Origin of the sequence: Micromonospora sp. NPDC048842 (assembly GCF_040649935.1) — a bacterium.
GTDB classification, from domain to species: domain Bacteria; phylum Actinomycetota; class Actinomycetes; order Mycobacteriales; family Micromonosporaceae; genus Micromonospora; species Micromonospora hortensis.
On the sequence record NZ_JBEZGK010000007.1, the window covers coordinates 170,142 to 226,997 of the forward strand.

Annotated in this window: 54 protein-coding genes, 1 tRNA gene and 2 pseudogenes (2 of these 57 running past the window's edge); 34 read left to right on the plus strand and 23 right to left on the minus strand. The window is 71.4% G+C overall.

Going from position 1 to position 56,856, the window contains the following annotated elements; all coding sequences use genetic code 11:
* Positions 1-96: the end of a GNAT family N-acetyltransferase gene (locus AB0C19_RS12590; protein ID WP_357183555.1), read on the plus strand. 504 nt of this gene lie to the left of the window's left edge; the window shows 96 of its 600 coding nt (coding positions 505-600); the start codon falls outside the window, past its left edge; its stop codon occupies positions 94-96.
* Here AB0C19_RS12590 and AB0C19_RS12595 read toward each other — a convergent pair.
* Positions 63-608 (minus strand): CGNR zinc finger domain-containing protein, encoded by a 546-nt coding sequence (locus tag AB0C19_RS12595; protein WP_357183558.1) that lies wholly within the window; start codon positions 606-608, stop codon positions 63-65. The two genes, AB0C19_RS12590 and AB0C19_RS12595, sit on opposite strands and share 34 nt — an antisense overlap.
* Before the next feature lie 86 nt (positions 609-694).
* Here AB0C19_RS12595 and AB0C19_RS12600 point away from each other — a divergent pair, with 86 nt between their 5' ends.
* The 3 genes and pseudogenes from AB0C19_RS12600 to AB0C19_RS12610 all read left to right on the plus strand — a co-directional run.
* Positions 695-1,654, plus strand: coding sequence for a DMT family transporter (locus AB0C19_RS12600; RefSeq protein ID WP_357183561.1), 960 nt, complete (start codon positions 695-697; stop codon positions 1,652-1,654).
* A 58-nt stretch (positions 1,655-1,712) separates the two neighbouring features.
* Positions 1,713-2,408, plus strand: coding sequence for an HAD family hydrolase (locus tag AB0C19_RS12605; protein ID WP_357183564.1), 696 nt, complete (start codon positions 1,713-1,715; stop codon positions 2,406-2,408).
* 8 nt (positions 2,409-2,416) lie between these two features.
* Positions 2,417-3,016 (plus strand): annotated as a pseudogene (locus AB0C19_RS12610) (S8 family serine peptidase); the annotation flags it as partial.
* A 202-nt stretch (positions 3,017-3,218) separates the two neighbouring features.
* Here the strand turns inward: AB0C19_RS12610 and AB0C19_RS12615 are convergent.
* Both AB0C19_RS12615 and AB0C19_RS12620 read right to left on the minus strand, forming a co-directional pair.
* Positions 3,219-3,629 (minus strand): hypothetical protein, encoded by a 411-nt coding sequence (locus AB0C19_RS12615; protein ID WP_357183566.1) that lies wholly within the window; start codon positions 3,627-3,629, stop codon positions 3,219-3,221.
* A 1,159-nt stretch (positions 3,630-4,788) separates the two neighbouring features.
* Positions 4,789-5,448 (minus strand): helix-turn-helix domain-containing protein, encoded by a 660-nt coding sequence (locus AB0C19_RS12620; RefSeq protein WP_357183916.1) that lies wholly within the window; start codon positions 5,446-5,448, stop codon positions 4,789-4,791.
* Between the two features lie 156 nt (positions 5,449-5,604).
* On the opposite strand from AB0C19_RS12620, the gene cysS reads away from it, so the two are divergent.
* Both cysS and rlmB read left to right on the plus strand, forming a co-directional pair.
* Positions 5,605-7,020 (plus strand): cysteine--tRNA ligase, encoded by a 1,416-nt coding sequence (gene cysS / locus AB0C19_RS12625; protein WP_357183570.1) that lies wholly within the window; start codon positions 5,605-5,607, stop codon positions 7,018-7,020.
* Entirely contained in the window at positions 7,020-8,153 is a 1,134-nt protein-coding gene (rlmB, locus tag AB0C19_RS12630) for a 23S rRNA (guanosine(2251)-2'-O)-methyltransferase RlmB (protein WP_357183573.1), read from the plus strand. Before cysS ends, rlmB begins: the two co-directional genes overlap by 1 nt.
* 145 nt (positions 8,154-8,298) lie before the next feature.
* On the opposite strand, the gene ugpC is transcribed toward rlmB, so the two are convergent.
* A complete protein-coding gene (gene ugpC, locus AB0C19_RS12635) occupies positions 8,299-9,390 on the minus strand; it encodes a sn-glycerol-3-phosphate ABC transporter ATP-binding protein UgpC (RefSeq protein WP_210780867.1) in 1,092 nt (363 codons plus the stop codon).
* A gap of 341 nt (positions 9,391-9,731) precedes the next feature.
* On the opposite strand from ugpC, the gene AB0C19_RS12640 reads away from it, so the two are divergent.
* Positions 9,732-9,808: transfer RNA gene (locus tag AB0C19_RS12640), tRNA-Thr, on the plus strand.
* 130 nt (positions 9,809-9,938) lie between these two features.
* Positions 9,939-10,712, plus strand: coding sequence for a hypothetical protein (locus tag AB0C19_RS12645; RefSeq protein WP_357183920.1), 774 nt, complete (start codon positions 9,939-9,941; stop codon positions 10,710-10,712).
* Here the strand turns inward: AB0C19_RS12645 and AB0C19_RS12650 are convergent.
* Positions 10,700-10,984 (minus strand): hypothetical protein, encoded by a 285-nt coding sequence (locus AB0C19_RS12650; protein WP_357183576.1) that lies wholly within the window; start codon positions 10,982-10,984, stop codon positions 10,700-10,702. The genes AB0C19_RS12645 and AB0C19_RS12650 overlap by 13 nt on opposite strands.
* A gap of 109 nt (positions 10,985-11,093) precedes the next feature.
* Here AB0C19_RS12650 and AB0C19_RS12655 point away from each other — a divergent pair, with 109 nt between their 5' ends.
* The 5 genes from AB0C19_RS12655 (at position 11,094) to AB0C19_RS12675 (ending at position 13,938) form a co-directional block, all read left to right on the plus strand.
* Positions 11,094-11,576 (plus strand): hypothetical protein, encoded by a 483-nt coding sequence (locus AB0C19_RS12655; RefSeq protein ID WP_357183579.1) that lies wholly within the window; start codon positions 11,094-11,096, stop codon positions 11,574-11,576.
* Positions 11,577-11,688: 112 nt separating this feature from the next.
* Entirely contained in the window at positions 11,689-12,090 is a 402-nt protein-coding gene (locus AB0C19_RS12660; protein ID WP_112582884.1) for an AraC family transcriptional regulator, read from the plus strand.
* A gap of 35 nt (positions 12,091-12,125) precedes the next feature.
* On the plus strand, positions 12,126-12,545 hold the full coding sequence (locus tag AB0C19_RS12665; protein ID WP_088952055.1) for a VOC family protein: 420 nt from the start codon (positions 12,126-12,128) through the stop codon (positions 12,543-12,545).
* Between the two features lie 9 nt (positions 12,546-12,554).
* On the plus strand, positions 12,555-13,226 hold the full coding sequence (locus AB0C19_RS12670) for a DUF998 domain-containing protein (protein WP_357183583.1): 672 nt from the start codon (positions 12,555-12,557) through the stop codon (positions 13,224-13,226).
* A gap of 67 nt (positions 13,227-13,293) precedes the next feature.
* Complete coding sequence (locus AB0C19_RS12675) at positions 13,294-13,938, plus strand: histidine phosphatase family protein (protein ID WP_357183586.1); 645 nt, start codon at positions 13,294-13,296, stop codon at positions 13,936-13,938.
* Here the strand turns inward: AB0C19_RS12675 and AB0C19_RS12680 are convergent.
* A complete protein-coding gene (locus tag AB0C19_RS12680) occupies positions 13,926-14,480 on the minus strand; it encodes a hypothetical protein (protein ID WP_357183588.1) in 555 nt (184 codons plus the stop codon). The genes AB0C19_RS12675 and AB0C19_RS12680 overlap by 13 nt on opposite strands.
* A gap of 151 nt (positions 14,481-14,631) precedes the next feature.
* On the opposite strand from AB0C19_RS12680, the gene AB0C19_RS12685 reads away from it, so the two are divergent.
* From AB0C19_RS12685 to AB0C19_RS12700, 4 genes are all read left to right on the plus strand, one after another.
* Positions 14,632-17,025, plus strand: a complete 2,394-nt coding sequence (locus tag AB0C19_RS12685) for a M4 family metallopeptidase (RefSeq protein ID WP_357183591.1) — start codon at positions 14,632-14,634, stop codon at positions 17,023-17,025.
* Positions 17,026-17,255: 230 nt separating this feature from the next.
* The gene (locus AB0C19_RS12690; RefSeq protein ID WP_238683049.1) at positions 17,256-18,023 is read left to right on the plus strand and encodes an enoyl-CoA hydratase/isomerase family protein; all 768 of its coding nucleotides are present in this window, start codon (positions 17,256-17,258) and stop codon (positions 18,021-18,023) included.
* A 60-nt stretch (positions 18,024-18,083) separates the two neighbouring features.
* Positions 18,084-18,674 (plus strand): hypothetical protein, encoded by a 591-nt coding sequence (locus AB0C19_RS12695; protein ID WP_357183595.1) that lies wholly within the window; start codon positions 18,084-18,086, stop codon positions 18,672-18,674.
* A 78-nt stretch (positions 18,675-18,752) separates the two neighbouring features.
* Positions 18,753-20,366, plus strand: a complete 1,614-nt coding sequence (locus AB0C19_RS12700) for a serine/threonine-protein kinase (protein ID WP_357183598.1) — start codon at positions 18,753-18,755, stop codon at positions 20,364-20,366.
* Between the two features lie 70 nt (positions 20,367-20,436).
* Here the strand turns inward: AB0C19_RS12700 and AB0C19_RS12705 are convergent, their stop codons facing one another.
* The 4 genes from AB0C19_RS12705 to AB0C19_RS12720 form a co-directional block, all read right to left on the minus strand.
* Positions 20,437-20,880, minus strand: a complete 444-nt coding sequence (locus tag AB0C19_RS12705) for an HNH endonuclease (protein ID WP_238683052.1) — start codon at positions 20,878-20,880, stop codon at positions 20,437-20,439.
* A 211-nt stretch (positions 20,881-21,091) separates the two neighbouring features.
* Positions 21,092-22,300, minus strand: a complete 1,209-nt coding sequence (locus tag AB0C19_RS12710) for a hypothetical protein (protein WP_266304295.1) — start codon at positions 22,298-22,300, stop codon at positions 21,092-21,094.
* 67 nt (positions 22,301-22,367) lie between these two features.
* Positions 22,368-23,915: an FAD-dependent oxidoreductase gene (locus tag AB0C19_RS12715; RefSeq protein WP_357183602.1), complete on the minus strand. Its 1,548-nt coding sequence runs from the start codon at positions 23,913-23,915 to the stop codon at positions 22,368-22,370.
* Positions 23,916-23,939: 24 nt separating this feature from the next.
* The gene (locus AB0C19_RS12720) at positions 23,940-24,428 is read right to left on the minus strand and encodes an MSMEG_6728 family protein (protein ID WP_357183605.1); all 489 of its coding nucleotides are present in this window, start codon (positions 24,426-24,428) and stop codon (positions 23,940-23,942) included.
* Positions 24,429-24,523: 95 nt separating this feature from the next.
* On the opposite strand from AB0C19_RS12720, the gene AB0C19_RS12725 reads away from it, so the two are divergent.
* From AB0C19_RS12725 to AB0C19_RS12765, 9 genes are all read left to right on the plus strand, one after another.
* Entirely contained in the window at positions 24,524-26,494 is a 1,971-nt protein-coding gene (locus AB0C19_RS12725) for an NAD-binding protein (protein ID WP_357183608.1), read from the plus strand.
* Between the two features lie 147 nt (positions 26,495-26,641).
* Positions 26,642-27,388 carry a tetratricopeptide repeat protein gene (locus AB0C19_RS12730; RefSeq protein ID WP_357183611.1) on the plus strand — a complete coding sequence of 249 codons (747 nt, stop codon included), beginning with the start codon at positions 26,642-26,644 and terminating at the stop codon, positions 27,386-27,388.
* Positions 27,372-28,016, plus strand: a complete 645-nt coding sequence (locus AB0C19_RS12735) for a DUF416 family protein (protein ID WP_357183613.1) — start codon at positions 27,372-27,374, stop codon at positions 28,014-28,016. Before AB0C19_RS12730 ends, AB0C19_RS12735 begins: the two co-directional genes overlap by 17 nt.
* Positions 28,017-28,076: 60 nt before the next feature.
* Positions 28,077-28,346, plus strand: coding sequence for a hypothetical protein (locus tag AB0C19_RS12740; RefSeq protein WP_357183616.1), 270 nt, complete (start codon positions 28,077-28,079; stop codon positions 28,344-28,346).
* 44 nt (positions 28,347-28,390) lie between these two features.
* A complete protein-coding gene (locus AB0C19_RS12745) occupies positions 28,391-28,702 on the plus strand; it encodes a hypothetical protein (protein WP_357183619.1) in 312 nt (103 codons plus the stop codon).
* 190 nt (positions 28,703-28,892) lie between these two features.
* Positions 28,893-31,745 (plus strand): BTAD domain-containing putative transcriptional regulator, encoded by a 2,853-nt coding sequence (locus tag AB0C19_RS12750; protein WP_357183622.1) that lies wholly within the window; start codon positions 28,893-28,895, stop codon positions 31,743-31,745.
* 30 nt (positions 31,746-31,775) lie between these two features.
* Positions 31,776-32,765 carry an ATP-binding cassette domain-containing protein gene (locus tag AB0C19_RS12755; RefSeq protein ID WP_357183626.1) on the plus strand — a complete coding sequence of 330 codons (990 nt, stop codon included), beginning with the start codon at positions 31,776-31,778 and terminating at the stop codon, positions 32,763-32,765.
* A complete protein-coding gene (locus AB0C19_RS12760; protein WP_357183629.1) occupies positions 32,762-33,547 on the plus strand; it encodes an ABC transporter permease in 786 nt (261 codons plus the stop codon). Before AB0C19_RS12755 ends, AB0C19_RS12760 begins: the two co-directional genes overlap by 4 nt.
* Before the next feature lie 65 nt (positions 33,548-33,612).
* Positions 33,613-34,317: an SMI1/KNR4 family protein gene (locus tag AB0C19_RS12765; RefSeq protein ID WP_357183632.1), complete on the plus strand. Its 705-nt coding sequence runs from the start codon at positions 33,613-33,615 to the stop codon at positions 34,315-34,317.
* Between the two features lie 28 nt (positions 34,318-34,345).
* Here the strand turns inward: AB0C19_RS12765 and AB0C19_RS12770 are convergent.
* Together AB0C19_RS12770 and AB0C19_RS12775 are read right to left on the minus strand one after the other, a co-directional pair.
* A pseudogene (locus tag AB0C19_RS12770) lies at positions 34,346-35,321 on the minus strand (APC family permease).
* Positions 35,322-35,331: 10 nt separating this feature from the next.
* Positions 35,332-36,069 carry a phosphatase PAP2 family protein gene (locus tag AB0C19_RS12775; RefSeq protein WP_357183923.1) on the minus strand — a complete coding sequence of 246 codons (738 nt, stop codon included), beginning with the start codon at positions 36,067-36,069 and terminating at the stop codon, positions 35,332-35,334.
* A 120-nt stretch (positions 36,070-36,189) separates the two neighbouring features.
* Here AB0C19_RS12775 and AB0C19_RS12780 point away from each other — a divergent pair, with 120 nt between their 5' ends.
* The gene (locus tag AB0C19_RS12780) at positions 36,190-37,413 is read left to right on the plus strand and encodes a DUF4032 domain-containing protein (protein ID WP_357183635.1); all 1,224 of its coding nucleotides are present in this window, start codon (positions 36,190-36,192) and stop codon (positions 37,411-37,413) included.
* A 157-nt stretch (positions 37,414-37,570) separates the two neighbouring features.
* On the opposite strand, the gene nagA is transcribed toward AB0C19_RS12780, so the two are convergent.
* Genes nagA through AB0C19_RS12795 form a run of 3 tightly spaced genes read right to left on the minus strand, consistent with a single transcriptional unit; the run spans position 37,571 to position 40,612 of the window.
* Positions 37,571-38,680, minus strand: coding sequence for an N-acetylglucosamine-6-phosphate deacetylase (nagA, locus tag AB0C19_RS12785; protein WP_357183638.1), 1,110 nt, complete (start codon positions 38,678-38,680; stop codon positions 37,571-37,573).
* The gene (locus tag AB0C19_RS12790; protein WP_357183641.1) at positions 38,677-39,627 is read right to left on the minus strand and encodes an ROK family protein; all 951 of its coding nucleotides are present in this window, start codon (positions 39,625-39,627) and stop codon (positions 38,677-38,679) included. Before AB0C19_RS12790 ends, nagA begins: the two co-directional genes overlap by 4 nt.
* Before the next feature lie 55 nt (positions 39,628-39,682).
* Complete coding sequence (locus AB0C19_RS12795) at positions 39,683-40,612, minus strand: SIS domain-containing protein (RefSeq protein WP_357183645.1); 930 nt, start codon at positions 40,610-40,612, stop codon at positions 39,683-39,685.
* A 200-nt stretch (positions 40,613-40,812) separates the two neighbouring features.
* On the opposite strand from AB0C19_RS12795, the gene AB0C19_RS12800 reads away from it, so the two are divergent.
* From AB0C19_RS12800 to AB0C19_RS12825, 6 genes are all read left to right on the plus strand, one after another.
* The gene (locus AB0C19_RS12800) at positions 40,813-41,598 is read left to right on the plus strand and encodes a DeoR/GlpR family DNA-binding transcription regulator (RefSeq protein ID WP_357183648.1); all 786 of its coding nucleotides are present in this window, start codon (positions 40,813-40,815) and stop codon (positions 41,596-41,598) included.
* Between the two features lie 121 nt (positions 41,599-41,719).
* On the plus strand, positions 41,720-42,730 hold the full coding sequence (locus AB0C19_RS12805) for an ATP-binding cassette domain-containing protein (protein ID WP_357183651.1): 1,011 nt from the start codon (positions 41,720-41,722) through the stop codon (positions 42,728-42,730).
* Positions 42,727-43,743, plus strand: coding sequence for an ABC transporter permease subunit (locus AB0C19_RS12810; protein WP_357183654.1), 1,017 nt, complete (start codon positions 42,727-42,729; stop codon positions 43,741-43,743). The genes AB0C19_RS12805 and AB0C19_RS12810 overlap by 4 nt, the downstream gene beginning before the upstream one ends.
* 110 nt (positions 43,744-43,853) lie before the next feature.
* Positions 43,854-44,276, plus strand: a complete 423-nt coding sequence (locus AB0C19_RS12815; RefSeq protein WP_357183657.1) for a DUF3263 domain-containing protein — start codon at positions 43,854-43,856, stop codon at positions 44,274-44,276.
* 135 nt (positions 44,277-44,411) lie between these two features.
* On the plus strand, positions 44,412-45,236 hold the full coding sequence (locus tag AB0C19_RS12820; protein WP_357183660.1) for a hypothetical protein: 825 nt from the start codon (positions 44,412-44,414) through the stop codon (positions 45,234-45,236).
* A 149-nt stretch (positions 45,237-45,385) separates the two neighbouring features.
* Entirely contained in the window at positions 45,386-45,895 is a 510-nt protein-coding gene (locus AB0C19_RS12825) for a GNAT family N-acetyltransferase (protein ID WP_238667033.1), read from the plus strand.
* Between the two features lie 52 nt (positions 45,896-45,947).
* Here AB0C19_RS12825 and AB0C19_RS12830 read toward each other — a convergent pair whose 3' ends face one another.
* The 8 genes from AB0C19_RS12830 to AB0C19_RS12865 all read right to left on the minus strand — a co-directional run bounded on the left by AB0C19_RS12830 (position 45,948) and on the right by AB0C19_RS12865 (position 55,237).
* A complete protein-coding gene (locus AB0C19_RS12830) occupies positions 45,948-46,880 on the minus strand; it encodes a superoxide dismutase (protein ID WP_357183663.1) in 933 nt (310 codons plus the stop codon).
* A 93-nt stretch (positions 46,881-46,973) separates the two neighbouring features.
* Positions 46,974-49,187, minus strand: coding sequence for an AAA family ATPase (locus AB0C19_RS12835; protein WP_357183665.1), 2,214 nt, complete (start codon positions 49,185-49,187; stop codon positions 46,974-46,976).
* A 36-nt stretch (positions 49,188-49,223) separates the two neighbouring features.
* Positions 49,224-49,724 (minus strand): hypothetical protein, encoded by a 501-nt coding sequence (locus tag AB0C19_RS12840; RefSeq protein WP_357183668.1) that lies wholly within the window; start codon positions 49,722-49,724, stop codon positions 49,224-49,226.
* A 38-nt stretch (positions 49,725-49,762) separates the two neighbouring features.
* Positions 49,763-50,521 (minus strand): ATP/GTP-binding protein, encoded by a 759-nt coding sequence (locus AB0C19_RS12845; RefSeq protein ID WP_357183671.1) that lies wholly within the window; start codon positions 50,519-50,521, stop codon positions 49,763-49,765.
* A complete protein-coding gene (locus AB0C19_RS12850) occupies positions 50,499-50,987 on the minus strand; it encodes a DUF742 domain-containing protein (protein WP_357183674.1) in 489 nt (162 codons plus the stop codon). Before AB0C19_RS12850 ends, AB0C19_RS12845 begins: the two co-directional genes overlap by 23 nt.
* On the minus strand, positions 50,984-51,457 hold the full coding sequence (locus AB0C19_RS12855) for a roadblock/LC7 domain-containing protein (RefSeq protein WP_091402960.1): 474 nt from the start codon (positions 51,455-51,457) through the stop codon (positions 50,984-50,986). The genes AB0C19_RS12850 and AB0C19_RS12855 overlap by 4 nt, the downstream gene beginning before the upstream one ends.
* Positions 51,454-54,072, minus strand: a complete 2,619-nt coding sequence (locus AB0C19_RS12860) for a nitrate- and nitrite sensing domain-containing protein (protein ID WP_357183677.1) — start codon at positions 54,070-54,072, stop codon at positions 51,454-51,456. Before AB0C19_RS12860 ends, AB0C19_RS12855 begins: the two co-directional genes overlap by 4 nt.
* Positions 54,059-55,237 (minus strand): hypothetical protein, encoded by a 1,179-nt coding sequence (locus AB0C19_RS12865; RefSeq protein ID WP_357183680.1) that lies wholly within the window; start codon positions 55,235-55,237, stop codon positions 54,059-54,061. The genes AB0C19_RS12860 and AB0C19_RS12865 overlap by 14 nt, the downstream gene beginning before the upstream one ends.
* Before the next feature lie 372 nt (positions 55,238-55,609).
* Here AB0C19_RS12865 and AB0C19_RS12870 point away from each other — a divergent pair, with 372 nt between their 5' ends.
* Positions 55,610-56,856, plus strand: the start of a protein-coding gene (locus AB0C19_RS12870; protein WP_357183683.1) for an alpha/beta fold hydrolase. 1,618 nt of this gene lie beyond the right edge of the window; only the first 1,247 of its 2,865 coding nucleotides appear in the window; the start codon lies at positions 55,610-55,612; its stop codon lies off the right edge, out of view.

Consider the following 56,856-nt stretch of genomic DNA (forward strand, 5'->3'; position numbering starts at 1 on the left):
CCGGGCACCGAGCAGGGCGAGGTGGAGTACGAGGTGCGGGCCGAGGAGTGGGCGACCGTCGGTCAGGAGCGGCCGGCGGCCCGGCGGGCGCGGTAGGCGGTCACCGCGGCACGGTTGCCGCAGCCGGCCTCGCAGAACCGCCGGGACCGGTTGCGGGACAGGTCGACGACGACGTTGTCGCAGTCCGGGTATTCGCAGATCCGCAACCGGCTCAGCTCGCCGGTACGGACGAGGTCGGCCATCGCCATGGCGGCTTCGACCGCGATCCGGGTGGCCAACGGCGCGTCGCGGGGAACGGCGTGCAGGTGGTACGGCTCGTCGTCGTGCTCGATGAGCTGAGGCAGCGCCTTGTGTTCCAGCAGCAGGCCGTTGACCACCGCGACGATCTCGGGTGGTTCGGCGTACCAGATTCGGCGCAGTTGGGGACGCAGCTCCCGTACGGCGCGCAGCTCGGCCTCGGTGTGCTCGTGCCGGCCGCTGTAGGAGTGGCGATCGAAGAACGCGTCCAGCGCAGCGACGTCGGGCAGCAACTCACCGTCCCGACCCGCGGTGTTGACCAGCCCCGCGGCGGCGATCAGCGAACACTCGGTGTCATGAGCGAATAGCATCTTGACTCCTGTCAGGGCTTCCGCCTAGCGTCATCAGTACAAGGATAGTTTGCTCATGACACGGTGCCCATTGCGAGGAGCGCGACATGCACTCACGACCTGCTGCCGGTGTCGGACTTGCGCTGCTCTCCGCAGTCACCTTCGCCACCTCCGGCACCTTCGCGCGATCGCTCATCGAGGCCGGCTGGTCAGCCGAGTCCGCGGTGATCGCCCGGGTCGGGGTGGCCGCCCTGGTGTTGGCGATCCCCGCCCTGCTGTCACTGCGGGGCAAGTGGGGCGTGCTGCGAAGCAACGCCACGGCCATCGGGCTGTTCGGGCTCCTCGGTGTGGCGCTGGCCCAGGTGTGCTTCTTCAACGCCGTGCGCTACCTGCCTGTCGGTGTCGCACTGCTGCTGGAATACCTGGGCATCATCCTCGTCGTGGTCTGGATGTGGCTGCGGCACGGGCAGCCGCCCCGCCGGCTCACCATCGCCGGCTCGGTGGCCGCGCTGGCCGGGCTTGCGTTCGTGCTCGACCTCGCCGGCACCGCCGACTTCCACCCGGTGGGCGTGCTCTGGGGGCTGGGCGCGGCGTTCGGCCTGGCCGGATACTTCGTGCTCGCCGGCCGGGTCGACCCCCGGCTGCCCTCGGTCGCCATGGCCAGCGGTGGAATGGCCGTCGGTGCCGCTGTGCTGCTCCTCGTCGGGCTGACCGGCCTGCTGCCGCTGCACGCCACCTTCGGTGAGGTCACCTTCGCCGGGCAGCCCACCAGCTGGTTGGTGCCCATCGCCGGGCTGTCGCTGGTGGCCGCCGTCATCGCGTACCTCACCGGTATCGCCGGCACCCGCATTCTCGGGCCCCGCCTGTCGTCGTTCGTCGGGCTGACCGAGGTGCTCTTCGCGGTGCTGATCGCCTGGCTCTTCCTGAACGAGCTACCCACCGGCTGGCAGTTGTTCGGCGGTGCGCTGATCGTCGCGGGCGTCGCCCTGGTGCGCCTCGACGAGCTGCGCGGGTCGCCCTCGACGCCCGCGCCGGCCACGCCCGAGCTGGCGCTTGACGGTCGGTGAGGGTTGGCGGTTGGTGTGCCCCTGATCGCCTGAGCATGTCGACGGGAGGGTGGGTGTCGTGCTGACCACTGTGGTGTTCGACGCCGACGAGACACTGTTGGACCTGCGTCCAGCAGTCACGGGCGGGCTGGTGGCGGTCCTCGACGAGATGCGGCGACGGACGTCTGCGGCGGCCGGGGTGACGCTCGCCGAACTGGAGTCGGACTGGGGCGTGGTCTTCGGCGAACTGAGCGCCGCCCCGGTGGCGGAGATCCGGCGCGCCGCACTGGCCCGGTCGCTGGCCCGCGCCGCGCTGGTCGACCACCTGGACGAGATCGCGGACCTTTTCTTCGCCCAGCGCTTCGCTCTCACCCGACCGTTTCCGGACGTACCACCGGCGCTGGCCACGCTGCGCAGCCGGTACACGCTGGGCTTCGCCACCAACGGCAACAGCCGCGCCGAGCGGTGCGGACTCGCCGGCGAGTTCGCCTTCGAGCTGTACGCGCACGAGAACGGCCTGCCCAAGAAGCCGGCCCCGGAGTTCTACGCCGCGGTGGTCGCGGCGGCTGGGGTGCCAGCCGGGCGGATCGTGTACGTCGGCGACTCGTGGGAGCACGACGTGGCGGCGCCTCGGCGGGCAGGCCTGCGATCGGTGTGGCTGAACCGGCTCGGCCTGCCCCGACCCCTCGGCTCCCCACCCGACGCCGAAGTCTCCAGCATGGCCGAGCTGCCGGCCGCGCTGGCGAATCTTGGTGTCGACGCGGTGGGTGTGTAGGTCGAGGCGGCCCGCACGTGATCGGCGTGTCGTCGGTTGGCCCGTCCGGCAAGAAGTCGGACTTCTCCAACTACGGCACCGAGCAGATCTCGGTCGCCGCGCCGGGAGGCTGGTTCCGGGACGGCTTCGGCACCGACACCTTCCGTACCGACGCCAACATGATTCTCTCCACGTACCCCAAGCACGTGCTTCAGGAGGAAGAATCGGTCGACGCCGACGGCAACATCGTCCCCGGCTTCGAGAATTCGGTCTTCAAGCAGTGCAAGGCCAACGGTGAGTGCGGCTACTACACGTACCTCCAGGGCACCTCGATGGCGTCCCCGCACGCCGCCGGTGTCGCCGCGCTGATCGTCAGCCGGCACGGCAAGGCGCAGGGTCGGACTGGCTTCGGGATGTCGCCGGACCAGGTCGAGCAGCACCTCTACCGCACGGCCGCCGAGCACGCGTGCCCGGAGCCGCGCCTCCAGCAGTACCGCAACGAGGGCCGGGACGAGACCTACGACGCCTACTGCGCCGGTGGGGTCAACTTCAACGGCTTCTACGGCTACGGGATCGTCGACGCCTACGCGGCGGTGAAGACCCCGCTCAAGCCGAACGCCCGCCCGTAGCGCACATCGCACTACGGAGGTGGCCCAACCGCCACCGTCCTCCGGGGCCCGGTCGACCTTTCGTCGACCGGGCCCCAGGTCGTCCAGGCATGTTGTCACCGGCCGGCGCCCGGCACCCCTCATGATCGACTCGGTTTCCATGAAGGCGCGGTGTTGGTGCCTGAAGGATGGCGCGGTTTCCAGGAACTCGAGTTGATCCCGGTCATCTGGACGATCCCTGTCGCCAGCCGCGGCTGACCAGCGCGTCGCGTACCTCTCGAAGCACCGCCGGGAACTCGCCGTGCAGCCGTCGACTGGTCACGTGCAGGACCAGCCAACCCGCGCCGAGCAGTTGATTCAGCCGGCGGCGGTCGCGGTGCAGCTGCTCTACGTCGGAGTGCCACCTTCCGTCATACTCCACCGCCACCCGATATTGGGGCCAGGCCAGATCGGGGTGCAGAACAATGCCGGTGGGCAGTCGTACCGGGTGTTGCACCGCTGGGCGCGGCAGCCCACCCAGCACCAACCGCACGCGTAGCTGTGACTCCGGCGGCGACTCGGCTCCACCGTCGGCCAGGTCGAACACCCAGCTTGCTCGTCGCGCACCCGGCCGCTCAGCATTGTGTCTAGCCATGGCAGCCAGAGTCTCGCGATCGGCCAGCCCCTGCCCGAGCAGTGAATCGACGATGGGGACCGCCCGGACGGGGTCGAGCCAGACAGCCGTCTCCCAGGCGGCCCGCCCGGGGTCGGATCGGGGGATTGGGAGGTCTTGCCCCCTGGACCTGGGCGGGCTGGCCGCCGCCCACCCATCGCCCCGACCAGGCGCCACCATGCCCCCTGCTCCGACGGACACAGCGGCCGGGCGGGACAAGTGCCGTGCTGGGCGTGGTGACGATCCGCCGGCAGGTGGGCGGACCGCCCCCGCAGGTCGCGTTGCATCACGTGGACTTCCAGCGCTCGGCGTTCGTCCCGCATCCGGCGCTCGTCCCGCGTCTGGGGGTCGTCCCGCGTCCGGCGGTCGTCCCGTGTCAGACGGTCGGATTGCGGCTGACTGATGTCCTGGGGTCGGCGGACGGCTCGCGTTCGGTGGCCGGCCCGATAGCCGTCGCGTGGTTGGCGGGGCTGGCTCAGGGGTCTCGCCCGCCGTGAGCGGGGTGATGGCGTTGACGTGCACGCGGAGGCCGCGCTGTGGGCCGATCCGCAGCGGTCGGGGCACGAGGACGTGCACATCGTCGGTGAAGCTCGCGGCGTGTTGGACGCCATGCAGGTAGGCGGCCGACGGGCCGCCGACCACCACTCCGGGCGGCAGCCGGAGGAGGGCGGCGCGACACGCGAGGGCGTGATCACGGTCCAGCCGCGAGTCGGCGTAGATGTCGTGGCGCAACCGCACCCAGGCGGAGTTGCGCAGCTGATGTTCGGTGAGCAGGCCGTCCCGGACAGCGTCGGAGCCGCGGAAGACCTGCCAGGCCAGGGCATCGGGGCGATGCGGACGTGGGGGCATGCCGAGCAGCCTGCCGACCACCGACTGGCCACCGAAACCCCTGTGGACAACCCGGCCCGCGCATGCCGCCGGGCCTGTGGACAACCACGAATCCGACTGCCGATCGTGCTATGGCAACAGCCCAGAACGGCCGACCAACCAGGCATCGGAGCCGTCAACGGGCGGTGATCCACTCGCGTTTCTGAAAGTCGGGCGGTCACCGGCCCTGGGACACCGCGACTTCCGTGAGCCCGAGTCGATCAAGCCACGGGGGCAGGGCTAGCGGTGGTTAGGTGGCGCGCGGCGGTCGGGGTCAGCTGAGGGCGGTGGTGATGGCGCGGGCGGCGGCCAGCACCTCGGGGCCGATCGTGTCGACGTCCAGCGGGGCGAGCGCGACCACGCCGACGCTGGCCTCCAGGCCGGGTACGCCGAGCACCGGTGCGGCAACGCCGTACGCCCCGGCCTGCAATTCTCCGCTGCTACTCACCGGCTCGGCCACCCCGGCGCGACCGGCCAGGATCGCCCGGCCGGCCGCTCCCCGGTCCAGTGGGTGCCGTGCCCCGGTCCGGTACGCGACGTGGAACGACGTCCAGCTCGGCTCTACCACGGCCAAAGCGACGCCCTCGCCACCTTCGACGACGGTCAGGTGCGCGGTCGCGCCTGCCTGCTCGGCGAGGCGGCGTAGCGCGGGCAGCGCACCCTCGGCGAGCAGCGGCTGGGCTCGTCGGGCCAGGTGCAGCAACCCGGCACCGAGGCGCAGGCGACCGTCTCCGTCGCGGCGCAGCATGCCGTGCCCGGTCAGCGCACTGACCAGTCGGTAGACGGCGGCCCGGCCGATGCCGAGCTGATTCGCGGCCTCGGTGACGGTCAGGCCGCCGGAGGCGTCGGCGACCAGGTGCAGCAGCCGCAAGCCCCGGTCCAGCGTCTGCGACGTCTCCCCGCCCCGCCCCGCAACCGCGTCGGCCCGCCCCACGCCAGCGTCCGACGAGTCGGAGGCCGGGTCGGCGGGGGCGGTGGGGTTGGCTGGCGGGTCACCGGAGCCACCGGAGCGTGCGGTCGCATCCACGCCTGGCAGCGTACGACCCGGCACCGGCGGACCCGGACAGGCACGGACAGCTACCCTTGTACGGTGACGCTACGCCTGTATGACACCGCCACCCGATCGGTGCGGGACTTCGTCCCGCGGGAAGCCGGCAAGGTGGGGGTCTACCTGTGTGGTCTCACCCTTCAGGCCCCGCCGCACATCGGTCACCTTCGCTCCGGCGTCAACTATGACATCCTGCGTCGTTGGCTGGTGGCCGCCGGCTACGAGGTCACCTTCATTCGCAATCTGACGGACATCGACGACAAGATCCTGGTCAAGGCGGGCGAGCAGGGTCGTCCGTTCTGGTCGATCGCTTACGCCAACGAGTTGCTGCTCGCCGAGTCGTACCGGTCGTTGAACGTGCTGGCGCCCACCTACGAGCCGCGCGCCACCGGGCACATCCCCGAGATGCATGAGCTGATCACGAAGTTGATCGCCGACGGGCACGCGTACCCGGCGAGTGACGGCTCCGGCGACGTCTACTTCGACGTGGCGTCCTGGCCGGCGTACGGGTCGCTGTCGGGTCAGTCTCCGGACGCCATGCAGTCCGCCGGGGACGCCCCGGATCGGGGCAAGCGGGATCCGCGCGACTTCGCGCTGTGGAAGGGTGCCAAACCGGACGAGCCGGCGGACGCCTACTGGCCCTCGCCGTGGGGGCTGGGCCGTCCGGGCTGGCACATCGAGTGCTCGGCGATGTGCTGGCGCTATCTCGGCCCGGAGTTCGACATCCACGGCGGTGGCCTGGATCTGACGTTCCCGCACCACGAGAACGAGATCGCCCAGTCCCAGGCGGCCGGGTTGCCGTTCGCCCGCTACTGGGTGCACCACGGTCTGTTGAGCATCGGCGGGGCCAAGATGGGCAAGTCCGCCGGCAACGCGCTGGGCCTGGCGTACGTGGACTCGCTCGGGGTGCGGCCGGTGGAGCTGCGCTACTACTACGCCGCCGCGCACTACCGCTCGGTGATCGACTACTCGGAGGATTCGCTGCGCGAAGCGGCCACCGCGTACCGGCGGATCGAGGGTTTCGTGCAGCGGGCCGCCGAGCGGGTCGGTGCCGGGCAGTTCGGTGAGCTGCCCGCCGGGTTCGTCGCGGCGATGGACGACGACCTCAACACGTCCGCCGCGCTGGCCGTGCTGCAACAGCACATTCGGGACGGCAACACCGCGCTGAGCGTCGGTGACGATGTGACCGTCCGCACCACGCTGGCCGTGGTGCGGGCAATGCTGGATATTCTCGGGATCGACCCCCTCGACCCGGCCTGGACCGGTGGCGTCCGATCGGACGACCTTCGTGCCGTGGTGGACTCCCTGATCGCGCTGGCCCTGGAGCAGCGTGCGCAGGCGCGGGGCCGCAAGGACTGGACCGCCGCGGACGCCGTGCGTGACCAGCTCAAGCTGGCCGGCGTGGTGGTCGAGGACACCCCCCAGGGCCCCCGTTGGACTATTGGAGAGCAGGACTGATGGCCGGCAACTCGCAGCGCCGTGGCCGGCGACTGACGTCGAAGGCAGGCGCCCCCAAGGGCACCGGCGGCAAGAACAAGGACTCGTTGGCCGGGCGGGGTCGCACCCTGCCCGCTGACGAGCGGCCGTGGCACAAGGGCTACTCGGGCACCGAGAAGCTGCCCCAGCGCACCGCCTGGAAGCAGGACAAGGAGCGCCGCGCGGCGGCCGAGGAGGGGCGCGCCCCCAAGATCGGCCAGCCGGGCAGCAAGGACACCACCTGGGGTCGGGGTGGCGGTCGGGGCGTACCGGGCGGCCGGGGTGCCGCCACCGGCGGGCGGGGCGGCAAGCCCACCGGCCGGTCCGGCCCTCGGGTCACGCCGGGGCGCAAGTCCAACCCGTCCAAGGACACCCCGGAGCTGCTGGTCGGGCGTAACCCGGTGCTGGAGGCGCTGCGCGCCAACGTGCCGGCGACGGCGCTCTACACGGCCCAGGGCATCGACATGGACGACCGGATCAACGAGATCATCCGGACCGCCGCCGACCGTGGCATCGCCAACCTGGAGATCAGCCGCGCCGAGTTGGACCGGATGACCGGCGGGGTGCTGCACCAGGGCGTCGGCTTGCAGGTGCCGCCGTTCGCGTACCAGTCGTTCGAGGACATGGTCGCCGCTGCCCTGGAGCAGCAGGCTCCGCTGCTGGTCGCGCTGGACGGTGTCACCGACCCGCGCAACCTGGGCGCCGTGATCCGGTCGGCTGCCGCGTTCGGCGCGCAGGGTGTCTTCGTACCCGAGCGTCGTGCCGCCGGGATCACCGCTACCGCCTGGCGGACCAGTGCCGGCGCGGCCGCGCGGGTGCCGGTTGCGCAGGTGACCAACCTGACCCGGTCGCTGAAGGCGTGCCGGGACGCCGGCTTCATGGTCGTCGGTCTGGACGCCGACGGCGACACCGACCTCTACAACCTGGAGGCCGCTGTAGGTCCGCTGGTGGTGGTGGTCGGCTCCGAGGGGCGCGGTCTCTCCCGCCTGGTCGGGGAGACCTGCGACTTGACCGTCAGCATCCCGATGATCTCCGAGGTCGAGTCGCTCAACGCCAGTGTGGCCGCGGCGGTCGCCCTGGCCGAGGTCGCCCGCCGGCGCTCCGTCGAGCTGTAGCGCACGTCGAACGAAGGCCCCCTCCCGCCGAGCGCGGGTGGGGGCCTTCGTCGTCCGGTGCCCAGGCAGGGTGAAGAGCCAATTTTGGTACGACGAAAGGGGCGGCCCGCCGAAGCGGACCGCCCCCTGTCGGTACGGCGTTACGTCAGATCCGGCCACCGGTGGAGGCGTGGAAGACGTGGCTGCGACCGGCAACCGGCCTGACGAACACGGTGTCACCCATGTTCGGCATGTTGCGCCGGTCGGTGCGGACGACGAAGCGCTCCGAGTTGCCACCCAGCGCGGCGTGGCCGTAGACGTTGGCGTCCGAGCCGAGGTCCTCGACCAGCTCGACAACGACCGGCATGCCGCCCTCGGTCGGGCTGACCAGCTCGCAGTCCTCCGGGCGGAAGCCCACTGTGACCTTGCCGTCGCCACCCTCTGCGCGGGCCGCCTCGACCTGCTCGCGGGTCAGCGGGATCTGCAGCTCGGCGAACTCGGCGCCCCGCTCGTTCAGCGGAACGGTCTTGATGTTCATGGCGGGCGAGCCCATGAAGCCGGCGACGAACACGTTGGCCGGGGTGTCGTAGAGCGCACGCGGGGTGTCCACCTGCTGAAGGACGCCGTCGAGCAGCACCGCGACCCGGTGACCCATGGTCATGGCCTCGACCTGGTCGTGCGTGACGTAGACCGTGGTGACGCCCAGCTTGGCCTGCAGGGACGCGATCTGGGTACGGGTCTGCACGCGGAGCTTGGCGTCGAGGTTCGACAGCGGCTCGTCCATGAGGAAGACCTGCGGCTCGCGGACGATCGCCCGGCCCATCGCGACACGCTGACGCTGACCACCGGAGAGCGCCTTCGGCTTACGGCTGAGGTATTCCTCCAGCTGGAGCAGCCCCGCCGCCTCCTTGACCCGCCGGTCGATCTCCGACTTGGAGGTCTTGCGCAGCTTGAGGGCGAACGCCATGTTCTCGTACACCGTCATGTGCGGGTAGAGGGCGTAGTTCTGGAAGACCATCGCGATGTCGCGGGCCTTCGGGGGAAGGTGAGTGACGTCACGCTGGTCGATGTAGATCGAACCGGCGTCCACGTCCTCCAGGCCGGCGAGCATCCGCAGGCTGGTGGACTTACCGCAACCGGAGGGGCCGACCAGGACGAGGAACTCCCCGTCGCCGATCTCGAGGTCCAGCTCGTTGACGGCGGGACGCTCTTGGCCCGGGTAGACCCGGGACGCCTTGGAATAGGTGACCGTAGCCATGGTGAAGCGCTTCCTTTCACCGGCAGGAACGTGCCGGACGATCCGAGTGAAGGAGCAACCGGCACGTGTCCGTGCCGGTTCGGCGGACGGCGGCGCGGTCGCGGGGGCGCCCGGTCGTCGTCCGTGTCAGTGAACCGTAAACGCGTTTACCCGTGCTGCCAAGGCAGGGGGCCGCCCAGCCCACCAGGCGGGCTGCACATTCCGGTCACTCGGGCACGGTCAGACATCAATCGACGCCGTGCGAAACGAGTCTGCGTCGGGTTGTTGACGATTCCCGTTCTCGGGAGGCCACGCGATCGGGATATCCGGACGTCAGTCGCTATGCTGACCTCGACGCACGCGCCCCTGTAGCTCAGCTGGCCAGAGCACTCGCCTTGTAAGCGAGATGTCGCCGGTTCGATCCCGGCCGGGGGCTCCAATTACATCAGACGTTTCCGAGCGGCGCTGCCGTGCTTCTGCCGGTCCGCCCCGAGGGGCAGCCGGGGGTCGACCAAGTTCGCTATCGTGCCCCGTCCCGCCATCAGGCGGCGGTCCACGGGGGAATCACAATGAAACAGAGCACCACTCTGCTCGTGCTGGGTCTGACCAGCGGTCTGTTCTTTGCTGCCGGCTGCACTCCGACGACTGAGCCCACGCGCACCGACGAACCGGTTGTCGCCACCGCCACTGCCGTGCCGTCCCCGACGCCCGACGTCCGCGGTGAGCTGGTCGCGGCATTACAGCGGTCGCAGGGGGCTGCCCACCGGTACGCAGTTCGCGGCAACCTGCCCGAGGGGCAGAACGTCAACGGCACGGGTGCCTTCGATCCGAAGAAGCGTCGTTTCCAGACCACGATCTCGGTCACCGGCGGCAAGTACCCGTCGGCGGGAAGCCGGATCGTGATCGGCAACGACAGTTACGTGCGGCCCTCCGACGAGAAGGACTGGGTGCACGTCGATCTGAAGCGCGTGAAGCGCGACGACCCATTCCTCCGCTTCGACTGGGTCGACCCGACCGGCCTGAAGGCGTTCACCTCGTCGATCGCCTCGGTGGATCGCGTAAACCCACACACCTACACCGGCCGCTTCGACCCCACCGGCAAGGACGCCACGTCGTTCCTCCCCGTGGGCGCACCGAGCATCGTCTCGATCGGCCTACGCCCGTCGCCGTTCACGATCACCACCGACGACAAGGGTTGGGTCACCTCGATCAAGGTGGAGCTGAGCCCCAGCGATGGTCCGAAGCTGACGCTGACCACCACCATGAAAGACCACGGAAAGCCCTTGAAGATCAACGCGCCGGCACGCGCTGGTGAGGCCGCCGACTTCTACTACCGCAAGTAACTGCTCAGCCGCACCGGGCCGGTGTCACTCCCGGCGCACGGTACCCAGTATTCGTCGAGCAGATCGAGGAGGCCGAGCCCCGTGCGTAGCCGCTGCACTGAGGCTAGCCGGTCATCTCCCAGAGCGGCGGCCGACCACTCGTGGGCGAGGTCGTTGTCGGATCGTTCGATGTCACTCGACGAGGTGGATTCCAACCAGCGTCCCTCACCGAGCGGCGTCACGCCCTGTTCGGCCAGCCAGCGCAGCGCGTCGTTCGCCTCAGGTGTGGGCACCCGGGAATTGTCGGGGTCGGAGACAATTGCCGCCAGTGCTGCGGACCCTGATCGTCCACGTGGGGCCCGCTGAGGGCGCTGCCACGAGTCGAGCTTGGTGGAGGGGGCAATGAGATACGTCAGCCTTGAACGAACCAGAGACGGCATCCTCCATGATCCCTCGGCCTACCTCGAGCAGTTGCCGTCGCTTGCCGACTCGTTGCCTGATGGAGCTCGCAGGTTCGCCACGGAACCCGGCCACTACGACTTCTTTGGCCAGCGCTGTGTCAAGAGCCTGAAGCCCACCCGGCTGACGTCCGGTGAGACGGGCGGCAGCCGATGGCTTGAGCTGTACCTCCAGCACAACTGTTGGAAGCACGAGGAAGACCTCACCATTCGCTACCGTGGCGTGCGAAGTCTGACGTTCGAGCCGGCCGACCGAGAGTTGGACGTGGCCCAACTCCTGGACGTGATGCTCGACGAGGTGTTGCCGCACGAGCAGGGGTGCCGGCACGAGATCGCCTGTCTCGCCGGCAGGATGATCGTGACGAGTGAGGACCTCACCGCAACCTGGGAGTACGCCGACTGTCCGGAGCGCGAGGCCAACCGGTAGGCAGACGCCGCCGGCGGTCCGGCAAGGAACACACGGAGACGCCACCCGAGCGGACGGCAGAGCGCCCGGCGGTAGCCTGGGGCCGGAGCAGCGCGGAGCGGGGCGGGGGCCGATGAGTCGGGCGGTGGAGGAGTCGAACCGGGCGATGCTGCGCGCCCGGGACGCGATGGACCGGGCGTACGCCGAGCCTCTGGACATCCCCGCGCTGGCCCGGATCGCGCACGTCTCGCAGGCGCACTTCATCCGCACCTTCCGGGCCACCTTCGGTGAGACCCCGCACCGCTACCTGCAACGCCGCCGGGTGGAGCGGGCGATGTCGTTGCTGGTGGAGACCGACCGGGACGTGACGGACATCTGCTACGCCGTCGGCTTCGGCAGCCTGGGCACGTTCAGTCGGACGTTCCGGCAGATCGTCGGCGAGTCGCCCTCGGATTTCCGGCGTCAGCGCGTCGCGCCGGCCAACGTGCCGTCGTGCTTCACCAAAGCCTGGACCCGACCCAGCAGTTTTGGATAAGCCGCAGGTCAGGGTCTACCTCTAGCGTCATGGGCATGACGATGAACGCGATCAGCCGCTCCCAGATCTACGTCCTGGACCAGGACGCCGCGCTTGACTTCTACGTCAACAAGCTCGGCATGGAGGTCAACACCGACCAGGACCTCGGCTTCATGCGGTGGCTCACTGTCAACCTGCCCGGCGACCCGGAGCGCGAGATCCTGTTGGAAAAGCCCGGCCCGCCCGCGCTGGACCCGGCCACCGCCGAGCAGGTCCGGGAGCTGCTCACCAAGGGTGCCCTCGGCGGGTACCTCTTCATGACCACTGACGACGCCCGCAAGACGCACGAGGATCTTGTGGCGAAGGGCGTCGAGATCACCGACGAGCCGACCGAGCGCCCGTACGGGATCGACTTCGGCATCCGGGACCCGTTCGGCAATCGGATCCGCATTGGCCAGATGTTCCCCCGGGCGTAGGGGCGGGCGATGAGCCAGGCTGCGGCGTTTCCCGTGGTACGACCGACCGCCGTCGGTCGGGACCGCCTGCTGTTGATCGGCGGGGTGCTCGCCGGCCCGATCTTCGTCGGCTCGGCGATCGTGCAGGCGGCGACCCGGGACGGCTTCGACTTTCGTCGCCACCCGGTCAGCGTGCTGAGCACCGGCGAGCTGGGCTGGATCCAGATCGTCACGTTCCTGGCCACCGGGGTGCTCTGCGCGCTGGCCGCCCAAACGCTGCGCCGCCGTACCAGCGAAGGCGGCGGATCGGTCTGGCTGCCCCGGCTGCTCGCGCTGTACGGCCTGGGCCTGGTCGGGGCGGCGATCTTCAGCGCCGACCCGGCCGATGGGTTCCCGGCCGGTACGCCCCGGGGCGCCGGTGAGATCAGTTGGCAGGGTGGTCTGCACTTCCTGGTGGCGGCGGTCGCCTTCGTGTCGCTGATCGTGGCGACGGTGGTGGCAGCCCGTCGGGCCGCACGGCAGGGGGCGCGCGGTCGAGCCGCGTACAGCCTGGTGACCGGGATGTTCTTCGCGGCGGCCTGGGTGACGCTGATGGTCCGGCCGGCACCGGCCGTGATGGTGGCGTTCGGCCTGGCGGTGACGGCCGGCTGGCTGTGGGTGTCGGTCGCGTTCGCGAGGGCGGCGTCCGGGCGGGCCGACTGAGCCGACGGCCGCAGGACCGGGAGGTGCGGGTCGAACTCGTACCTCCCGGTGTGTTGAGGTGAGCGTCATGGGGACCCGGTTGCTGTACCTGACCCGACACGCCGAGCAGGATCTCTACGAGCCGAGTGGGCCGGAGGCCGGCGAACCGGATACCGGCCTGTCGGAGCGCGGCCGGCGGCAGGCGACCCTGCTGGGCGAACGCCTACGGGCCCGGCGGTTCGCCGCCGTCCACCACGGGCCGCTGCGCCGGGCCGCGCAGACCGCCGAGCTGGTCGCCAAGTCGCTGCCCGACGTTCCGGTGTACGAGACGGAGCTGGCCGGCGACCACCTCCCACACGACACGGATCCGGCTGGCCTGCCGCCGGCGTACGCCGAATTCCTGACGCAGTTCTCGACGGCCGAGCGGGTCGACGGGCCGCGAGTGACGGCGGACGCGGTACGACGGTTCGCCGGCCCGGTCGCCGAGGGGCCCGCCGACGGTGAACCGGTCCGCGAGCTGGTCGTGACGCACAGCTTCCTCATCGCCTGGCTGGTGCGGCACGCCCTCGACGCGCCGGAGCGGCGGTGGCTGGGCGTGAACACGCACAACGCGGGGCTGACAGTCATCCGGTACAGCGCGGCTGGCCCGCCGAATCTGGTCGCCGTCAACGACGTGGCCCACCTGCCGCCGGAGCTGCGGGGCACCGGCCTACCCCCGGACTATCTGGTGTGAGTGCCGGTGGCCCGTAGCAGCAGCTTGACCACGTCCTGCGTGGCCGGCGGCGGGGGCCCCTCGGCCGGGCAGTCGGCGTACCCGGTCTCGATAGCGCCGACGGTGACCCGGTAGGTGAACACGTCCGCACAGTTGGTCGGGCTTGTCGTCCGGCGCGCCTCGGCGGCCAGTCGGGGGTCGGCGGCCAGAGCTGTCAGGCGGCCGAGGTCGGCGGGGCTGAGCCGACCAAACCGCCGGCTGCCGGCCCGGTCCACGGCGGTCCACTGACCGTCCGGCTCGACGGTCACCACGTCACCGCGCCCGGCGAAGCCGCCGGAGCTTCGCAGCATCACCCGGGTGGCCGCGCCGCTGGCCTGGGGGACGGTGCTGGGGGCGGTGGTCGGAAGCAGGGTGCCGGTCGGGCCGGGAGCGGTGGTGACCGGGGGCTGGCTCGGGGTGGTGGTGGGGGCGCGTTCGGCGCTGGTGCAGCCGGTCAGGAGGACGACCAGTAGCGCGATGGCGACGCCGGTTGTCGAGGTGGGTCTCATGGTCGTCGGACGCATCGACGGCGGCGTCGGTTCCCTTGTCAAGAGCCTCACCCGAACGGCCATTGTCGATGTCTGGAAGCGGTCCGAGGCGTCCTTCCTCCCTCCTGGTAGCTGAATGTACATGCGTGACTACCCCCGTCACACTCTTCTCCTTCCAGGAGGGCACGTGAAACGAGCTCCTGCCGCCGTCAGCGCACTGCTGCTCACCAGCGGCCTGCTGGCCTGCGTCGTCACCCCGGCGCACGCGGCTCCCCCCACCGCTCCCTCGCCGGACGCCTCCGCCGTGGCCCGAGCGGCAACCGTCCTACGGACGAACCCCGGCGCGGTCCAGGGTTCGAGCGCCGAGTCCTACCGGGTGCACAGCACCAAGCTGGATGCCAGCGGTGCCGCCCACACCCGCTACACCCGCACCTACCGGGGCCTGCGGGTGTACGGCGGTGACTTCGTCATCCACACCGCGCCGAACGGCACGTACGCCGGCAGTTCGGTCGGACTGGCCGCGCCGCTGACCCTCGCGACCTCGGCCAGGACCAGCGCGGCGGCCGCGAAGAAGGGCGCCAGCGCCCGGTTCGCCGGTACGGCCGAGGCGGTGGGCACGCCGGAGCTGTTCGTCGACGCCAGTTCCGGGCAGGGTCGGCTGGCGTGGGAAACGGTGGTCAGCGGGTGGCAGCCCGACGGGCAGACCCCGTCCCGGCTGCATGTCATAACCGATGCCACCACCGGTGCGGCGGTCGGCGCCTACGACGAGATCGAGTCGGTGACCGGCACTGGCAACAGCCTCTACTCGGCCACTGTCAGCATCGACACGACGCTCTCCGGCAGCACCTACCAGATGGTCGACCCCTCCCACGGCAACGGGTCGACGTGCGACATGAACAACGGCACGTCGAGCTGCACCACGTTCACCGACGCCGACAACACCTGGGGCACCGGGGCCACCTCGAACCGGCAGTCCGCCGGCGTGGACGCCCACTTCGGCGCCGCCAAGACGTTCGACTACTTCAAGAACACCCACGCCCGTAACGGCATCTTCGGCAATGGCACCGGCGTGCCGAGCCGGGTGCACTACGGCAACAACTACGTCAACGCCTTCTGGGACGGTTCGCGGATGACGTACGGCGACGGCTCGGGCAACGCCCGCCCGCTGGTCGCGCTCGACGTGGCAGCCCACGAGATGAGCCACGGCGTGACCGAGAACGTGGTCCCCGGCGGTCTTACCTACTCCGGTGAGGCCGGCGGCCTGAACGAGGCGACCAGCGACATCTTCGGCAACATGGTCGAGTTCTACGCCAACACCTCGGCCGACCCGGGCGACTACCAGGTCGGCGAGAAGATCAACATCAATGGCAACGGTACGCCCCTGCGCTACATGTACAACCCGTCGCTGGACGGCGGGTCCGACAGTTGCTGGTCGAGCAGCACGAAGAACAAGGACGTGCACTACTCGTCCGGCGTCGCCAACCACTTCTACTTCAACCTCGCCGAGGGCACCGGCGCCACCGCGTACGGCACCTCACCGGTCTGCGGTTCCGCCCCCGCTGTCACTGGCATCGGCCGGGCCAAGGCCGAGAAGATCTGGTTCCGGGCGTTGGACGTCTACTTCACCTCCAACACGTCGTACGTCAACACCGGCAACCCGGCGAACACCGCCCGTGCCTACAGCCTGCGGGCGGCCACCGACCTGCACGGCAGCTGCTCCACCGAGTACAGGGCAGTGCAGGCCGCCTGGACCGCGGTGAACGTCGCCGGCAACGACGCGCCCTGCTCGACCGGCAACGACTTCTCCGTGGCGCTGTCGCCGACCGCCGGCTCGGTGAACCCGGGCAGCTCGGTCTCCACCACCGTGTCGACCGCCACCACCAGCGGCTCGGCGCAGACGGTGACCTTCTCCGCGTCCGGCCTGCCCAGCGGGGCGAGCGCCGCGTTCAGCCCCGCTTCGGTGAGCTCGGGCGGCTCGTCCACAGTCACCATCAGCACCTCGGCGAGCACACCGCCGGGCACCTACTCGGTCACTGTCAACGGCGCGGGATCGGTCACCCGCAGCGCCACCTACCGGCTCACCGTGAACGGCACCGGCGGCGGCTGCACCGCGCCGGGGCAGAAGCTTGCCAACCCGGGCTTCGAGTCCGGTACGACCGGCTGGTCCGCCAGCTCCGGCGTGATCACCAGCGCCAGCAGCCAGCCGGCCCGTACCGGGACGTACAAGGCATGGCTGAGTGGCTACGGCAGCAGCCACACCGACACGCTCGCCCAGTCGGTGAGCCTGCCGAGCGGCTGCTCGTCGTACACGGTCAGCTTCTGGTTGCACATCGACTCGGCCGAGACCACCACCAGCGTCGCGTACGACACGCTGCGCGTGCAGGTGCTGAACTCGGGCGGAACGGTGCTGGCCACCCTGGCGACCTACTCGAACCTGAACAAGGCCACCGGTTACAGCCAGAAGTCGTTCTCGCTGGCGGCCTACGCCGGCCAGACCGTCAACCTGAAGTTCACCGGCACCGAGGACTCCTCACTGCAGACGTCCTTCGTGGTCGACGACACCGCGGTCACCGTCTCCTGACCTGACCTGACCTCACCTGACGGCCCGGCGGCCACCCCTCACTGTGGTCGCCGGTCCGGTTTCCTGGCAATCTTGGACAGTTTCCGTTAGCGCATGACGGAAACTGTCCAAGATTGCTTGGCAGTCCGCGTGACCTGACCCCTCGCCGCGCCGTTATGGTCGCCGCACGCGTGCATGGCGTCGGCTCGCCAGATCGGCGCCGTCGGGCGGTGGCGCGGGAAGGGGCGGACGTGTCGGACGCGGAGTTGACAGTCGAGGTGACCGGGCCGGTCGCGACTGTGGTGATCCACAACCCGGCTCGGCGCAACGCGATGACCGCCGCCATGTGGCGTCAGCTTCCCGAACTGCTCGACCGGCTGGAGCCCGACCCCGACGTACGGGCGTTGGTGCTCACCGGCGCCGGCGACGCCTTCTGCGCGGGCGCCGACCTCGGCGATCTGGCCGAGTTGCTGGACGCCGGTGACGCCAGCATCGCGGTGGCTGCCGAGGACCGGCTGGCCCGGTTCGCCAAGCCGACGATCGCGGCCGTCCGGGGTGCCTGCGTCGGCGGTGGGGCTCAACTCGCTGTCGCCTGCGATCTGCGGATCGCCGCCGCCGACGCCCGTTTCGGCGTACCGCCGGCCCGGCTCGGGCTGGTCTACCCGGCACCGACGACGCGCCGGCTGGCCCGGTTGGTCGGCCCGTCCGCCGCCAAGCTCCTGCTGTTCACCGCCGAACTGATCGACGCCGAGCGCGCCCTGCGGATCGGCCTGGTCGACGAGGTGCTGCCGGCCGACCGGCTCGCCGAACGGGTGGAGGAACTGACCGCGACGATCGCCCAGCGGTCTCCGCTGAGCATCGCCGCCGCGAAGGAGATCATCGACGAGCGGGCCGAGGCCGCGCGGATCGCCTGGTGGCACCGAAAGGTGACGAGCACCGGCGAGGCCCGGGAGGGGGTCGCGGCGATCGCCGAACGCCGGCAGCCCCGCTTCGCCTGGCGGCCACCGACCGACCACTGACCGCGTTTCAGTCCGACGCGTCGATGGGTAATGCCGGTCCACCACTGGTGATCGGGGGCCATGATGCACACGGGGACCACCAGCCCGACAGGCATCGAGCAGGGGCGACGCCGGCATCGGTGGCTGCTTCCCGTTGCCCTGTCATCCGTCATGGCCGGCGCGCTCGCGGTCGGTGTCGTGATCGGTGGTCAGGACACCGGCATCTTCGACGGTGAAGCGCCGCGCTGGGCCAGCGACCTCGGACGTGTTCTGGTGTTTCTCGGAGTCATCGTCGAGGTGGCCGCTCTCGTCTGGGTCGTACGCACCGGGCGCTACCGAGCGGCACGGCAGTCTCCGTTGCTGACCTTGAGTTGGTCGCACCGTCGGCGGCTGACGAGGCAGGTTCGACGCGGCACACCCGAGACCGACGAAGACCCGGCCCTCCTCGTGGCGACCGCCCGACAGTTCGCCGGCCAGCGCTGGTTTGTGGTGCTGGCCGCCGGGTTGGCGATGACGAGCGTTGGTCAGGCATTCGTGGGGTTCGCGCCGTTCTTCGCGGTGATCGGCGGGTTGCTGCTGGTGATCTGGGCGGTGCTGATCGTGTCGGTCTTCCGGAACGCCCACCGGGGTGAGGCCTTTCTGCGGGACCACCCGGATCTGAGCGGACGCTAGCTGCAAGCCGGTCCCACTCATCGTGAGAGTTCGATCCCGGGTGCCCGGATCTCAGGCCGGTACGGCAGGCTGTCCGTCGTGCAGCGTGATCAGTTGCTTGCGGGCCGCTACCGGCTCCTGGAGCGCCTCGGCAGTGGCGGCATGTCGGTGGTGCATCGGGCGTACGACGAGGTGCTCGAACGGGACGTGGCGGTGAAGGTGCTCGTCGCCTCGGACACCAACGCCCGACAGCGGATCCGAGGCGAGGCCAAGGCCGCGGCCCGGCTCTCGCATCCTCACGTCACGAGCGTCTACGACTACGGCGAGTCGGCGCTGGACGGAGTCCAGGTTCCGTTCGTGGTGATGGAGTTGCTCGGCGGTCACACCCTCGAACACCGGTTGGTGGTCGGGCCGTTGCCGCCGCGCGCCGGTCTGCGGGTGTGCGCCGAGGTGGCCTCGGCCCTCACCGCCGCGCACGAGCAGGGGTTGGTGCACCGCGACATCAAGCCGGGCAACGTGATGCTCACGCCGACCGGCGCGAAGGTGCTCGACTTCGGCATCGCGGCAGCCGCCGGCGCGTCGGAGATCGACTTCGAGGGCCGGCTGCTGGGCACACCGGCGTACCTGGCGCCGGAGCGGTTGCAGGCCGGCGAGGTGCTGCCGGCCAGCGACGTGTACGCCCTCGGCCTGCTGCTGTACCGGGTGCTCACCGGCCGGTTGCCGTGGCCCGCCGAGGCGCAGACCGGGATGCTCCGCGCGCACACGCACGTCGAGCCGGACCCGCTGCCCCCGATCGACCGTGTGCCGCCGGAGGTGCACCGGCTCTACCGCTGGTGCCTGGCCGGCGACCCGGCCGACCGGCCGTCGGCCGCCGATGCGGCCCGCATATTGCTCGCCGCCGCCAGCGGGACGGCCCCCGAGGCGGCTGCCGTTGTCGCTGCCTCGGCGGCAGATGTCGCCGAGCCGACCGGCCCCGAGTCGACCGGTGCCACCACCAGGGCCACGCCAGCCGGCACCGCATCGACCGGCACCGCATCGACCGGCACCGGGTCAACCGGCACCGGGTCAACCGGGGCCGGGAAGACCGGCACCGCGCAGAGCGGCGATTCGGCGGCGCGGACGAGGCGCCGGCCGTGGCGTCGGGGGCGAGCCATTCTGACTGTCGGCGGAGCCGTGATCGCCGCGGTGGCGCTCGCCGGGTCGCTCGGTGACGTCAGCAATCGTCGACAGGGACAGGGCGCCGCGCCAACCGGCAGCGGCCCGGGCACCACCACTGTGGGGATGCCCAGCACCGAGGAGCCGACCGGCGCGGCCGATGCCAGACCGTCCGCCGTACCGCCGACCAGGAACACCGCGCCCGCCACCCGGATCAGCCCCCCGTCCGGTCCGGGCGGGCCAGTGGTCCCGGGCCCGACGTCCGCCACTTCTGGCCCGACCTCGACCTCGACCCCGACCACTGCCGCGCCGACGCCCACCGCTGCCGTCGGTGTACCCGTCGACGCCCGTGGCGGGACGGTCACCGCTCGCTGCGTGGGGAAGTCGGTCGAGGTGCTCACTGTGGTGCTCGCGCCCGATTTCCGGGTCGAGGGGTACGACAGGGGGCCGGCCAAGCAGATCGTTGTCGAGCTGACCTCTGCGGAGCACCGCAGCGAGATCCGGGTGCACTGCCCCAGTGGTCAGCTGAAGTCGAGGGTCAAGGAACGCGCCGCCTGATCGGGGGCCGGCGGGTGCCGCGCCCGGGACGTACCCGGGACGCGGCCCCCCGTTCCCGCCGGCCGGTCCGTCACCGCCCGGCCAGCGCCGCCCAGCCCGGGTTACCCGGCTCCCGGCGCAGCGGCATGCCCGCCTCCGCCGGCGTCCGATCCCCCTTGCGCTGGTTGCAGGCGTAGCAGGCGGCGGTGGTGTTCCGCCAGGTGTTCCGGCCACCGCGCGAGCGGGGCAGGATGTGGTCGATGGTGGAGGCCGGGCCGCCGCAGTACGCGCAGCACCTGTCGTCGCGGCGCAGCACACCGGCGCGCGACCAGGCCGGCCCGGAGTTGAACCTCCACCGGGTGACCACGAAGCGGACCAGCCGCACCACCCGGGGCATCGGGAAGACCCCGATCACCCGGTCCGGCTCGGCCTCGTGGATCTCGGCCACCCGACGGCAGAGCATGCGGACGGCGTGTTGGACGGTGACCCGGTGCAGCGGGCCGAGGTCGGCGTTGATGACGAGGACGGCGTCCACCGGGACTCCTTTCCAGAGGTGACGGACAGCAAGAAGCCGCCCGGTCCGGCTGTCGGACGGGGCGGCTCAGCGCGTACGGGTACGCGTCAGTCGGGCCGGCCCGCCCGGGGACCTTCCGCTCGGTAACCGTCGCCGGGCAGCGTCGACGGCACTGTGGTGACGTGCGACATCGTCATGAGCTGCTCCCGCGGTGGTGGTTGACCTTGCGCGCTCACGGTAGGTCGACGGGGGACACAGGAGCAACGTATTTCGATCGGCCGGGCTCGTCGGGACGCCGCTGGCGGCGGGTGCGGGGAGCCGCCTTGGCCGAGACCTGGGCTGTGGTCAGCGGTCGATTCAGCCGCAGCGCCATCCGAGCGGTGAGTTCGCTGTCCAGCAGCGGCCGGTTCACCTCACCGGCGACTGCTAGCGCGGGCCCGGATACCGACCGCCAGATCGCCGCCAGCCCGGCGCCGAGGCCTACCAGGGCCACTGTTGCCCTGGTGGTCGGTGAGCCGGCGGCCGCGGCGGCACTCACTCCGACGACCGCGAAGAGCACCAACAGCAGGGGTACGAGCACCGGCCAGAAGATGCCGCGCGCCGCCTGGGCCACCAGTCGGCGGTCCCGGATGATCAAGTTTCTGGCGACCACCGCGTAGTCCTCCTCGTCGAGCAGGTCGCGCGGGTGCAGGCCGCCGGTGAGCACGTCGCGCCAGAGGTCGCCCTGGCCGCGTAGCGCCCGGCTCAGGGTGGCGGGCGTCGGCTCGGTCGGGTCCCCGTGGCCGGCACGGTCGACAGCGCTCGCCCAGGCGGCCAGCGAGCGGCGCACCACCGCTGCCGAGTACGGCGGCAGCACGCTGGCCAACTCGTCCAGCCACCTGCTGATCTGGACCTGCCGGCCGCCGAACTGCCGCAGCAACTGCGTGACGTCGCCGGCTCGGACGGTGTCGGCCACCGAACGGCCCAGTCGGTAGGCCAGCCCGACCCGGTGGTTGGCGGCCATCGCCCAGCGCAGCACCTCCACGTTGAGGTCGTCGAGGGCGAGCAGCAGCGGCACCGGGTCGGCGGAGTCGGGCTGGCCCAGGTCGGGGAGCAGGGCTCTGGCGGCCGACGTGTCGGGTACCGGCCCGGTGTGCCGGGTGAGGTCGGCGATCTGAGCGAGGGCGACGTCCACCCCGTCGAGGTACATCCGCATCCGACGGTGGACGGACATCTCGGTGAGGTTGGAGAGTTTGGCCGGCGGTACGGCAGGGCGAGCCTCGACGAAGGCGCGGGGCTCCGCGTGCTGCCCGTGGTGGTAGGCGTCCGCCATCCACCATCCCAGCCGGAGCGCGGTGACGATGCACGCGCGCTCGTCGCGGATCAGCGGGTACGCGTCGTCGTGGCCGATCTCGTCGATCGGCGACTCGTTCTCCGCGCCGGCGCGGTGCAGTGGTGACATCTCCCGCTGCCCTCCCGCCCGGCCGATCGACGGTTGATCATTCGAGCGTACGGCAGCGTACGGTGGCTTATGTTGTGTTTTGTCGATTTGGCCTGCCGGCCAGCAGCCCACGCGGCCGGATCGAGCGCACCGGCTCGGCCGCGCCACCCTCGGCGCGCAGGATGTGGTTCGCGGCGATGATCCCGGTCGCGGCCGAGCGTTCCATCAACGCGCTCGGGAAGTCCGTGGCGATGCCGTCGCCGGCCAGGTAGAGGCCGTTCGCGTCGGTGCGTACCCCCGGACGCCACGCGTGGCTGCCCGGCGTGAACGCCGGCGCCTGCGCCTCCACCCGGGCCCGCAGCTCGCGGACCCGCAGGTCGCCCGCCTCCGGCCAGAGCGCGACCAGTTCGCGGCGCATCCGCTCGGCCAACTCCTCGGCCGGCACGCCGGGCTCGCAGGCGTACGCGTGCAGCTCGACGACCGACCCACCGGTCTGCTGCGCCCAGCGCCGCGGCTCGTTCTCCAGCCGGTGGTAGAGCGTCACCGAGTCCAGAGTGGGCTGGCGGGACACGCCGCTGAACACCGCCCGCTCGGCGGCCACGTCCCCGTCACACCAGTAGCGCGCCACCGCGTACGGCGGGCCGGGGACACCGAAGGCCGGCATCCGTGCCGCCAGCTCGGGTGCCTGCTCGGCCACGTCCGGGGAGGCCGCCACCAGCGCGGCGAGCGCCGGCGGGTCGACGGCGAGCACGACATGACCCGCCGGATGGCTGCCGCCGTCGGTGGTCGTCACCCGCCAGCCCTCGGCGTCGCGGTGCACCCCGGTGGCGGCGCAGTTGGTGAGGACCCGGCCGCCGTGCTTCTCCACGTGCCGGGTCAGCGGCTCCCAGATCGCCGTGGCGTAGTCCTCGTCGGGGCAGTCGAAGGCCAGACCCTCCGGGTTGCCGAGCAGATAGAAGTGGAACTGGGCGACCATCTCGGCGGCCGACATCTCCGCCTCGTGGTTGAAGAACGAGTGCGAGAAGACCTCGAACAGCATCGCCCGCGCCCGGTCCGGCAGTCGCAGCGACGCCAGCAGCTCGTCGGCGGTGCTGTCGTCCAGGTCGGCGTAGGTGCGCACCGGGTCGTAGCTGAGCAGCGGCAGCGCCGCGTCCCGGTCCATCAGCCGCAGGTCGGCCAGGCGCAGGCTGGGGCTGCGCAGCAGCAGCGCCAGCAGGTTCGCCGGCGGCGCGGGCGGCAACTTGCCGAACTCCTCGGTCGGCCACTGCTCGCTGAGAATCGGGTAGCCCGGAATCGGCTTGAGAAAGCCGAGGTCACTATCGATCCGGCGGAGGATGGACCGCCAGTTGTAGTACTGCCGGAAGAACGCGTGGAAGCCGTGCTCGTTCTGCTGGTGGCCGTCGGCGAGCGCCTCCGGCCAGGCGCCCAGTCGACCGCCGAGGGTCGGTGCCGCCTCCAGCACCGTGACCGCCACACCCCGCTCGGCCAACACGACCGCCGCCGACATCCCGGCGATGCCGCCGCCCACCACCAGCGCCGTCGTCGGTCGCGGCACCCGGTCGGCGCCACCGCCGCCCGGGTCCACCTGGTGCTGCCGTACGCCGATCAGCCGACCTACCACTTGCGACAGCGCCATGGGCCCAGTCTGCCCCACCTTGGATCAGTCGGCTGGCAAGCAACGGCGGGGACGGTCGGAGGCTGGCCAGACGTACTCCAGATCCTCCGGCACGTCGTCGCCGAACAGCGGGCGGTAGTGCGTCGGGTCCTTGCGCAGCAGCGACGAGCGGTGACTCAGGTGCAGGTCGTCGCGGCCCAGCCACGGTGGCAGCTCACCGGCTCGGGCCAGCTCGTCCTGGGTCCGTACGACGCCGGCCCCGCAGGCTGCGGCGAGGTCGACGGTCATCGTGGTGGCGCAGGTGTCGGCCCGCCCCGGTTCGGTCCAGACCGCGCACATGTCCAGCCCGTAGCGGACGAGCGCCTCCTCGTACCCGGCCCACATCTTCACCGCCGGGTGGTTGCGCCAGCCGTACCCGGGCCGGGTGAGCCCGCGCAGCACCTGAATGGCCTCCACCCGCTGCTTGCCGAGCCGCTTCTGGTCCAGCGTGCGGGCGCTGGCCAGAAAGCCCGGGTACGGGAGGAACGTCTGCATGTCGCTGCTCTACCCGTCGCCGGGGCGGACATACCTGGTCGCGGGATGATCCGGACGGGGTCGCCCACCGTGGCCGTGCTGATTACGATCCGGGCATGGCGGAGCCGTGGCGGGACCGGGCGCGACGGGCGGTCGAGTGGAACTGGCGGCTGCGGTCCGTCGGTGATCCGCGCCCGCACTACGTGATCTGTGGCAAGGACGCGCTCGCCTACTACGTGGCCCGGGCGATGCTCGAATCCGAGCTGCCGACGGGTGGGGCCCGGGTGACAGTCGTGGTGCCGGAGCGTTACCGCAGCAACGGGCCGGACGTGGCCGGGCTGCGCGGCGTCCGAGTGGTCCGCTCGGACCGGCTGGACGTGACCACCTTCGAGGCCGCCGGTCTGGCCGGCGCGACCGGGCTGGCCCTGTTGCACCAGGACGACGTGGGCAACCTGCACGCCGCGCTCTGCGCCCAGGCTGTCGACCAGCGGGTCCGCCAGGTGCTGAGGATGTTCAACGGCACCCTCGCCGACGGCGTGCGCAAGCTGCTCAAGGCCCCGGTCGAGGTGCTCTCCGACGCCGAGATGGCCGCGCCGGCGTTCGTGGCCGCCGCGCTGAACGAGGTCGACCCGAGTTCCTTCCAACACCGGGACAAGACGCTGCGGGTGGCGCGTCGGGCCGACGTCCGACCGCAGGACGTGGTCTGCGCGTTGGCGCACCTCAGCGAGGCGCAGGGGGTGGAGCTGCTGCCGGCCGAGCAGGCTGGCGCCGACCTGGTGCTCGCCGAGGCGACCGGTCAACCACCGGGCACCGAGGTCGCCGCCCGCCGGTTGGTCCGGGCACGTCGGCGCCGTCGTCCGGTCGCTGTGGTGATGGGGGCGGTACGTGGCTTCGCCACCCGCAAGATCGGCATTGCGGTGATGGCGGTGCTCGCGCTGATCGCGGTGCTGGGGGCGCTGATCTCCCGGGCCGAGGACGTCTCTCCGCTGGAGGCGCTGTACCTGACGCTGGTCACCACGCTCAGCGGCGCCGACCCGGACACCACGAAGGCAGCGGACGCCCAGATCATGCAGGTGGTGCTCAACCTGGCCGGGTTGGCGCTCATCCCACTGATCACCGCCGTCGTGGTGGACGGCATCGTCAACGCCCGGCTGGCCCTGCACACCGGCCGCCTGCAACCCCCGCGAGTCGGGCACGTGGTGGTGATCGGCCTGGGCAACGTCGGCACCCGGGTGATGGCGCAGCTACGCGAGTACGACGTCGAGGTGGTGGCGATCGACAAGGATCCGGAGCCGCGCGGCGCCGCCCTGGCCCGCCAACTGGAGGTGCCGCTGATCGTCGGGGACGCCGCGTTGCCGGAGACGCTGGTCGCCGCCTCGGTTGCCGACTGCCAGGCGATGGTGGTGGCGTCGACCGACGACGTGGCCAACCTGGAGGCGGCGCTCGCCGCCCGCGATCTCCGCGCCGACCTGCGCGTCGTGCTTCGGCTCTTCGACGGTGACTTCGCCGAACGGGTGGAGGAGACCTTCGCGCTCGGCGTGTCCCGCTCGGTCTCCTACCTGGCCGCCCCGGCCTTCATCGGGGCGCTCACCGAACGTGCCGTGATCAGCACCATTCCTGTCGACCGGCACGCGCTGCCGGTCGCCGAGGTTCCGGTCGCCGCCGGCTCCGAGCTGGACGGCCGACCCCTCGACGTGGTCAACAGGGACGGGCAGGTCCGGCTGATCGCCCGCACCCCGGCGGGCGGCGCCAAGACCATTTGGTGGAAGGACCTCGACCCCCGGCAGGTGATCTTCGCCGGCGACCGGCTGACAGTCGTCGCCCGGCGGCGCGGGTTGGACTGGCTGACGCGGCAGTGCGCACCGCCGGCCCATCCGGGTCCGGTCCCCCGGCCGGCCGGGGCGGTGCACGGCGGGGTTCGCACCCCAGCGGCGGCGTCTCCCACGGTGCCGGGCCAGACGGACTCGGGGGGCGGCGCGGCACACCCCGTTGCCCCCGCCGGGGGCGCTTCCCCGACAATCGCAGGCGGCCCACCGAACGACTCCGAGCTGACCCGCCGACGTGACGAGACGGGTGAGGTGAGCTGACACCACCCGGCGCAGCCGCTGCGCCATCCACCGGGTGAGGGAAGAAGGGCAGCGTCCTCTTGGTCGAAGCGCTAGTGGGTGGCCGCAGTGACAGGTGACCCTGCACGCGTCCCAAACCTCTCGCACCACCACCAGGATCCGGTCGAGGTGGCGGACTCGTTCCTCAAATCTGCTGCCGCAGGCGATGGTTCGGCTATCGCCGAGCTGCTTGGCCTATGCCCTGTGCTCAAGGCGCAGGCTGACGTTGGAAACACTCGTGCACGTACGATGTTGGGCGTCATTTTCATGTTGTATGTCGACGCTCCGGAGGAGACTGTCGACTTCCTCGGTCAGTCCGCCGCCGAGGGCGACGTGGTTGCTCAGCGGACTCTGGCGTACCTGCTGGAGCGAGGGCAGGGAGTCGCCGTTGACAAGAAAAGGGCGATGCGGCTCTATCGTGCGGCAGCCGAGGGTGGAGACGCGATAGCTGCCTTCAACCTTGGCCTGCACTACGCCAGCGGCGAAGTCCTCGCGGCCGACATCCCTAACGCCGTGCGGTGGTTGAGGGTCGCAGCGAAGGCGGAAGTCAGTGAGTCGTACCCGTTGCTGGGAAACCATCTGGCTGCTCTTGACCTTGATGAAGAAGCGCTTGAGTGGTACCTGGTTGGCGCCGACGCGGGTCAATCCAACTGCATGTTCGTCGTGGGTAGTTGGTACCGGGACGGCATTGGGACGAGCGTAGATCTGGTACAGAGTCTGCGTTGGTTCATTGCGATGCTCAACGAGGGCAGCGGCGACGGAGTGCACGAGGCGCATCAGTTCGTCTCACGGATGACCCCCGGAGAGGTTCGAGAGGCTGCTCGCCTGGCAGGCCGACCATTCGACGCGGAGGTGTTCCTTGGGCAAGGAAACTGAGCCCACCTGCCGTCCTGTAGCTGAAGCAGCGTCTAGCGAGAACTTCGACGGTCAGCGGCTACGCACGGTTCTTGCCACGCTCGAACCGTGGCAGCGTGTTGCGTTCGCGGTCAGTTGCGTCGAGGTTCTGGTGCCCTCATATGTCAGGTTCAGCGAGCCGGACCAGGTCGGTGACGCACACCTCGTGCGGGCCAGCGTCGATGCCGTCTGGTCGGCCTTGGCAGGTCACCAGCCGGCCGTTCACTATCCCGAGTTGCCCTCGCCGGACGCGGTGAAGGAGCTGCTGCCCGCGGAGGATGACTGGAATGACTGGGCACCTCAGGCGGAGGATGCCGTCGCGTCGCTCGTCTACCTGCTCGAGCTGGTAGACAGCGATGACGTCACCGACGCCGTCTACACAGCCGAGCGGGCATACGCGGCGGTCGACGAGTTCTCGGCTCGGGAGCAGGACCTTGAGGTGCTCGACGCCGATGACCGTGAGGCTCTGCTTGGGTCGCCGTCAGTCCAGGATGAGCTGCGGCGGCAGACGGAGGCTCTCACAATTCTCGGAGACTCGGCCGCCGACCGGTCGGCCGTCGCTGAGCTTCGCGCCGCTGCTCGACGAAATCCGGTCGGTGGTGTGCTGTAGACATCCCTGCCGCTCATCAAACCCTGATGGCCGCGTGCGGAGGGCCGGGAATGATTGGCCGTGGAACAGGTGGAGCGGCGTTGGCGACGCCTGGTGCACGAGCGTGGGTTGACGAGCGACGATGGCACCCTGCTAATCAGTCTCACAGGGCAAAGGGATGACAGGGGTTGGGTGGCGGTGCGGATGCCAGACGAGCCGTTGGCGCTCGACGCGCTCGGTCCGAATCCTGGCGAGCCGGAGTTTGTGGCGATGTCGCTGGCCGGCGATGTCGTATGCGGGGTAACGGCAGAGGAGTACGAGTTGTGGGTGGTATGCGCACGCCTTGATTGAGCGGGGGCCGTTCAGGTAACAGTGCGACGCGGACGGGAGTAGGAATGCCAGCGCTGAGCGAACACGTGAATGTCTACACGACGGCAATCGCAGTCCTCGAACAAAAGGGGTTCTCGGTTTGGTACGACAGAGAGACCGATTCCGTTTGTGCTCAGCGGGATGGCTGGGACTTCTGGGCAGACAATCCGGTCTCCCTGCTCGGCCTGGCGGCGATATTCGAATACAAGAATCCAAGCGAGTACACAAGCCGTTGGTGGGAGACTGAGGGCAGCATTCGCTACCCGAACGTTCCCGAGACTGCACCCGAGTACACCCCGGCCTACGGTGGACTGCGACACGAAAGCGAGCGCCAATAGAGCCTGCGCGGGGCACCGAAAGTGCTATACCGCCCATGATTCCGTGAGTTCGCCGACGCGGGGTGCAGGACTTCGGTCGGGATTTGGACGATCGGCTCGCGGACCGCCGCGTGCGGCGGTGACCCCTCCGACCGCAAGCTCGGAGGATCGGTCAGCCGGAACCGGCCGGAGCTGAGCGACAATCGACGGCATGCGTTTCCGCATCCTGGGGCCGACCCAGGTGGTACTGGCCGACGGGCGAGAGGTCCCCGTGGGCGGTCCGCGGCTGCGCGCCCTGCTGGCGCTCCTCCTGCTCGACGCGGGCCGGGTGGTCTCCGCGGAGCGCCTGATCGACGGCCTGTACGGGGAGCATCCGCCCCGAGGTGCGGCCAACGCGCTCCAGTCCCAGGTGTCGCGGCTGCGCCAGGCCCTGCCCGCCGGGCACGACCCGGTCGAGTTTCACCCGGCCGGTTATCGCCTGGTTGTGGACCCTGACGACGTCGACGCGTACCGGTTTGAACGGCTCGCCGGGGCGGGGCGCCGCGCGCTCGTCGACGGCGACTGGCCCCGGGCGGCGACGGTGTTGCGCGAGGCGCTGGAGTTGTGGCGTGGTCCCGCCCTGGCCGATGCCATCGGCGCAGCCGGCGCGCCCGCGCAGGCGGCCCGGCTGGACGAACTGCGGTTGGCCGCCATCGAGGATCGGGTCGAGGCGGACCTGGCGTTGGGCGCACAGAGCGCGCTGATCGCGGAGTTGCGGGAGTTGGTCGTCGCGCATCCCCTGCGGGAGCGCTCGCGGGGCCAGCTCATGCGTGCCCTGGCGGCACTGGGTCGGCCGGCGGAGGCGCTGGCCGAGTTCGAGGAGGCCCGGCACACGCTGGCCGAGCAACTCGGCGTCGACCCGTCGGCGGAGTTGGCCGCGGTCCACCTGGCGGTGCTGCGCGGTGAGGAACGCCTGTCGGCCGAACCGGTGCTGCCGAGTCAACTCACCACCTTCGTCGGACGCGAGGAGGAACTCAAACGCGTCGGCGACCTGCTCGTCGAGCGCCGGCTCGTCACCCTCACCGGCCCCGGGGGCGCGGGCAAGACACGCCTGGCGATCGAGGCCGCGGGCCGGGTCGACGGGGAGGTCCGTTTCGTCGAGCTGGCCGGCCTGGCCGACGGTTCGGACGTTCCGCAGGCGGTGCTGAGCGCGCTCGGCCTGCGCGACGCGGGCCTGCGTGCCCCGGCCGAGCCGGGCTGGCAGACCACCGACCGGTTGGTCGAGGCGCTCGCCGAGCGGCGACTGCTGCTGGTGCTCGACAACTGCGAGCACGTCCTCGTCGAGGCGGCCCGGCTGGCGGCCCGGCTGCTGAGCGCGTGCCCGGCGTTGCGCGTCCTGGCCACCAGTCGGGAGCCGCTCGGGCTGGCCGGTGAGGCGCTGTGCCCGCTGTCCGGGCTCACAGTGCCACCGCTCGGAGCGTCCGCGCTGGACGCCGACGACTACGCGGCGGTCGGCCTCTTCGCCCAACGGGCCGCCGACGTCGCGCCCGACTTCACCGTCACGCCGGCCAACGTCGAGATGGTGCTACGGATCTGCCGCAGCCTGGACGGCCTCCCGCTGGCGATCGAGTTGGCCGCCGCGCGGCTGCGGGCGTTGTCCGTCGCCGAGGTGGCAGCCCGTCTCGACGACCGGTTCCGGCTGTTGTCGACGGGCAACCGGGCCGTGTCGCCGCGACACCGCACCCTCCGGGCGGTGGTCGAGTGGAGTTGGGATCTGCTCGACGACGCCGAACGGGAAGTGGCCCGACGGCTGACCGTCTTCGCCGGTGGGGCCACGCTGGAGGCGGCCGAGCGGGTCTGCGGCCTGCCCACCGCCGAGTTCGTCGACGCGCTCACCGGTCTGGTCGACAAGTCCTTCGTGGAGATGGCCGGCGGCAGGTACCGGATGCTCGAAACGGTGCGGGCCTTCTGCGCCGAGCGTCTCGCCGAGGCCGGCGAAGCGGACCACCTGCGTCGCGCGCACACCGCGTACTTCCTGGAATTCGCCTGGACCGCCAGCGACCACCTCCGCTGCGCGGAGCAGCTGCACTGGCTGCGACGGCTCGACGCGGAGCGGGACAACCTCCATGCGGCGTTACGGCGGGCCACCGCCGCCGGTGACACATCCGACGCGGCCGGGCTGGTCGCGGCCCTGTCGTTCTACTGGTGGCTGCGCGGCATGCGCGGAGAAGGGGCGCGGCTCGCCACCGACGTCCTCGATTTGCTCGGCGCCGAAGCGCCACCGGGGCTGAGCGAGGAGTTCGCCCTCTGCGTCTACAACGCCTCGCTCGCCGGCTCCGGCCCTTTGCCGTCCCTCGGGACGCAGCGGGCCGTGATCCGCAGCCTCGGCCGGGCGCCCCGACAACCGTTCCTGCTGTACCTGTCAGGGATCTCGACCGGGCCGCCGTCCGGCGGCGCCGAGGATGTCGACGAGCTGATGGGGGAGCTGCGACGGCTGGTCGGCCCGGACCCGTGGATCAACGCGCTCGGCGCGATGGGCAGCGGCTCGGCGCTGATGTGGAGCGACCAATGGGACCGGGCCGAGGCCGCGCTGGCCACCGCGCTCGACGGCTTCCGCGGCACCGGGGACCGGTGGGGCACCATGATCACCCTCGGAGCCCTGGGTGAACTGGCCGCCTGGCAGGGCGATCCGGAGACGGCGGGCGCGCACATGGACGAGGCCATGGGACTGGTCGAGGCGCTCGGGTCGGCCGTCGACCAGGCCGACATGCTGCGTACCCGGGGAGAGATAAGGCTGCGCGCCGGTGACCTCGCGGCGGCGCACGACGACTTCGCCGCTGCGCTGCTGCTCGCGCAGCGCAGCGGCGCGCCCGAGTTCGTGGCCAGCGCCCGGCTCGGTCTCGCCCAGGTGGCCCGGGTGCGGGGGGACCTGGCCGCCGCGAGGCTGTTCTGCGAGGAGGCGTTGGCCGGCGGGCTCACCGGCTGGTACGTCGGCGAGGCCGCCCGTGCGGAGATCATTCTCGTCCTGAAGGAGATCACCGAGGCGGAGAAGGCCGGTGCGCCGCCGTCAGCGGGCGGTGCGTGACCGGTCAGCGCCCGGCCACACCGTGGGGGCATGACGACATTCGAGGTGGTCGCCGAGGGTCTGGGCAAGCGGTACGGCCCGACCCGCGCGCTCGACACGTTCGACCTGACCGTGCCGCCCGGCACGGTCCACGGACTGCTGGGACCGAACGGCGCGGGCAAGACGACGGCCGTCCGGATCCTCACCACGCTGCTGCGCTTCGACACGGGAAGGGCCACAGTGGCCGGCTACGACGTGCGTCGGCGGCCGGACGAGGTGCGCGCCCGGATCGGGCTGACCGGGCAGTACGCCGCGGTCGACGAGATCCTCAGCGGCCGGCAGAACCTGGAGCTGTTCGGCCGGTTGTTCCGGCTCGGCCGACGGGAGGCCCGCCGGCGCGCCGATGAGCTGCTGGAACGGTTCGGGCTCGACGAGGCGGCGAGTCGGTCCGCCGGTGAGTACTCGGGTGGGATGCGTCGCCGGTTGGACCTCGCCGCCAGCCTGATCCGTACGCCGCGGGTGCTGTTCCTGGACGAGCCGACGACCGGCCTGGACCCGCGCAGCCGCAACCAGGTGTGGGACCTGGTCCGCGGTCTCGTGGCGGACGGGACGACTGTGCTGCTCACCACGCAGTACCTGGAGGAGGCCGATCAGCTCGCCGACCGGATCTCGGTGATCGACGCCGGCCGGGTGGTGGCGGAGGGCTCACCGGACGAGCTGAAGGCGATGACCGGCGGAGACCGGATCGAGGTGGTGGTCCGCGACGCGGCCGAGCTGAGCCAGGCGGCCCGCCTCGTCGCGCCGATCTGCGGTGCGGAGCCCGAACTCGACAGGGAGGTCCGACGGCTCAGCGTGCCGGTGCTCGATCGCGTCGCCGGCCTGGTCGACGTGGTTCGCGCGCTGGACGACGCCGGGATCGCTGTCGAGGACATCGGTCTGCGACGCGCGACGTTGGACGAGGCGTTTCTGCACCTGACCGGGCACCGGCCGGACGACACCCGCGAGCCCGTCGGGGCCGGACGAACTGGGGAGATGGCATGACCACTGCGATCGCCGACGGCTGGACGATGACCAGGCGGAACATGACCCACGTGGTCCGCGCGCCGGAGGAGTTGATCCTCTACTTCTCGCTGCCGATCATGTTCGTGCTGGTCTTCGGGTACGTGTTCGGCAGCGGCATGCAGGTGGCGGGTGGCGGTGACTACCGCGAGTTCCTGCTACCCGGGGTCTTCGTGATGACGATGCTCTACGGGCTGGGGGCCACCGCGACCGGCGTGGCGCTGGACCTCAGCCGGGGTGTGGTCGACAGGTTCCGGTCGATGCCGATGGCACGGTCCGCCCTGATGACCGGTCGCAGCGCCGCCGACCTGCTGCGCGCCCTGCTGGAGATGTCCACCCTCCTGGTGTGCGGCCTGCTCGTCGGGTGGCAGTGGCGACAGGGTGTCGGCAAGGCGATGCTCGCCGTCGGTCTCCTCCTGCTGCTGCGAATCGCGATCACCTGGGTCGGGATCTACCTGGCGTTGCTGGTCCGCAACCCGGACACGGTCGGCGTGATCGTCTTTCCGGCGGCGTTCCCGTTGAGCGCGATCTCCAACGTCTTCGTGTCGCCCGAGCTGATGCCTCCGGTCATCGGAACGATCTCGGAGTGGAACCCGCTGTCGGCCACCGTCGCGGCGATCCGCGAACTGTTCGGCAACCCGGGCCTGGGTGGTGACTCCTGGCCGGCGGAGCACGCGATGCTGTTGGCGGTGCTGTGGCCGGTGCTGCTGATCGCGACGTTCGCTCCACTGGCCGTACGTCGCTACCGGCGGCTGAGCCGTTGACATCCTGCGGGCTGATGCTGAATACGTGAGCAGTGTGTATATTCCGTGCTGTGGTCAGGGGTGCGATGAGCGAAGGTGAAGTTCTCCGGCGTCTGCGCGAATTGGAGATTGCAGACGTGGGAGAGGCTCTGGACGATTCTGACCGGACGGAGAGGCTCCTGGCGGGGCTGCCGAGCGTCTATGCAGCAGCTCTTCGCATCGCGAACGGATTCACAGCGCACAGCGGCATGAACCGCGTCTTCGGGGTTCGTGAGGACCGGCATATGGATCTCCGGGCCTGGAACCAGGTGGAGGGGTGGCGATTCGCCTGGGGTGAAAAGGCGGATCCCTCCTTCCTTATGTTTGGCGAGACGGCGTTCGGAGACCAGTACGCGCTGCGGTGGACCGGCAGCTCCTACGAGGATGTCGTCTACCTCCTCGACGTGAATCTTCTGAGCGTGCGTCCCATCTTCGATTCCTTCGCGCACTTCCTGGATCAGGAGATCGCGCAGAATGCGATAAGCCCTTCTCATTCGACGGCACTCGCTTGTGTCGAAAAATTCGGCCGCGTGCCCTTCAATGAGAACGTTGTCGTTACGCCTTCTCTTCTGTTGGGTGGGTACGAGGACGTTTCGAATATGGTGAAGATCGACAGCTATGCCGCGATGATTTATGGGGGCGACATCTACACAGCGGTGGTGTCGGCGCCCGACGAGGTGGCTGTTGTGGGAGTGGAGCCCTGGGTTGATGACATCGGTCGGCCAAGGCTGCGCGTCGTGTTCGCGGACTGAGGCCGCTTCCCCTGCGAGAAGGGGCAACTCAAGGTCGTGAGGTGCGGGCGGCGTGCCAGACAGCGCCGAGCGCCAGCACACCGAAGCCGGCGAGAACGCTGCCGAGTGGCAGGTTGACCGCCAGCAGCAGACAACCGAAGAGCCCCAAACAGGCGAGCGCCCGGACCGGCAAGCGTCGGTCCGGGTCGCGACCCAGTGTGAGTGCCGCCGCGTTGGTGATCGCGTAATAGACGAGCACCGTGCAGTTGGAGAAGCCGATCGCGTCGCGTACGTCGCCGAGCAGCACCACCACGATGACCACGGCGGCGACCGCCAGTTCGGCGCGGTGTGGCACCTGGTGCACGGGGTGCACGGTGGCCAGCGCACCGGGCAGGTCACGGCGGCGGGCCATCGCGAGGGTGGTCCGGCCGACCCCGGCTACCAGGGACAGCAGCACCCCGACGACGGCGACGGTGGCACCGGCGCGGACCACCCACGCCAGGCCGGGCAGCCCGGCGGCGGTCACCACGTCGACCAGGGGCGCTGCGGAATCGGCCAGCCGGTCGGCGCCGAGCACGCCGACTGTGACCACGGCCAGCACCAGGTAGATCACGAGCACCGCACCGAGCGCCAGCGGCACCGCGCGGGGGATGGGCGCCGACGGCGACCAGCCGGGCCTGCCCCGGCCACAGGTACGCCCCGACGGTCAACGCCATCGCCGCGCAGCTCGCCGTCTTGCCGACCACGAACCCCCAGCCGGCCAGGAACCCGGCGAACGGCCCGAGGCGCTCCCGGCCGTAGACGTAGGTGCCGCCGGACTCCGGGTAACGGGCCGCCAGCCGCGCCGAGCTGGTCGCGTCGCAGAAGGCGACGAAACCGGCCAGCGCCAGCGCGGGCAGCAGGCCGGCGCCGCCGGCCGCCGCAGCGGCCGGCCCGAAGACCACGAAAACGCCCGCACCCAGCATCGAGCCCAGCCCGATGACAACCGCATCGGGTACGCCCAGCCGCCGCGCCAGTTGATCCACGAACCAGAACCTAGGGGTACGAGGTGAACTGCCGATCCCACTCGCGTAACCGGCCGGGGAGCGGCACGCCGTCCCAGGGTGCCCGGTGCAGCAGCCGGTCCAGGAGCAGGCCCAGCAGAAGCCCGGCCACCGAGTCGGTCAGCCAGTGCCAGCCGAGGTAGGTGGTGGTGGTGAGGACGACCAGCGGCGGCACGACGCGGATCACTGTGACGAGCCGGGTCGGCAGGTGGCGGCCGAAGCTGCGGGCCAGCGGGACGAGCAGTAGCGCGATGACCCCGTACCAGACGATCGCGTTGGCGACGTGCCCCGACGGGTAGGACTGCGCGAACCGCACCGGCAGGTCGTCGTGGAACAGCGGCAGGGTCTGCTCGGGCGTCAGGAACGGCTCCTTGACGCTGGCGCTCGGTGCCGCCCGCGCGGTCCATATCTTGAGTGGGCCGATCGTCAGGTTGGTCAGCGCGAACGCGACCACCGGAGGCAGGATCGGCCGCACCGACCGCAGCCGGACGGCCAGCAGCACGCCCAGCCCGGCGGCGATCAACGTCAGCGGAGTGCCCTGCCCGAGGAAGTTCAGCACCCGGGCGACCCAGTACGCGGCGGCCGGCCGGTGTCCGTCCGCCCAGTCGGCGACCGCCCGGTCCAATCCGAAGAGCTGGTCGGCGGCGAGCGCCACCGTCAACCCGGCCAGACCGACAAGCAGGAGCGCGTCGAACCACCAGCCGGCCGGGCGGACGGGCCGTAGCCGCAGGTCACGTCGTACCGCTGTGGGTTTGAGCACGCGACCACGCTACCGGCCCGGCGCCAGGCCGGGGTGTGCGGCGCTGTGGGCCCAACCACGATCAGGGGCGGATGCGGGGGGCGACCAGTCATGCTTGTGCCCGTGCGGATCACGTCTGCCCTCGTGGACCCGGCGCTGCTCGACCTGCCCTGGTCGACACCGCTGGAGGAGTGGCCTGCCCAACACCTGGTGGCGCTGCCACAGGGCATCTCCCGGCACATCGTCCGGTTTGTCCGGTTGGGCGACTACGTGTACGCGTTCAAGGAGACCCGCGAGCGGATCGCCGAGCGGGAGTACGACCTGCTCCGGGCCCTGGAGCGGATCGATTTCCCCTCGGTCGAGGCGGTGGCCGTCGTCGCCGACCGGCAGACCGAGGACGGGGAGCCGCTCGAATCGGTGCTGATCACCCGGCATCTACAGTTCTCGCTGCCGTACCGGGCGCTCTTCTCGCACACCCTTCGACCGGAGACGATGAGCCGGCTGCTCGACGCGCTCGCCGCCCTGATCGTGCGGATGCACCTGACCGGCTTCTTCTGGGGCGACTGCTCCCTGTCGAACACGCTGTTCCGCCGGGACGCTGGCGCGTTCGCCGCCTACCTGGTGGACGCGGAGACGGGTGCCCTGCACAACGCGCTCTCCAACGGTCAGCGTGGCGAGGACCTGGAGATCGCCCGGGTGAACATCTTCGGTGAGGCGCTGGACCTACAGGCCGCGGGGCTCCTGCACGATTCCATCGACCCGGAGGTGGTCTGCGAGGAGGTCGTGCAGCGCTACGAGCGGCTCTGGCACGAGATCACCTACGAGCAGGCGATCGAGCGGGAGGCCCGGCACGACATCGAGGGCCGGATCCGCCGCCTCAACGAGCTGGGCTTCGACGTCGCCGAGGTGGCCATGTCGTCAAGCGACGACGGGCGGTTCCTGGTTCGGCCGAAGGTCGTCGACGCCGGCTACCACACCCGGCGGCTGCTGCGGCTGACCGGGCTGGACGCCGAGGAGAACCAGGCCCGCAAGCTGCTCAACGACCTGGACGCCTACCGGGCGGAGAGCGACCTGATGGACGAGCAGCAGGCCGCCCACCGCTGGCTCACCGAGGTCTTCGAGCCGGTGGTCCGGGCCGTCCCCGCGCACCTGCGCCGCAAGCTGGAGCCGCAGGAGCTGTTCGCCCAGATCATCGAGCACAAGTGGCTGCTCTCCGAGCAGGCCGGCCGGGACGTCGGCATGCGCCACGCGGTCCAGTCGTACCTGTCCGACGTGCTGGTGCACCGCCCCGACGAGCAGGCCATCCTCGGCGTCGAGGTCCCCGCCGTCGGTTGAGCTGGGCCCCCGCCTGCTCCGCGTGGCGTTGGGAGTATGTGCTGGGGGCCTTTGGAGCTGATGTCGCAAACGATTCAGCTCCAAAGGCTCTGCGGAGTACACATCGGACCCGGCCGAGACGACCCGGCAGGTGCGAGCGGTGACGGGGAAGCCGTCGTCACTCCACCCAGGAGCCCGCGCGCAGCACCCGCACCACGTTGAGGTCGTCGTCGAGCACCACCAGGTCGGCGCGGAGGCCCACCTGGAGGGACCCGACCCGGTCACCCAGGCCGATGGCCCGCGCTGGGGTGGTGGCCACCATCCGCGCGGCATCGGCGATCGGGATTCCGGCGTTCACGGCGTGCCGCAGTGCGGCGTCCATTGTCAGCGTGCTGCCGGCGATAGCGCCGTCGCGGGCGAGTCGGGCCACCCCGTTGGCGACTGTGACGGCCTGGCCGCCCAACTCGTACTCGCCGTCGGGCATGCCGGCGGCGGCCATCGCATCGGTGATCAGCGCGGCGCGGTCCGGGCCTGCGGTCGCGGTGGCGAAGGTCAGCATGCCGTCGTGCAGGTGAATCCCGTCGGCCACCAGCTCGCAGATCACTGTGGGCGCGTCGAGCAGGGCCACCACCGGCCCCGGCTCGCGGTGGTGCACCGGCCGCATGCCGTTGAACAGGTGGGTGCCGACACTGGCGCCGGCGGCGACCGCGGCGCGGGTCTGCTCGTACGTGGCGTCGGTGTGGCCCACCGCCGCCACCACCCGCTGCGCGGTGAGCAGCTTGATCGCCTCCAGCGCCCCGTCGCGCTCCGGAGCGAGGGTGACCATCCGGATCGCGCCCCGACCCAGCTCGATCAGCTCGGTCAGCTCGTCGGTCGACGGGTCACGCAGATACTCCGGGTTCTGCGCGCCGCAGCGGGCGGCCGAGAGGTACGGCCCTTCGAAGTGGACTCCCGCCAACACGCCCTCCTCGACCAACGGGGCGAACGCCTCGGTGGCCGTACGCATCAGCGGAAAGGGCGCACTGACCAGGCTGGCCAGCAGCGTGGTGGTGCCGTGGGCGAGGTGGAAGTCGGCAGCCTTGCGGGCCTCGTCGGCGTCGCCTGTGGTGAAGGTGTGCCCGCCACCGCCGTGCGTGTGCATGTCGACGAAGCCGGGCACGATCCAGTGCCCGTCGCGCACCGACGGATACTCGGCCACCGCTGTGATCCGGTCACCGTCCCACTCGACGCAGCCCTGTCGGACGACTCCGGTCGGGGTCACCACTCGGCCGTTCACCCGTACGGTCATCGCTTCTCCTGATGGTCACGGACACCCACGGCGTCCAGGGCGAGCAGGGCGGCACCGAGGCAACCGGCCTCGTCGCCGAGGGCTGCCGCGACGAGCTGCGGCTCCCGGTGGAAGGTCATCCGTTCGTGCAGCGCCGCCCGCAGCGGGGTCAGCAGCCGGTCCCCGGCCTGGGCCAGGCCGCCGCCGAGCACTATCGTCGCGACGTCGAACAGCGCCTGCCCGCTGGCGAGGCCGTCGGCGAGCGCCTCGACCGCTTCCTGCCAGACCTGGCCGGCGAGCTGTTCGCCGGCCGCGGCCCGCTCGGCCACCTCGGCAGCCGTCACCGGGGCGTCCGCCGTGTAGCCGGCGAGTTCGGCGTAGCGGCGGCCGATCGCGGCGGCCGACGCGACCGCCTCCAGGCAGCCGGGGCGGCCGCAGCCGCAGCGCGGACCGTCGGGCCGGACCAGGATGTGGCCGATCTCCCCGGCGGCGCCGTGGGCCCCCACGGCGGCCGTGCCGTCCACGACGTGCGCAGCGGCGATGCCGGTGCCGATCGCCACGAACAGCACGTGCCCGGTGCCGCGTCCGGCGCCGAGCCGGGCCTCGGCGAGACCACCGACACGCACGTCGTGGCCGAGCGCCGCCGGCAGGCCGAGCCGCCGCACCGTCAGGTCCCGCAGGGGTACGTCCCGGAAGCCCACGTTCGCCGACCACACCGCGACGCCGCGCGCCTCGTCCACCACCCCGGGCACGGCGATGCCGACAGCGATCGGGGTGAGCCCGTCGGCGCGGGCCTTGTCGGCCAGCCCGCCGGCCACCTCCAGGATGGTGCCGACCACGGCAGCCGGGCCGCGCGCGGCGTCGGTGGGGTGCCGTTCGGTGCGCACCACGACCCCGTCCGGTTGGACCAGGGCGCACTTCATGCCGGTGCCGCCGACGTCCAGCGCGACGACCACGCGGTCGCTCACGGCGCCAGCTCGGTTCGCGACTGCGGGGCTCGCAACCCCGGCTCACTCCTCGCGCTCACGCCAACACCACGGACCGGGTGAGGTGGCGGGGCGCGTCCGGGTCGAGACCCCGGCTGGTTGCCAGCGCGACAGCGAAGCGTTGCGCCAGGATCAGGTCGGCCATCGGATCGACCGGGGTACGGCCGGCGGACCAGCTGCCCAGCACCGTGCGCCAACCGTGCGTGCGGCTGTGCACGAAGGCCGCGCCGGTGGCCGCCACATCCTCGGGCAGCCCGTCGGGCAGCTCACCGAACGCCCAGACCAGCCGGCCCGGCGCGGCAACCGAGATGGGCCCGTGCCGGTAGTCCATCGCCGGGTACGCCTCGGCCCAGAAGGTAGCCGCCTCGCGGCACTTCAGCGCCGCCTCCTGGGCCAGCCCGATCGTCCACCCCCGACCGAGGAAGGTGACCTGCTCGATGGTGGCCGGGTCGATCGGCAGCGGGGATCGCACCGCCACCTCGGCGTCGGCGGCGAGCGCTGTCACCGGGTCGCCGAGATGGGCCCGGAGCAGGGCCAGCGCGGTGGTCGCGAAGCGGGTCTGCACCACCGACCGCTCGTCGGCGAAGGGCAGGGCCACCGTGGCGGTGGCCAGCTCGACCGCCGGAGACGTGGGGTCACCGACGATGACCGTGGTGGGTGTCCGCCCGCGCAGCGCGGCGAGCAGCTCCAGCACCTCGGTGGTCGTGCCGGAACGGGTGATCGCGATCAGCCGGTCGTAGCGGCGGCCGGCGGGGAACTCCGACGCCTGGAACGCGTCGGTCTCACCTTGGCCGGCCTGCTCGCGGCGTGCCGCGTACGCCATCGCCATGAACCACGACGTGCCGCAACCGACGACGGCGACCCGCTCCCCGGGGCGCGGCAGGTCACCGCGTACGACCTCGGCCAGCCCGGCCGCCTCCCGCCAGCAGTCGGGTTGGCTCGCGATCTCCGCGTCCACGTACGCCATGGGAAACTCCTCGCAGGGCCGACCGGTGCGCAATACGGCTCGTTAGACCCGCATTTCGCGCGTTATTCTGCGCGAACGCGGGTGACCATGGCAACCGGCCGCCCGATCGCGCAGGTCAGTCTTTTGCGCCAGCCTAGTTTCGCGCACTAGTGTGCACGCAATCAATCACCGTCCGTGCAGTTGCTGGGAGGGCCCCCGCAGTGGACCGGTACGCCAGATGGAACGCCCTGCTCGAAATGCTGACCGACAACGGCCGGGTCAGCGTCGAGGCGGCAGCCGAGCGGCTGGATGTCTCCCAGGCCACCATCCGGCGTGACTTCGACCAGCTCGCGCAGCAGCAAATGATTACGAGGACCCGGGGTGGCGCGGTCGCCAACGGCGTGTCGTACGACCTGCCTCTGCGCTACAAGACGGCCAAGCACTCGGCCGAGAAGCAGCGGATCGGGGCGGCCGCCGCCGCGCTCGTCACGCCGGGCACAGTGGTCGGCCTGAACGGCGGCACCACCAGCACCGAGGTGGCGAGGGCGCTCGCCGTGCGACCGGATCTGAACACCAGCGCCGAGGGCGCCCAGCTCACAGTGGTGACAAACGCGCTGAACATCGCCAACGAGCTGCTGGTCCGATCCCGGATGAAGGTAGTGGTGGCCGGCGGCGTGGTGCGCCCGAAGTCGTTCGAGCTGGTCGGCCCGCTGGGCGGGGCGCTGCTGCGCGAGGTCACCCTGGACGTCGCGCTGCTCGGCGTGGACGCGATCGACCCGCAGCTCGGTGCCGCCGCCCACCACGAGGGGGAGGCGGCGATGAACAACCTGATGGTTGCCCGCGCCAAGCGCGTGGTGATCATCGCGGACTCGTCCAAGCTCGGCGGCCACGCCTTCGCCCGGATCTGCCCGGTCGAGCGGGTGGAGACGCTGGTGACCGACTCCGGTGCCGCGGCGGAGGTGGTGGACGCGTTCCGCGCTGCCGGAGTACAGGTCATCTGCGCCTGAGAGGTCACGCTCCGTCGATGAACTAGCCCGATCGGCGCGTCGATGCATACCGCGTATTGCGCGCTTCTGCATACCGCGTATGGTGTCGGCTGTCACGCCCACCCATCGGGGGAGGTGCAGCTTGCCAGCTGTCCTGGAGATCGAAGGTCTACGTAAGACGTACAAGAGTCGTCGACGCGGCACCCGCAACGCGCTCGACGGCTTCGACATGCGGGTCGACGCGGGGCAGGTGCACGGCTTCCTGGGTCCCAACGGGTCCGGCAAGACCACCACGCTGCGTACGCTGCTCGGCCTGATCCGGCCCGACGGTGGCCGGATGGCGCTGCTCGGGCACGAGGTCCCCGACGCGCTGCCCACTGTCGCCGGCCAGGTCGGCGCGATCGTGGAGAGCCCGCAGTTCTTCCCGCACTTCACGGCCCGGGACACGCTGTCCCTGCTCGCGGGGGCGGGCGAGGTGCCGGCCGTCCGGGTCGACGAGGTGCTGGAACTCGTCGGGCTACGCGACCGGTCCGGCGAGCGGGTCAAGACGTACTCGTTGGGCATGAAGCAGCGGCTCGCCGTGGCCTCGGCCCTGCTGAAGAACCCGAAGCTGCTCATCCTCGACGAGCCGGCCAACGGCCTCGACCCGGGCGGCATCCGGGAGATGCGCACGCTGATGCGGACCCTCGCCGAGTCCGGAATGACAGTGGTGCTGTCCAGCCACATCCTCGGTGAGATCCAGCTGATCTGCGACTCGGTCACCATCATCTCGCTGGGCCGGCGGGTCGCGTTCGGCCCGGTCGACGAGGTACTCGCGCAGCACTCGTCCGGTGCGGTCCGGATCCGGCTGGAGGCGGTCAGCGACCTGCCGCTGGCCACCGAGGCGCTCACCCAGGCCGGGATCCGGGTCACCGGTCACCCGGACCACCTGATGCTGGCCGGCGTCGACAAGCCGGCGTCGGTGACCCGGCTGCTCGCCGAGAAGAACCTCTACGTCAGTGAGTTGGCGCCGATCGCCGTCGACCTGGAGAGCGTCTTCCTCGAACTGACCGCCACCGCGCCGGTACCCGGTCAGCACCGGCAGGTCGACGAGTCCATGAAGGTCGGCGGGACGGGTCAGCCCGGTCCCGCCGGGGGAGGGTGGGGCGCGTGAGCCTCTTTCGTACCGAGCTGCGCCGGCTCAGCAAGCGGCGTTTCACCCGCTACATGACACTGCTCGGCCTGCTGGTGCTGGCCGCTGTGGTGGTCGGGGTGTTCTTCACCAACCAGAAGATCGACGCCGGCCAGCTCGCCCAGGCCGAGCGTCAGGCCGACCAGCAGTACCAGGAGCAGGTGCGCTGGAGCGAGCAGGAGCGCGCCGCGTGTGCGCAGGCCAAGACGTCCGGCACGGCGACCGACGGCCGCTACCCGGACGACTGCTCGGTGATCACTCCGCCGCCTCGGGAGGAGATCAAGGCTGAGTGGTTCCTGCCCTCGACGTTCGACTTCAAGGAGACGTTCGACGAGACCCTGATCCCGTTCGCGGCGATCCTCGCCCTGGTCGGGTTCGTCATCGGCGCGTCCTTCGTCGGTGCCGAGTGGAGCACCGGCGGCATGATGAACCTGCTGCTCTGGCGGCCGAAGCGGCTCACCGTACTGCTCACCAAGCTGGCCGCGCTGATCACCGGCATCTTGGCGGTGACGCTTCCTGCCGCCGTGCTGTGGTTTGCCGGGTTCTGGGCGGTCGCCAACTTCCGGGGCAGCACCGAGAAGATGACCTCGGGGGTCTGGCAGTCGTTCATGCTGACCGGCGTACGCGGTGTCGTGCTGGTGTTGGTGCTCACCACCATCGGCTTCGCCCTAGCCTCGCTCGGTCGGCACACCGCGATGGCCCTCGGTGGCGTGGTGGCGGTGATGGTGGTCGGCCAGTTCGGCCTCGGCATCCTGCTGTCCATGGCGAGCGTGCGGTTCGCCGAGGCATGGCTGCTGCCCACGTACGCGCTGGCCTGGATGACGAAGACGGTCACCTTGCAGGACTGGAACTCCTGCAACGCGACCTACTACGGGGAGTGCAAGCCGGCCACGATGGACATCACCTGGCAGCAGTCCTCCATCCTGCTCTCGGTCGGGGTAGTGGTGATCCTCGGAGCAGCGCTCTGGGCGATGCGTCGCCGCGACATCTCCTGACCTGACCGCAGTGACGCGGCGCGGTCGGCCCGGCCGTCGGGGTTCCCGGCGGTACGGACCGGCCGCGCCGCTTGCTGCGTCCCTGGTCGCCGCTGACTAGGCTGAACGACATGTCCGCCGACACCACCCCGGCCGCCCCCGAGCCGTCCATCGACGCTCGTCCGGGTGAGGCAGTGGGTGCCGCCGGGCCGACCGTCCCGAATCCCCGACCGGCGCCGCTCATCGAGACCGCCGACGAGTTGGCACCACCCGCCGACGAGTCGGAGCAGCACACGGATCCGGCTGATCCGGCTGATCCGGCGGCGGGGCTGACCGAGCGGGAGCGGGCCATCCTCGCCTTCGAGCAGCAGTGGTGGCGGCACGCCGGCGCCAAGGAGCAGGCCGTCCGGGACACCTTCGGGATCTCGTCGACCCGGTACTACCAACTGCTCAACGGTCTGCTGGACAATCCGGCAGCCCTCGCCGCCGACCCCGTGCTGATCAGCCGACTCCGCCGGTTGCGCTCGTCGCGCGCCCGTAACCGCCGTCGCTGACCTCTTCCGGCCGGTGCAGGAATGTCGCCAGGCCCAAGGGGTACGCGGGGAGCGCTCCGGGGCGCCGGCAGGTGGCCGGAGGCGACGGAGGGAGCGACAAATGACCGCCACCAACCGCAGGTGGGAGCACCGGTGATGCGGGTACGATCCGCGTCCGCCCCGGCCCCGGGTCGGCCGGTCAACGAGGACCTGGTCTTCCGGTTCGGCCCGCTGGTCGGAGTCCTCGACGGCGCGACGGTGCCGGACGGCTTCGACACCGGCTGCGTGCACGGGCCCGACTGGTACGTCCGGCACCTGGCGGCCCGGATCGGCGTCGCCGAGGCGGTACGCCCGGCCGCCCGGCTGACCAGCAACCTGGCCGCGGCCATCCTCGCGGTACGCGCCGACCACGGCGGGCAGTGCGACCTCGACCATCCGGGCACCCCGTCCAGCACTGTCTGCCTCCTGCGGGACTGCGGCGACCAGGTGGACTACCTGGTGCTCTGCGACAGCCCGCTCGTCCTCGATGCCGGTGGCCAGGTCAGCGTGGTCACCGACAACCGGCTGGACGCGGCGATGGCGGAGCTGCGGGAGACAGTGGCCGTCGTGCCGGGCGGCGCAGCGGACCCGGTCACCCGGTTCCGGCACGCCGTGAGCGTCCAGCGGGAGCGGATGAACCGCACCCACGGCTACTGGGTGGCGGCCTCCGACCCGGACGCGGCCTTCCACGCGGTCACCGGGACCGCGCCCCGGCGCGGTCCGGGGGCGCTACGTAGGGCGGCACTTCTCAGTGACGGCGCGTCCAGTGCGGTGGAGCAGTTCGCGCTGACCGACTGGGCCGGTCTGCTCGACCTGCTGAGCGCCGACGGTCCGGGCGCGTTGATCGACCGGGTGCGGGACGCCGAGCGCGACCACCCCGACCGACTGCGCCGACACAAGCCCACCGACGACGCCTCGGTGGTGTTCTGCGAGTTCGGGTAGGCGTTTTGATCCCCTGACACCCGGTCGGGTGACAACAGAGCGTGATGTGGAACACCCTAGCCGCCCGACCGGCCGGTACCGCTGTCCGGACCGCCAGTGGATGGCCAATGGGGTGGACTTCGGCCGATGAGGGCGGCAGACTGCGGCACGTGGCGGGTGCGGTCCGGCTGGAGCCGGTGGACGAACGGAACCTGGAGCCGTTGCTCTCCGTAGCGGCTGCGGAGGCGGAGCCGGGCGATGTGATGCCCCCGGTCGAGGCGCCCGCCGGCTGGTCGCTCGCCCGTCGCGAGGCGTTCCGCGAATTCCATCGGGCAAGCTTCGGCGGGCTGGACGGCCCGACCGGTTCGCAGATGTACGCCATCCTCGTCGGCGGCGAGGTGATGGGCATGGTCCGGATGACGCGCTGTGACGAGCCGCGCACTGTGGAGACCGGGATGTGGCTCGGTCGGTCGGCGCGCGGGCAGGGAATCGGCGCGGCCGCCCTACGGGAGCTGCTGAACGCCGCCGCTCGGGCGGGCATGCGGGCCGTGGTGGCCGAGACGACCCCGGACAACATCGGCGCGGTCGCCGTCTTGCAGAAGTGCGGCGCGAAACTGCGCGAGGACGACGGCAAGGTACGCGCCGAGATCTGCCTCGATTCGACGCCGCCCGCCTTCTGAGCTGCCCGTCGGGGCCGGCGGCGACCACAGGGGTCGCCGCCGACCGCCCGGGTCAGGCCGGCAGCCGAACGATGTCGTAGTCGGTGCTCGGCGTGGGCTCCACGTCGAACCGGCCGTTCACCACGTACAACGCCGAGCCGAGCAGGTCGCCGGTGGCCGGCGAGCGCAGCTGTGGGCCGGTGATCTCCCGCTGCACCACTCCGGCGGTGTAGCCGGCGTTCATCCGAACCACAGCGACGACGTTGGTCAGGTTCCGGATCACGTAGAGGGTGCGTCCGCGCAGCACCAGCCCGTCGGCCCGGTCCACCGAGTAGCCGCCCAGGTCGAACAGGCGACTGCCGCCGGTACGCGGGTCGACACGCACGAGCTGACCGGTCAGCATCTGCGCGACCAGCAGATCACCGTCCGGCAGCGCCACGATCCCGTTGTTGAACGCGTCCGGCGTCGCGCCCGGGCCGGTGAGTGGCAGCACCCGGAACGCGTCGGGCGCGGGCAGTCGACCACCCGGGCCCAGCGGCACCACGTACAGCTCCGGCCGGGTGGAGTCGGTGAAGTAGATCGCCCGCTTGGTGATCACCAGGTCGTTGACCAGGCTGTTCGGGTCGGTGGTGAACCGGTAGTGGGCCAGCCGGGCGCCAGTGCCCGGGTCGTACACGCTGGCCCCGCCGCCGGTGAAATCGGCGGTCCAGAGCCGGCCCTGCCTGTCGAGTTTGATGCCCGCCTTGGCGGTTCCCGGTGTGCCGGGGATCAGCACCGAGCCGCGTCCGGTGCGTAAGTCACCCCGCCACACGGCACCGTCCAGGACGGAGCCCACGTACACGGTGGTGCCCCGACCGATCGTCAGTCCTTCCGGGGTGAACCCGTTCGGCAGCGCGATCCGGGCCGGGAACGGCTTCGCCGGATGGGCCGCCGCCGGTGCGCCGACCGAGACCAGGGTCGCCGCCGCCACGAGGGGAACGAGGAGGAAAGAGAGCCGCTTGCGCAAGGAACACCACCTGACGTCGCAGTGGATGACTCCACTGAGGAATGTGACGTACTAGGAACGTCCCGGGTACGACGAAAGGTTGTGCTGGTCTGATCACTCCCGGTTGGCGGCGTACGCGGCCAGGCCGGCGACCTGCGCCGGGTCCAGCGACGGTCGTACCCGGGCCCGCGCTGTCGACACGTGCTCGGCGGTGACGGTGGCGGCGGCGAGCGACTCCCGCATCGCGGCGAGCGCCGCCTCGCGGATCAGCGCCGCGCAGTCCGCGGCGGAGAAGCCGGTCAGCTCGTCGCCGAGGGCCGGCAGGTCGACGTCCGGTGCCAGCGGCACCTGCCGGGACGCGGCCCGCAGGATCTCCGCGCGGGCGGGCCCGTCCGGCGGTGGCACGTACACCAGCCGCTCCAACCGGCCCGGCCGCAGCAACGCCGGGTCGACCAGGTCCGGCCGGTTCGTCGCACCGACCACCACCACGTTGCGCAGCGTCTCCACCCCGTCCAACTCGGTGAGCAGGGCGGCGACCACCCGGTCCGTGGTGCCCCCGTCGGTGGCCTGGCCGCGTACCGGTGCCAGCGCGTCCACCTCGTCCAGGAAGATCAGCGTGGGGGCCGCCTCCCGGGCCCGACGGAACAGCTCGCGAACCGCGCGTTCGCTCTCACCGACCCACTTGGAGAGCAGTTCCGCCCCCTTCACCGACAGCACGTTGGCCCGCCCCGACCCGGCCAGCGCGGTGACCAGGTAGGTCTTGCCGCAGCCCGGCGGCCCATAGAGCAGCACGCCGCGCGGCGGCTGCACGCCGAGCCGGGCAAAGGTGTCCGGGTAGGTCAGCGGCCACAGCACCGACTCGGTCAGCGTCTGTTTGACCTCGTCCAGGCCACCCACGTCGTCGAGGGTCACCGAGGCCAGATCCAGCGTGGACGCCGCCATCGTGGTGGGCCGGACCACCTCCCGGGCGGCGGTGAAGTCGGCCATCGACACCGTCGGCGTCTCGGCGGACTTCTGCCGCAGCGCCGCGCGTACCCCGGCCTCCCGGACCAGTGCGGCCAGATCCGCGGCGACGAACCCGGGGGTACGCCCGGCCACCTCGTCGAGCCGGACGTCGTCGGCCAGCGGCACCTGCCGGGTCAGCACTGTGAGCTGTTCGCGGCGCAGCGCCTGATCCGGGAGCGGGACGCTGATCCGCAGTGACAGCAGGTCGGGCGCGCGAAGCGCGGAGTCGACCGCCTCCGGTCGGCCGGTCGTGCAGACCACTGCGACGCCGGCCCGAATGCTCTCCGCGAGCACCTGACGGAACACGGTCGCCACCGGCCCGGGGTCGTCAGCGGGTGCGAGCGCCTCGACGTCGGTGACCAGCAGTACCGCCGGGCCTTCGGCCCGTGCCGCCGATGCCGCGACGCGCAACCGCTCGGCGGCGGCCTGACTGGTCAACGCGGCCACCTCCGGCGCCCAGAGCGGGTGAACGCGCGCACCGACCCGGGCGGCCACGGCCCGGACCAGCGCCGACTTCCCGGAGCCCGCCGGGCCGACGAGCAACACCCCCAACGAGATGGTGGTGCCGAGTCGACCCAGCACCTCCCGGTGGTGGAAGCCGAGGTCCAGCAGCTCGGTCAGCTCCTCAGCCTGGGCCCGCAGCCCGGGTAGCTCGTCCACGTCTGGCGCGTCCTCCGCCGCAACGGCGTCGGTGCTCGCACCCGGCCGGGTCGACACGGCGCCGACCGGGGCGGGCCCGCCGTGGGTCGCCGCACCGTGCTCCCAGGCGACCGATGTGTCCATGGTGACCAGCGCGCCGGTCGCCGGCTCGACAGTGACAACCTTGAGCAGCGTGCTGGTCCAGGCGAAACCGACGGTGTTGGCGAGGCTGCGTCGGGCCGCCTCGACCAGGCTGCGGACCGAGGCGTCGGGCAGCACGTCCTGCGGCAGCAGCGACACGTCGTCCCCGGCGGTGAGCACCTTGCCCAGCAGGGCCAGCCGGAGCATCTCCGGGCTGACCGCCGCGACGACCCCCACCGGCCCGCTCAGGACGACCCGGCTCGCCGAGACCAACGGCACCGGGCTCACCCGCACCTGACCGCCGTCGCGCAGACCCAGGTTGCCCAATGTCAGGTCGTCGGCGTACAGCAGGGCGCTGCTCGCGCCCGGGCCGGCCGCCGCCGCGATCCCAGCCGTCTCCCGGCGGCCGACAAGGCGGACCGGGTCGCCGGGGCGTAGCCCCAGCGCTGTCAGCGCCTCCGGGTGCAGGCGCACGATGCCCCGTCGGGCGTCCAGCGCCGCCGGCCGCAGGCTCGCCGTCAAGGTCAGGTCGGGTTGCGCCACTGCCCGACCGTAGCCGCCGGCAGCCAGCCCCGCCGGTCAGCGCCGCGGATCCAGCTCGTCCAACAGCGTCGGGTCGCTCCGGATCAGCTCGGCCAACCGGGCCGCCGGGTCCGGCGTCAACCCGTCCGGGCCGGGGGCCCAGGCGGGCACCGTCCGGCCGGAGAGCGGCCAGGCCGGCGGGGGTTCCACAGGCGTCGGCGGGGGAACCGGTCCGACGGTGACGGCAGGCCCGTCCCAGGAGACCCGCATCGGGTACGTCCGCCCGGCGTGCTCCACCTGCACCGTCACCGCCAGCCCGGGGTAGGCCCCGACGACCTGGCGGACCGCCTCGGCCACCTCCTCGACCGGGCCCCATCCGGCCACCTCGTTCGGCGTCTCCACCCCCGCGTGCCGGCCCGGCCGGGCGTTGCGGGTGTCGCCGCCGAGGCCGGGCGGGCTCGACGGTGCTGTGGTGTCGTCACGGTCGGCGGCCCGACGGCGCGACGCCTCCACACGTCGGGCCAGCCGGGCCAGCGTCTCGTCCAGGTCGCCCCTCACCAGATCACCTCTTCCCGCCACGGCCGGAGCTGGTCGGCTCAGGCCCTCCTGTCCCGGGTAGCGCGGTCCAGCGCGCGGTCCAGGACGACCAGTAGTGCGTCCCGCACCGAAAGCCGGTCGCGGGCATCGAACTGCACAAGGGGTACATGATCACCGATGGCCAGCGCCCACCGGATCTCGCCGAGTTCCAGGGCCAGCCGCCCGTCGAAGGCGTTGACCCCGACGACGAACGGCAGCCCGGCCCGCTCGAAGAAGTCGATGGCCGGGAAACAGTCGTCCAGCCGGGCGCTGTCCACCACCACCAGCGCGCCGAGCGCTCCCCGGGCCAGGTCGTCCCACATGAAGCCGAACCGGGTCTGCCCCGGCGTGCCGAACAGGTAGAGCTTCAGGCTGCGGTCGATGGTCACGCAGCCGAAATCCATTGCCACAGTGGTGGTGGTCTTGGTGGACCGGGCACCCGGGTCGTCCACGCCGATCCCGGCGGTGGTCATCTCGGCCTCGGTGGTCAGGGGCGCGATCTCGGAGATCGCACCCACCGTGGTGGTCTTGCCGACCCCGAACCCACCGGCCACCAGGATCTTGACCGGGATCGGCGGTGCGGCCGGCTTACCGGCCGGAGGCGGTGCCGACCCCGCGCCGGCCGGGGGCCGGTACGGAGGCGGTGCGGTCGGCGGTGGGCCGGCCCGCCCGACTATCGGCCCCGTGCCCGGGGACATGCCGTAACGGGCGGCGGCGCTGTTCGCGGCGACCCCGCCGAGCGGGGCGACCGGCCATTCAGGAGATCGCACGGAGTCCATCAATCACTCGCAGGATGAGATCGGGGTCGACAGCGTCGTCGGTGTCAGTCACGTGCACGTCCAGGTGCCCGGCGGCGCGTAGGTCGCCGACCAGGACCCGCGTCACGCCGAAGTGCAGTCGGGCGCGGGCCGAGATCTCGGCCACCGAGATCGGCTCGGCGCAGAGCGCGATGATCGTCTGAAGTTCCGGTGCCAGCAGCGCGCCGGGTGGGCCGGCCCACCCGGCGCTGTCCATGCGGGCGGTCACCTGGGTCTCCAGCCCGATCGCCGGGTCGGCACCCGCGACCCGCCCGGAGGTGAGCACGAACGGACGGGGACCAGGCGGTTGGTCCCCGTCCGGCTCCGGCTCGGGCAGCGCCGGTGTCGCCGCCGGGCCCACCCCTGTCGGGGGTGACGTGCGCAGGTACGGCCGGATCCGAACCCTCGGGTCCGGGTCCGGATCCTCGCCGGCGACGTCGGGGGTCACTGCTGAACGGCGTTCTTCAACTCGACGATCAGTCGCGGGGTCAGGGCGCCACCGGCCCGCCCGGCGAAGAGCGTCATCTCGTACGCGACGGTGCCCAGGTTCGCCGAACGGTCGGCAACCACCCCGAGCACGGAACCGCTGCTGATCGCGCTGATCAGCAGGTAGCCGTCGGCCATGTCGACGATCACCCGGTTCAGTCCGCCGAGGGCGTACCAACTGGCGGCCCCACCGGCGAGGCTGGTCATTCCGGACACGACGGCGGCCAACCGCTCCGCGTTGGACCGATCCTTGATCGCCGACATGGCCATCAGCAGACCGTCCGAGGAGACCGCGATCGCCTCCAGTACCCCGGCGGTGCTGGAGGTGAAGGAGTCCAGCAGCCAGTTGAACGTACGGGCCTCCGGGCTGAGGTCCCCATTGGCGCTGGGCTGACTCTGGTCGACATTGTCGTGCAGGAAGGGGCTGGTCACCGTGATGATCCTTCTTCGTTCCGGTGGTCGGGGCTGACTTCGCGGAGAGCGCGGGCGACGCCCGCCTCGAACTCGCTGATGAGGTCGCGGACCTCGTTCGGGTCACCGAGGTTGGTGCTGGGCGGTTGGCAGACCGGGATGGCGGTGAGGTTCGCTCCCGGCACCCGTCGACTCAACCGGGGCCGCTCCGGTGCGGCATCTGTCGAGCCACCACCACGCGGCACCGTGGGGCCGGCGCCTCCCGGGGTGGTGGGCAGGTCGACGGTCGTGCCCAAGTCCACCACGGCCGCTCCGGCGCCGGCCGACGGGTCGCTGGCCGTCCGCGCCGACGCGCCGTCGAGGCCCGGCGCCACGTGCAGCTCGGCGCGGCGTACACCGGCTTGGAAGGCCTCGACCAGCGCGCGGGCGGCGGCGGGGTCCGCGCCGGTGGCGTCCACCGGCCGGGTCGTCGGGGCGGTGGCGTGCAGCGTCGCCCCGGGCACCCGCTGCCGCACCCGTGGCCCGCCCGGCTTGCCCACCGGTTCCGGGTTCTGGGGTTCGGGAACGGCCTGCTCCGGCTGGCCCCGACCGAACGCGTTCCAGGACGGGCCGGCGTCCAGGCTGAGCGTGGCCCGGCTCAGCAGGTCCGAGTCGAAGCGGGCCGGCGCGGCGACGGCCACCGCGCTGGGCCGCGCTTCGTGCTCGGGGTTGGGCGTCGCCGCCGTACGCCGGTCCCGATCCGGCACCGCCGCGCGGGCCACTGTTGCCCCGGCGCGATCGGCGCGGCGCAGCACCAGCGACGTCGACGGGATCTCCAGCTGTGCGGTCACCCCTCCGCCACCGGTGGCCGCCAGAGCGATCTGCCAGCCGTGGCGACGTGCCAACCGGCCCACAACGAAGAGACCGAGCACCTCGGTCGGGGCCAGGTCGAGCCGTTCCCGGCGGGTCAGCCGGGCGTTCTCCTCAGCCAGCCGTTGCTCGCTCATGCCGATGCCGTGGTCCACCACTGTGAGCCGTGCGCCGAGGCCGGACATCTCGGCGGCCACCAGCACCCGGGTGTGCGGCGGAGAGAAGACCGTGGCGTTCTCCATCAGCTCGGCCAGCGCCAGGACGAGGTCGCCGACCACCGCCGGCGCGGCCGAGACGCCCGCCGGCACCTGCACCTCCACCCGGGTGTAGTCCTCGATCTCACCGAGCGCCAACCGGACCACGTCGGCCAGCGGCACCGGCGCGGTGTGCGCGTCGGCCCCGGCCGAGCCGGAGAGCACCACGAGGCTGCCGGCGTTGCGCCGCAACCGGCTGGAGATGTGGTCGAGTCGGTACAGGTGCTCCAGGCGGCCCGGATCGGCCTCCTGCTGCTCCAGCCGGTCGATCAGCGCGATCTGCCGACCCACCAGGTTCTGGGTACGCCGTCCGACGTGGCCGAACATCTGCGCCACGTTGCGTCGGCCGGCGACCTGCCGTTCGACCAGTTGCGCCGCGGTGTTCTGCACCCTGTCGAAGGCCCGCGCCAGGTCGCCGATCTCGTCGTTGGCGCGGATGTCCACCGGCTCCAGCCGGACCGCTTGGTGTCTCTCCGCCTCGTCGTCGGTGACCCGGACCAGCTCCGCCTCGGCGACCCGGGCGACCCGGTCGGCCGAGCGGGTGAGTCGGGTCAGCGGTCGGGCCACCGTCCGCGCCACCGCCACGCTGAGCAGCACCACAAGCGTCAGGATCAACGCCGCCGCGGCACCGACCAGGTACGCGGCGGTCAGCGCGCGCCGCTGCTCGGCAGTCACCTCGGCGAGCACGTCGGCGATCAGCTTCTTCTCGACGAACTGGCCGAGGCGGATCATCGTGCGGACAGCCGGGAAGAGCGCCTCGATCGGCACGTCCTCGACCGCGGCGGCCGGATCCCGGGCGCTCCTGACCAGGAAGTCGGGTTGGGTACGCGCGGCCACCGCGGCGTCGTTGAGCTGGGCCACCTTGAGCTGCTCGGGCGTGATCAGGCTGCGGAAGCGCGAGTTGTCGACCATGAGCGCGGCGATGCACGCCACGTACCCGGCGGTGGTGTCCGGGGTGCCGATCGCCTTGACCAACAGGCTCAGGGTGGCGCAGGTGCCCAGGCCCTCGTCGGCGCGGAGCAGCCCGTCGAGGGCGAGCACCTGACGGCCCGGCAACGTGTCGGTGTCCACCCCGACCACCAGCCGCAGCGACTCGATGATCCCCTTGTTGACCGGGCCGAACGCGTCCATCACCTGACCCGGTTTGGCGGCCCCGGCCAGGACTGCCGTGCGCAGCTCGACGAGGCTGGACACGCCGTCGAGGGCGCTGTCGACCTCGTCGGTCAGCGCGTCGCTCCGCGCCGCCCGCAGGTCGGCCACCCGATCGTCCACGTCGGCGGACTTACGGACCAGCTCACCGCGTTCGACCCGGCCGAGCAGGAAGCCGACGGAGAGGATGCGTTCCTGCTGGAGGTCCTGGACCAGGCTGCCGACCCGGCTGGCGAGCCGGACCCGTTCGGCGGTGTCGCCGGCCCGCTGTGCCGCGGTGATCCGGTCGAGCATCACCGGCACAGCCAGGCCGACCATGCTGAGCAGCGGGATCACCACGAGCAGCGCGAGCTTGCCGCGGATCCGGAGCCTACCGAGCAGCATCGAACGCCCCCCACTGTGCGGTCTCCGGGTCACGGGCCACGCCGACCGGTTGCAGCGCACGAGACTCGTCGGTCGGCGGTTGCCACGGGTCGCGCTGCGGCGGGGTGTCGGGACTCTCCGCATGGGTCGCGGCCAGGGCGGCCCGCCGTTGTGCCCGGCGACCGGCGGCGACCAGCAACGCGGCGAGCCAGGCCAGCAGCAGGACGGCGACGACACCCGCCCCGGCGGTCAGCCAGCGGTCCCGGTCGAGCCGGTCGATGCGCTCGGCCAGCAGGGAGTCCAGTTCGGTGAGGATGACCGGCTGAAGTTGGCGGGCGGAGCGGTGCGAGCTGACCGCTGCGGCACTCAACTGGCCCGGGTCGACCACGCCGGTCTCCTTGGCCGGCAGGGAGTACCCGGCGAGCGCCTCCACCGAACGCTGGTAGGTGTCCAGCGGGGTCAGCACGTTGGCACCGAGGTCGGTGCTCTCCGAACCGTCCACGGCCGAGCGCAGGTTGTCGACGAGGTCCGCGGCGGGGGTCAGGGCGGACACCCGCAGGCCGGTCAGCTCCAGCAGGCCGCGCGGTCGCTCGGCGGCCGGCCGGCGGGAGACGAGCGTGGCCAGGTCGGCCAGCCGACCGGCGCCGACCACCGCCTCGGGCAACTCCTGGCCGGCGCTGTCCTGGAGGAAGAACGAGTCGGCCTCGGGGTCACGGACCAGCCCGGAGCTCTCCCGGACCTTCCGGTGCAGGGCCAGCAGCAGGTCGGAGACCTCGCCGTACGCGGTGTAGGCGGCCTCGGGGTCGGTGGCGTTGCGGCCGCGCAGCGCCTCCAGCTTGGCCCGCACGCCGGCCCAGCGTTCCTGGCTGAGGAGTTCCCCGCCGATGCGGGCGTCCACAGCGGCGGCCTTCTCGACCGCCCCGTTCAATGCCTCCCGGGCGACGGGCCGGCCGTTTACCGCGTTGGACTGGGCCTCCACGAGGGCGTCGGTGACCGCCGCCAGCGCGGTGAGGTACTGCACGCCGAGCCGTTCCCGGGCGGCGAGGTCCCGGTCGTCGGTGACCTGCCGCCAGTTCGACGTGACGAGTAGGCCCAACGGCGCCAACAGTGCTCCGATGAGCAGCAGGGGCAGCAGCCGGCCCAGCGTGGACGGCCGTCGACGGGCCCGCGGCGCGGGGACTGTCATGTGTGTCTCCTCCGGCGTGGGGCGCTGATCGGCGCGGCGTCGGGCTGGCCGACAAGTCCCGTGCACCGGACCGGAAAACTAATCGAACCCCCGCCTGGTCAGACCTCACTCGTCGAGTCAGGTTCGCGTCACTTCGAGCCATGTCACCATTTGTCCGCGTTACCGCCACGCTCTGTGTCCGCTGTGGGTGTGACATGGAGGGATCGAGGTGGATATCCGCGGAAGATCGGAATTCACGGGATCCGAACTCAACTCACTGTGCCGCGTCGGACGTTGCGCGCTCGCACCCCATCGCGCACCGATCGGGGCAACCGGACGGACGTACGGCGGATCTCAGCCAACGCTCAGGCTGTGGGCCGTACCGTGTGCCGCATGACATCGCCGTCGCCGGCCGCGTGGTTCCGGCGTGCCCTGCCCACCCGCCGCCGGGCGATCGCCGCCACGGTGGTCGTCGTGCTGCTGGCCGCCGCCGTGACCTGGGCGGTGTGGCCACAGGGACCGGGCGTACGCACCGAGAGCGCGATGCTCACCGTCCGCTCCGGACCGACCGGTGACCAACCGGTGAACCTGGACACCACCCTCTACCTGCCGGATGACGCCTCGTCCGGTCGGAAGGTGCCGGCGGTGCTGCTGGCGCACGGGTTCGGCGGCACGAAGGAGTCGGTGCGCTCCGACGCGGAGGAGTTCGCTGGGCGCGGCTACGCGGTGCTGACCTGGACCGCGCGGGGTTTCGGCCGCAGCGGCGGTGAGATCCACCTGGACAACCCGGACTACGAGGTGCGCGACGCCGAGCGGCTGCTGGACTGGCTGGCCGCGCGGCCGGAGGTGCGCACCGACGCCGCCGGCGACCCGAAGGTCGGTGTTGTCGGCGGCTCGTACGGCGGTGGGTTGGCGTTGCTGTTGGCCGCCCAGGACCGTCGGGTCGACGCGATCGTGCCCATGATCACTTGGAACGACCTGTCCCGCGCGTTCCTGCCGGAGAGCACCGGCGCAGCGCCGACCGAGGGTGTGTTCAAGAAGGGCTGGGCCGGCCTCTTCTTCGGCGGGGGCGGCAACGTGGGCTCCGGCCCGGCCGGGCTCTCCGGCGCTACCGCCGCCCAGCCGCAGGGCGCTCCGGCGTCGGCCGGCCCGCCCAGCCCCGGGCCGGGCGCCGGCCCCGGCACCGGTCCCGGTGGCGCCCCGGCCGGTGCCGCCGACCCGTCCTGCGGTCGGTTCGCCGCCGACGTCTGCGCCGCGTACCTCCGGATCGCCACCACCGGCCGCGCCGACCAGGCCGCCGTGGACCTGCTGCGCCGCTCCAGCCCGGCCGGTGTGCTGGACCGGATCAAGGCCCCCACCCTGCTGGTGCAGGGCGAGGCGGACACCCTCTTCCCGCTCGGTGAGGCGGACGCCAACGCGCGCGGCATCGCCGCCACCGGCACCCCGGTACGGGTCGCCTGGTTCACCGGCGGGCACGACGGTGGCAGCGGACCCCGCTCGGACGAGGACCGGGTGAAGTTCCTGACCGTCCAGTGGCTCGACCACTACGTCAAGGGCGAGGGCGACGCGCCCGGCGACGACTTCACCTGGTCGCGGATCGCCGGGTTCGACGCGCTCGACAGGGGTCTCGTCGCCACCGG

Coding starts and splice junctions, on each gene's coding strand:
- AB0C19_RS12595 (WP_357183558.1), bottom strand. CDS start 608: ATGCTATTCGCTCATGACACCGAGTGTTCGCTGATCGCCGCCGCGGGG.
- AB0C19_RS12600 (WP_357183561.1), top strand. CDS start 695: ATGCACTCACGACCTGCTGCCGGTGTCGGACTTGCGCTGCTCTCCGCA.
- AB0C19_RS12615 (WP_357183566.1), bottom strand. CDS start 3,629: ATGGCTAGACACAATGCTGAGCGGCCGGGTGCGCGACGAGCAAGCTGG.
- rlmB (WP_357183573.1), top strand. CDS start 7,020: ATGGCCGGCAACTCGCAGCGCCGTGGCCGGCGACTGACGTCGAAGGCA.
- ugpC (WP_210780867.1), bottom strand. CDS start 9,390: ATGGCTACGGTCACCTATTCCAAGGCGTCCCGGGTCTACCCGGGCCAA.
- AB0C19_RS12645 (WP_357183920.1), top strand. CDS start 9,939: ATGAAACAGAGCACCACTCTGCTCGTGCTGGGTCTGACCAGCGGTCTG.
- AB0C19_RS12655 (WP_357183579.1), top strand. CDS start 11,094: ATGAGATACGTCAGCCTTGAACGAACCAGAGACGGCATCCTCCATGAT.
- AB0C19_RS12660 (WP_112582884.1), top strand. CDS start 11,689: ATGAGTCGGGCGGTGGAGGAGTCGAACCGGGCGATGCTGCGCGCCCGG.
- AB0C19_RS12665 (WP_088952055.1), top strand. CDS start 12,126: ATGACGATGAACGCGATCAGCCGCTCCCAGATCTACGTCCTGGACCAG.
- AB0C19_RS12670 (WP_357183583.1), top strand. CDS start 12,555: ATGAGCCAGGCTGCGGCGTTTCCCGTGGTACGACCGACCGCCGTCGGT.
- AB0C19_RS12675 (WP_357183586.1), top strand. CDS start 13,294: ATGGGGACCCGGTTGCTGTACCTGACCCGACACGCCGAGCAGGATCTC.
- AB0C19_RS12680 (WP_357183588.1), bottom strand. CDS start 14,480: ATGCGTCCGACGACCATGAGACCCACCTCGACAACCGGCGTCGCCATC.
- AB0C19_RS12695 (WP_357183595.1), top strand. CDS start 18,084: ATGATGCACACGGGGACCACCAGCCCGACAGGCATCGAGCAGGGGCGA.
- AB0C19_RS12710 (WP_266304295.1), bottom strand. CDS start 22,300: ATGTCACCACTGCACCGCGCCGGCGCGGAGAACGAGTCGCCGATCGAC.
- AB0C19_RS12715 (WP_357183602.1), bottom strand. CDS start 23,915: ATGGCGCTGTCGCAAGTGGTAGGTCGGCTGATCGGCGTACGGCAGCAC.
- AB0C19_RS12720 (WP_357183605.1), bottom strand. CDS start 24,428: ATGCAGACGTTCCTCCCGTACCCGGGCTTTCTGGCCAGCGCCCGCACG.
- AB0C19_RS12725 (WP_357183608.1), top strand. CDS start 24,524: ATGGCGGAGCCGTGGCGGGACCGGGCGCGACGGGCGGTCGAGTGGAAC.
- AB0C19_RS12745 (WP_357183619.1), top strand. CDS start 28,391: ATGCCAGCGCTGAGCGAACACGTGAATGTCTACACGACGGCAATCGCA.
- AB0C19_RS12750 (WP_357183622.1), top strand. CDS start 28,893: ATGCGTTTCCGCATCCTGGGGCCGACCCAGGTGGTACTGGCCGACGGG.
- AB0C19_RS12755 (WP_357183626.1), top strand. CDS start 31,776: ATGACGACATTCGAGGTGGTCGCCGAGGGTCTGGGCAAGCGGTACGGC.
- AB0C19_RS12760 (WP_357183629.1), top strand. CDS start 32,762: ATGACCACTGCGATCGCCGACGGCTGGACGATGACCAGGCGGAACATG.
- AB0C19_RS12765 (WP_357183632.1), top strand. CDS start 33,613: ATGAGCGAAGGTGAAGTTCTCCGGCGTCTGCGCGAATTGGAGATTGCA.
- AB0C19_RS12780 (WP_357183635.1), top strand. CDS start 36,190: ATGCTTGTGCCCGTGCGGATCACGTCTGCCCTCGTGGACCCGGCGCTG.
- nagA (WP_357183638.1), bottom strand. CDS start 38,680: ATGACCGTACGGGTGAACGGCCGAGTGGTGACCCCGACCGGAGTCGTC.
- AB0C19_RS12795 (WP_357183645.1), bottom strand. CDS start 40,612: ATGGCGTACGTGGACGCGGAGATCGCGAGCCAACCCGACTGCTGGCGG.
- AB0C19_RS12815 (WP_357183657.1), top strand. CDS start 43,854: ATGTCCGCCGACACCACCCCGGCCGCCCCCGAGCCGTCCATCGACGCT.
- AB0C19_RS12820 (WP_357183660.1), top strand. CDS start 44,412: ATGCGGGTACGATCCGCGTCCGCCCCGGCCCCGGGTCGGCCGGTCAAC.
- AB0C19_RS12845 (WP_357183671.1), bottom strand. CDS start 50,521: ATGGACTCCGTGCGATCTCCTGAATGGCCGGTCGCCCCGCTCGGCGGG.
- AB0C19_RS12860 (WP_357183677.1), bottom strand. CDS start 54,072: ATGCTGCTCGGTAGGCTCCGGATCCGCGGCAAGCTCGCGCTGCTCGTG.
- AB0C19_RS12865 (WP_357183680.1), bottom strand. CDS start 55,237: ATGACAGTCCCCGCGCCGCGGGCCCGTCGACGGCCGTCCACGCTGGGC.